The organism is Collinsella sp. 1033st1_E11_1033SCRN_220408, assembly GCF_039062465.1.
In the GTDB taxonomy this organism is placed as follows: domain Bacteria; phylum Actinomycetota; class Coriobacteriia; order Coriobacteriales; family Atopobiaceae; genus Parolsenella.
Window position 1 is genome coordinate 1 of record NZ_JBCLNF010000009.1, and the last position, 43,841, is coordinate 43,841.

32 protein-coding genes are annotated in these 43,841 nt (G+C 64.0%); 21 read left to right on the forward strand and 11 right to left on the reverse strand.

Annotated elements, in window-relative coordinates; genetic code table 11:
* Window positions 1-252: 252 nt before the first annotated feature.
* The gene (locus ABCN07_RS06740; protein ID WP_343005955.1) at window positions 253-702 is read right to left on the reverse strand and encodes a universal stress protein; all 450 of its coding nucleotides are present in this window, start codon (window positions 700-702) and stop codon (window positions 253-255) included.
* Window positions 703-1,242: 540 nt separating this feature from the next.
* Here ABCN07_RS06740 and ABCN07_RS06745 point away from each other — a divergent pair.
* Together ABCN07_RS06745 and ABCN07_RS06750 are read left to right on the forward strand one after the other, a co-directional pair.
* Window positions 1,243-2,178 (forward strand): undecaprenyl-diphosphate phosphatase, encoded by a 936-nt coding sequence (locus ABCN07_RS06745; RefSeq protein WP_343005983.1) that lies wholly within the window; start codon window positions 1,243-1,245, stop codon window positions 2,176-2,178.
* 75 nt (window positions 2,179-2,253) lie between these two features.
* Window positions 2,254-2,832, forward strand: coding sequence for a zinc ribbon domain-containing protein (locus ABCN07_RS06750; RefSeq protein WP_343005956.1), 579 nt, complete (start codon window positions 2,254-2,256; stop codon window positions 2,830-2,832).
* A gap of 270 nt (window positions 2,833-3,102) precedes the next feature.
* On the opposite strand, the gene ABCN07_RS06755 is transcribed toward ABCN07_RS06750, so the two are convergent.
* Window positions 3,103-4,113, reverse strand: a complete 1,011-nt coding sequence (locus ABCN07_RS06755; RefSeq protein ID WP_343005957.1) for a C-terminal binding protein — start codon at window positions 4,111-4,113, stop codon at window positions 3,103-3,105.
* Window positions 4,114-4,308: 195 nt separating this feature from the next.
* Between ABCN07_RS06755 and ABCN07_RS06760 the strand changes: the two genes are divergently transcribed.
* The gene (locus ABCN07_RS06760; RefSeq protein ID WP_343005958.1) at window positions 4,309-7,143 is read left to right on the forward strand and encodes a UvrD-helicase domain-containing protein; all 2,835 of its coding nucleotides are present in this window, start codon (window positions 4,309-4,311) and stop codon (window positions 7,141-7,143) included.
* A 2-nt stretch (window positions 7,144-7,145) separates the two neighbouring features.
* Window positions 7,146-7,913, forward strand: a complete 768-nt coding sequence (locus ABCN07_RS06765; RefSeq protein WP_343005959.1) for a mechanosensitive ion channel domain-containing protein — start codon at window positions 7,146-7,148, stop codon at window positions 7,911-7,913.
* A gap of 150 nt (window positions 7,914-8,063) precedes the next feature.
* Here the strand turns inward: ABCN07_RS06765 and ABCN07_RS06770 are convergent, their stop codons facing one another.
* Entirely contained in the window at window positions 8,064-9,170 is a 1,107-nt protein-coding gene (locus tag ABCN07_RS06770; RefSeq protein WP_343005960.1) for a zinc ribbon domain-containing protein, read from the reverse strand.
* 208 nt (window positions 9,171-9,378) lie between these two features.
* On the opposite strand from ABCN07_RS06770, the gene ABCN07_RS06775 reads away from it, so the two are divergent.
* Entirely contained in the window at window positions 9,379-10,029 is a 651-nt protein-coding gene (locus ABCN07_RS06775; RefSeq protein ID WP_343005961.1) for a zinc-ribbon domain-containing protein, read from the forward strand.
* A gap of 117 nt (window positions 10,030-10,146) precedes the next feature.
* On the opposite strand, the gene ABCN07_RS06780 is transcribed toward ABCN07_RS06775, so the two are convergent.
* Complete coding sequence (locus ABCN07_RS06780) at window positions 10,147-10,593, reverse strand: hypothetical protein (RefSeq protein ID WP_343005962.1); 447 nt, start codon at window positions 10,591-10,593, stop codon at window positions 10,147-10,149.
* Window positions 10,594-10,876: 283 nt separating this feature from the next.
* Here ABCN07_RS06780 and ABCN07_RS06785 point away from each other — a divergent pair, with 283 nt between their 5' ends.
* From ABCN07_RS06785 to ABCN07_RS06795, 3 genes are all read left to right on the forward strand, one after another.
* Window positions 10,877-11,896 (forward strand): LacI family DNA-binding transcriptional regulator, encoded by a 1,020-nt coding sequence (locus ABCN07_RS06785; protein WP_330030068.1) that lies wholly within the window; start codon window positions 10,877-10,879, stop codon window positions 11,894-11,896.
* Between the two features lie 367 nt (window positions 11,897-12,263).
* Complete coding sequence (locus ABCN07_RS06790) at window positions 12,264-14,774, forward strand: phosphoketolase (protein ID WP_343005963.1); 2,511 nt, start codon at window positions 12,264-12,266, stop codon at window positions 14,772-14,774.
* Between the two features lie 265 nt (window positions 14,775-15,039).
* Window positions 15,040-15,879 (forward strand): methyltransferase domain-containing protein, encoded by an 840-nt coding sequence (locus tag ABCN07_RS06795; protein WP_343005964.1) that lies wholly within the window; start codon window positions 15,040-15,042, stop codon window positions 15,877-15,879.
* A 47-nt stretch (window positions 15,880-15,926) separates the two neighbouring features.
* Here ABCN07_RS06795 and ABCN07_RS06800 read toward each other — a convergent pair whose 3' ends face one another.
* The gene (locus ABCN07_RS06800; RefSeq protein ID WP_343005965.1) at window positions 15,927-16,934 is read right to left on the reverse strand and encodes a LacI family DNA-binding transcriptional regulator; all 1,008 of its coding nucleotides are present in this window, start codon (window positions 16,932-16,934) and stop codon (window positions 15,927-15,929) included.
* Window positions 16,935-17,304: 370 nt separating this feature from the next.
* On the opposite strand from ABCN07_RS06800, the gene ABCN07_RS06805 reads away from it, so the two are divergent.
* The 8 genes from ABCN07_RS06805 to ABCN07_RS06840 all read left to right on the forward strand — a co-directional run bounded on the left by ABCN07_RS06805 (window position 17,305) and on the right by ABCN07_RS06840 (window position 24,465).
* Entirely contained in the window at window positions 17,305-17,586 is a 282-nt protein-coding gene (locus tag ABCN07_RS06805; RefSeq protein ID WP_330028194.1) for a PTS sugar transporter subunit IIB, read from the forward strand.
* A 174-nt stretch (window positions 17,587-17,760) separates the two neighbouring features.
* Window positions 17,761-19,191, forward strand: coding sequence for a PTS transporter subunit IIC (locus ABCN07_RS06810; RefSeq protein WP_343005966.1), 1,431 nt, complete (start codon window positions 17,761-17,763; stop codon window positions 19,189-19,191).
* 9 nt (window positions 19,192-19,200) lie between these two features.
* On the forward strand, window positions 19,201-19,710 hold the full coding sequence (locus tag ABCN07_RS06815; RefSeq protein ID WP_330028190.1) for a hypothetical protein: 510 nt from the start codon (window positions 19,201-19,203) through the stop codon (window positions 19,708-19,710).
* Between the two features lie 112 nt (window positions 19,711-19,822).
* Complete coding sequence (locus ABCN07_RS06820; RefSeq protein ID WP_343005967.1) at window positions 19,823-20,293, forward strand: PTS sugar transporter subunit IIA; 471 nt, start codon at window positions 19,823-19,825, stop codon at window positions 20,291-20,293.
* Window positions 20,294-20,531: 238 nt separating this feature from the next.
* Window positions 20,532-21,569, forward strand: a complete 1,038-nt coding sequence (nadA, locus tag ABCN07_RS06825) for a quinolinate synthase NadA (RefSeq protein ID WP_343005968.1) — start codon at window positions 20,532-20,534, stop codon at window positions 21,567-21,569.
* 72 nt (window positions 21,570-21,641) lie between these two features.
* Window positions 21,642-23,045, forward strand: a complete 1,404-nt coding sequence (locus ABCN07_RS06830; RefSeq protein WP_343005969.1) for an FAD-binding protein — start codon at window positions 21,642-21,644, stop codon at window positions 23,043-23,045.
* Between the two features lie 3 nt (window positions 23,046-23,048).
* Window positions 23,049-23,918 (forward strand): carboxylating nicotinate-nucleotide diphosphorylase, encoded by an 870-nt coding sequence (nadC, locus tag ABCN07_RS06835; RefSeq protein ID WP_343005970.1) that lies wholly within the window; start codon window positions 23,049-23,051, stop codon window positions 23,916-23,918.
* Entirely contained in the window at window positions 23,902-24,465 is a 564-nt protein-coding gene (locus tag ABCN07_RS06840; RefSeq protein WP_343005971.1) for a transcription repressor NadR, read from the forward strand. Before nadC ends, ABCN07_RS06840 begins: the two co-directional genes overlap by 17 nt.
* A gap of 15 nt (window positions 24,466-24,480) precedes the next feature.
* On the opposite strand, the gene ABCN07_RS06845 is transcribed toward ABCN07_RS06840, so the two are convergent.
* Window positions 24,481-24,900 carry a flavodoxin gene (locus tag ABCN07_RS06845; RefSeq protein ID WP_343005972.1) on the reverse strand — a complete coding sequence of 140 codons (420 nt, stop codon included), beginning with the start codon at window positions 24,898-24,900 and terminating at the stop codon, window positions 24,481-24,483.
* A gap of 62 nt (window positions 24,901-24,962) precedes the next feature.
* Complete coding sequence (locus ABCN07_RS06850) at window positions 24,963-25,682, reverse strand: DUF3793 family protein (protein WP_343005973.1); 720 nt, start codon at window positions 25,680-25,682, stop codon at window positions 24,963-24,965.
* A gap of 207 nt (window positions 25,683-25,889) precedes the next feature.
* Between ABCN07_RS06850 and ABCN07_RS06855 the strand changes: the two genes are divergently transcribed.
* Window positions 25,890-26,189 (forward strand): ACT domain-containing protein, encoded by a 300-nt coding sequence (locus ABCN07_RS06855; RefSeq protein WP_343005974.1) that lies wholly within the window; start codon window positions 25,890-25,892, stop codon window positions 26,187-26,189.
* 9 nt (window positions 26,190-26,198) lie between these two features.
* The gene (locus tag ABCN07_RS06860; protein ID WP_343005975.1) at window positions 26,199-27,686 is read left to right on the forward strand and encodes a citrate synthase; all 1,488 of its coding nucleotides are present in this window, start codon (window positions 26,199-26,201) and stop codon (window positions 27,684-27,686) included.
* Window positions 27,687-27,768: 82 nt separating this feature from the next.
* Here ABCN07_RS06860 and ABCN07_RS06865 read toward each other — a convergent pair whose 3' ends face one another.
* From ABCN07_RS06865 to ABCN07_RS06880, 4 genes are all read right to left on the reverse strand, one after another.
* A complete protein-coding gene (locus ABCN07_RS06865; protein ID WP_343005976.1) occupies window positions 27,769-30,063 on the reverse strand; it encodes a KUP/HAK/KT family potassium transporter in 2,295 nt (764 codons plus the stop codon).
* Window positions 30,064-30,280: 217 nt separating this feature from the next.
* On the reverse strand, window positions 30,281-33,040 hold the full coding sequence (gene rlmKL / locus ABCN07_RS06870; protein ID WP_343005977.1) for a bifunctional 23S rRNA (guanine(2069)-N(7))-methyltransferase RlmK/23S rRNA (guanine(2445)-N(2))-methyltransferase RlmL: 2,760 nt from the start codon (window positions 33,038-33,040) through the stop codon (window positions 30,281-30,283).
* 206 nt (window positions 33,041-33,246) lie between these two features.
* Window positions 33,247-34,173: a cysteine synthase A gene (cysK, locus tag ABCN07_RS06875; protein WP_343005978.1), complete on the reverse strand. Its 927-nt coding sequence runs from the start codon at window positions 34,171-34,173 to the stop codon at window positions 33,247-33,249.
* Between the two features lie 844 nt (window positions 34,174-35,017).
* The gene (locus ABCN07_RS06880; protein ID WP_343005979.1) at window positions 35,018-35,962 is read right to left on the reverse strand and encodes an endonuclease/exonuclease/phosphatase family protein; all 945 of its coding nucleotides are present in this window, start codon (window positions 35,960-35,962) and stop codon (window positions 35,018-35,020) included.
* 478 nt (window positions 35,963-36,440) lie between these two features.
* On the opposite strand from ABCN07_RS06880, the gene ABCN07_RS06885 reads away from it, so the two are divergent.
* The 3 genes from ABCN07_RS06885 (at window position 36,441) to argH (ending at window position 43,623) form a co-directional block, all read left to right on the forward strand.
* A complete protein-coding gene (locus ABCN07_RS06885) occupies window positions 36,441-37,190 on the forward strand; it encodes a TetR/AcrR family transcriptional regulator C-terminal domain-containing protein (RefSeq protein ID WP_343005980.1) in 750 nt (249 codons plus the stop codon).
* Window positions 37,183-42,093 carry an acyl-CoA dehydratase activase-related protein gene (locus ABCN07_RS06890; protein ID WP_343005981.1) on the forward strand — a complete coding sequence of 1,637 codons (4,911 nt, stop codon included), beginning with the start codon at window positions 37,183-37,185 and terminating at the stop codon, window positions 42,091-42,093. The genes ABCN07_RS06885 and ABCN07_RS06890 overlap by 8 nt, the downstream gene beginning before the upstream one ends.
* 96 nt (window positions 42,094-42,189) lie before the next feature.
* Entirely contained in the window at window positions 42,190-43,623 is a 1,434-nt protein-coding gene (gene argH / locus ABCN07_RS06895) for an argininosuccinate lyase (protein ID WP_343005982.1), read from the forward strand.
* The last annotated feature ends 218 nt before the right edge of the window (window positions 43,624-43,841 follow it).

Here is a 43,841-nt window from a genome sequence, read left to right on the forward strand (position 1 = left end):
AGGACCTCGGGGGCGTTCGGTTAACTGCGGGAGCGTGCCGTCAGCTCAATGTGTTCGGTTGGGATCGGAAATCAACCAGCGCCGCCGATGGGATGTTCATCGACGGCGCTTGCGTGATTTCTGCCAGTTGACGTTCCGCGAGGCGAGACGTTTGTGCGGAGCGGGTGAAAAGCCCTGCCATTACATGCTTTTACCTGCGGCGGCGCCTGCTTGGCACAGGCCACGATGCGCGGCGGGGCGCCAGGGCGGGTGCTACTTCACGACGAGGATGTCGCAGTCGGTATTGCGAAGCAGGAACGTCGAGATGGAGCCGAGCAGCGCGTACTTGATGCTTGAGAGGCCGCGTGCTCCGCAAAGTACGAGGTCAGGCTTAATGACGTCGAGCAACTCCTCCTTGAGGGTCTCGCGAATGCGACCGGTCCTTACCTGAACCTCGACCTTCGGGATGTGGTCGTTCGCCTTTGCCTCGGCAACGAGGGGCTCGATGGACTCGCGGAATGCCTTGTCCATGCCGGGAATGAGGTCTGACGGGAAGGCGCCGGCGGTCTCGAGGACCGTGGAGTCGATGACGTGGCCGATGTATAGCTCTGCGCCGTTGTTTGCCGCCACGACGATGGCGCGGCTGAGCACCTTGTCCTGCTGTTCAGAACCATCGAGTGAGACGAATACCTTCTTGTAACCAATGTCGTTGAGGGTTGCCATGACGTACCTCGTTTCTCTGGATGGGGTCCCCTGTGAGCCCCGGCCGGGCATAGAGGTGTTCCGCGTCCGGTCATGCCCTAGGTATACCCATGCTGAGGAATCTCGAGCGGATCGTGGACGCGCGGGCGAATGCGTCGGTGGACGGCGACCGTATGCAATTCTGTACGCTTGGGGCGGCTAAGCATGTCATAGGCGTACTGCGCGCCAACACGTGCGCCCCACGCCAACGCGTGCCTCGCTTGGTTCCGCGGGCGAATCGGCTGCGTCTGGTTCTGTGGGGTTTGTCACATCGGGCGTCCGATGGACGCCTCGCTCGTTCGGCGCATCATAATCAGTGACGTAGTTCCCACCTCGACAACGCTTCGCGTCTGGTTGCCTGCTCGCCTTGGCAGCGCCATCCGGGCGGCATCCACCCCGGCGATGACGTCCCGTTCGGTGGCGCCGCGCGCCCGCTTCGGCGTGCCAGTTGTGCCAACCGCAGCCACGTGATCAATCGCAGCGCCCCGCCGCGCTCAAATCGAAAGGTCCTGAATGATCCCCATGAACCCCATCGACCTGCTCAAATCCGCCTTCCTTGGTCTGGTCGAGGGCATCACCGAGTGGCTACCCATCTCCTCGACCGGCCACATGATCTTGGTCGACGAGTTCGTGAAGCTGAACGTCACCGAAGAGTTCTGGAACATGTTCCTCGTCGTTATTCAGCTGGGTGCGATTCTCTCCGTCTGCGTGCTGTACTTCCATCAGCTCAACCCCTTTAGCCCAAGCAAGGGCAAGGAGGGCCGTCGCGCCACTTGGAGCCTCTGGGGCAAGATCGTCGTGGGTTGCATCCCCGCAGCAGTCATCGGACTGCCGCTCGACGACTTCATGGACGAGCACTTCCACAACTCCTATGTGGTTGCTGGTGCCCTCATCGTCTATGGCATCGCGTTCATCCTGATCGAGAACTGGCGCGCGCGCCGTCGTTCCGAGATGGTTGCCGAGCGCCCTCACGGTGCGCACTTTGCCCCCGGCGTGACCGATGACCTTGCCGAGAAGGACTCCGACTTCGGTGCTATTGCGAGTGTCGATGAGGTCACGTACAAGACGGCGATCGGCATCGGCTGCTTCCAGGTCCTCTCGCTCGTGCCGGGCACGTCGCGCTCGGGATCCACGATCATCGGCGGCCTGCTGCTTGGCTGCACGCGTGCCGTGGCGGCGGAGTTCACGTTCTTCCTCGCCATTCCTGTCATGTTCGGCGCGAGCTTGCTCAAGATCGTCAAGTTCGCGCTCAAGGGCGCCGCGATGAGCGCCAACGAGTGGGGGATCATGCTGGTGGGCCTTGTCGTGGCGTTCGTGGTGTCGCTCGTTGCAATCAAGTGGCTTACGGGCTTCGTGCGCAAGCATGACTTCAAGGTCTTCGGCTGGTACCGCATCGTTCTCGGCGTGGTCGTGCTCGCGTTCTTCCTCGTGATTGCCCCGGCGCTTGGCATCGCATAGGGGTCGCGTGTTCGCGGGTGGCAATTTGTCGGAGTGTATACTGGGGCCAATACTCCGATGACCAAGGAGGGTCCCATGTTTTGTCCTAAGTGCGGAGCCCAGCTCCCTGACGGCTCTAGGTTCTGCGCGAGCTGCGGCTCTCAGATTAGCGGTGCTCCCGCCCCTGCCGCCGCTCCTCAGGCTGGCTATGTTCCTCCTGTCCAGCCCATCAAGCCCAGCATTGCCGTTTCGGGCCTTGCGACGAACGACCTCGGCATGCTTGCGTCCGTCGTCGCTGCCTTCGTGGGCATCGTGGCGTTCTTCATGCCCATCATCTCGCTGAGCGTCTTTGGTTCCACCACCACGTTGAGTGCCATGCAGATGACCTTCGGCGCTACGGTCTATGGCATGAGCATGGACGGCGAGTTCGCAAACATCCTGTTCCTCGTTATTCCGGTCATCGCGCTTGTTGTCTCCCTTCTTGTGAAGGGCAAGTCCGGCGCGATCGCTCGCATCGTCGTCGCCGTGGTCCTTCTTGGCTTCGTCTTCGCCTGGAAGGGTCAGGTCGATGACCAGGGCTATGGCTTCTTCGCCATGGAGATTGCCTTTAACCTCTTCGTTCTCTCTGGTGCCGCCGTCGCCGTTGGCGGAGTCCTGTCGATGCTGAAGAAGTAACAGGCGTGCTGTTCGCAAGTAGCTCTAAATAGGCCGGCCCGGGCGGTAAGTCCCGGGCCGGCCTTTGTTTTGAAGTCTGGCTGAGTCACGCGTAAGGCTCGGCAATTCTTCCCGCTGCGATGCAGGGGCGGAGTGGTTGGCCGTAGGAGCGCAACGGCTTGCCGGCACGGCATCATGGCTTGCGCGCGGGGCATGGCGCGTGCGAATAACGGGTTTGCGCGCACAGTGTGTTTTGGGGCCGCAACGAAAAAGCGCGGGCCTGTCCGGGTCCTAGTTCACGGCGTTGGTGGGCGTGCGGCCCTCGATCAAAATCTCGGAGCAGGAGTCGAGCGACATGCTCGCGAGCGCGAGGGTGCTCTCGCGCGAGAGGTAGGCCGAGTGCGGCGTCGTCACGCAGCGCGGATGCTCGATGAGCCAGCGGTTGAGGTTGTCCGTGCCGTCGTTCTCGCCTGCGAGGGTGTCGAGCCCCGCCGCCGTGATGCCGCGCTCTCCATCGCTGGCGATGCTCTCATCCAACGCCGCCACGAGCGCGTCTTCGTCCACGACCTCACCTCGGGCGGTGTTGATGAGATACGCGCTCGGCTTCATGAGGGCGAGCTCGCGCTTGCCGATAAGCCCCTCCGTCTCGGGGATGAGCGGGCAGTGGAGGCTCACGACGTCGGACTGGGCGAGGAGGTCGTCGAGGGTCTCGGCCTTTTCGACGCCAAACTCTGCGAGGGTCTCGGCGCTCTTCGTGGGTGCCCATGCGACGACGCGCATGCCCAGGCCGCGGGCCATGGGAGCGAGCGCCTGAGCGATGTGTCCAAAGAACACGAGACCCAGGGTCTTTCCTGAGGCGCGCGTGGTGGGGTAGCCCTCCACGGGGTCCCAGCCACCCTCGAACATGGAGCGGTTCTGGAACGTGATCTTGCGGAAGAGGTCGAGCATGAGGCCGAGGGCGTGCGTCGCCACGTCTTCGGCGCAGTAGCCGGGGCAGTTCGTGACCGTGACGCCGTGCTTGCGGAGTGCGGCGAGGTCCATGTGATTGGTGCCGATGGACATGCTCGCGACGAGCTTCACACCGGCGGCTTCCATGAGCGCCGCGCACTCGGCGTCGACGGGCATGAACTCGCCGATGACGGCTTCCATGCCGTCGAGCTCCTCGGCGGTGGGGGAGCAGTAGGGCGCGTGAACGCAATCGACGAGGTCGATGGCGTCGGCGTAGGGCTTCTGGGAAAGGACCTTGTGTCCAAAGTCGAGGTATTCGGGGAGGGCGTAGTAGAGGACTCGATGTCTGGGCATGGCGTTCCTTTCGTCGCAAAGAAATGCGGGATTAGTCAGCATCTGTCCATTCTAGGCGCTTTGAGTTTCTGTCCGCGGTCGCGGTTAGACTAGGAACGATTAATCTCGCGACGCGGTTCGTTCTGGCTTCGCGGCTGGGGTCTTCGCCCCGGTCTCGCCATCGGGTTTCCGCGCGCATGACCAGGGAGACTACGTATGACGCAAGGACCAGCCAAGAGAAGCGCCCGCGACCTGACGTTGCCTAGCTTTGTCACGGGAGCGCAGGTCGCCGGCGCGCAGCCCGCGGCCACGAAGCCCGTTGCGCCCGTGACCGAACAGCTCTTCTCGATTCCCGCCGCGGCTCCGGCGGTGGCTGCGACGACGGTTCCGGCGCCCGCTCCGGCCCCCGCCTCCGCACCGGTCCCGGCGCGCCCGCGCTGGACGCCACCCGCGGTGACGATCGACCTCGCGAGCCTCAATCCCGCCCAGCGCGAGGCCGCGGAGTGTACGCATGGTCCGCTGCTCGTGCTTGCTGGTGCCGGCTCGGGCAAGACACGCGTGCTCACCTACCGCATCGCCCACATGATCGCGGACGAGGGCGTGCGCCCCTGGCAGATTCTCGCCATCACGTTCACCAACAAGGCGGCAAAGGAGATGCGTGAGCGTCTCGACGCCCTGCTGCCGGGCGGCACGCGCGGCATGTGGGTGTGCACCTTCCACGCCATGTGCGTCCGCATCCTCCGCGATGATGCGGATAAGCTGGGCTACACCTCCAACTTCACCATTTATGATGACGATGACTCGAAGCGCCTCGTGAAGCAGATCATGGGCGACCTCAACATCGAGCCCAAGCAGTTCCCGCTCAATGGCATTCGCTCTCGCATCTCTAGCGCCAAGAATGCCCTCGTTCTGCCTGATGAGTTCGAGGGGCTTGCTAACACACCGCCCCTTCAGGCGACGGCTCGCGTCTATCGCGAGCTGCAGTCTCGCCTTGAACGCGCGAACGCTATGGACTTCGATGATCTGCTCATAAACGCCCACAAGCTGCTTCGTGACCATCCGGATGTCCTGGCCAAGTACCAGCAGCGCTTTGTGCAGATCAGCGTGGACGAGTACCAGGACACCAACCACGTCCAGTACGAGATCACGAACATGCTCGCCGCGAGCCAACGCAACCTTATGGTCGTCGGTGATGATGACCAGTCCATTTATAGCTGGCGTGGCGCGGATATCCAGAACATCCTCGATTTCGAGAAGGACTATCCGGATGCCAAGGTCGTGAAGCTGGAGGAGAACTACCGCTCAACCGGCCATATCCTCAACGCCGCAAACGCCGTTGTCGCCAACAACAGCCGTCGCAAGGAGAAGCGCCTCTTCACCTCGCGTGGGGACGGCGAGCTCGTGCAGGCCTACCAGGCGAGCGACGAGCGCGACGAGGGCCGCTGGATCGGTGCCCAGATCGAGAAGATCCACTCCGCCGGTACGAGCTACGACGACATGGCGGTCTTCTACCGCACCAACGCCCAGAGCCGCATCCTCGAAGACATGCTGCTCCGTGCCGGTGTCCCGTACAAGATCGTGGGCGGCACGCGCTTCTTCGACCGTGCGGAGATTCGTGACGTCACGGCCTATCTCAAACTCGTGGTGAATCCCGCGGATGACGTGAGCGCCCTGCGCGTGGTCAACACGCCGCGCCGCGGCATTGGCTCGACGAGCGTGGCGAAGATCCAGAGCTACGCCCTGGTCAACGGCATGCCGTTTTTGGCCGCCTGCCAGGCTTGCGTTGCGGAGGAGGGCCTCCTCACGGCGAAGGTCAGGGGAGCGCTTGCCCAGTTCACGGGCGTGATTGAGGCTGCGCGCCACAAGTCCGGAGAACTTGCGCGCGTGATCGAGTCCATCGTTGATGACGCCGGCCTCATCAATGCGCTCGAGGCCGAGCACACCATTGAGGCGGATGGCCGTATCGAGAACATCCGCGAGTTCCTTGGCGTTGCCCAGGAGTTCGACGAGACTCACGACGACGTGGCGGAGACCCTCGAGAGCCTGGCGCAGTTGCGCGAGGCTGGCATGATCGACGCCGTGGGAGAGATGCCTGCTGCCGTCCCCGTCGCTCAACCGACTGACCCCAGCGTGACGGTTGCCGCCGAGAAGCTTCCCGCCTTCATGGAGTGGCTCGCCCTCCGTAGTGACCTCGACGCCCTTGCGGGTTCGAGCAGCGCGGTGACGATGATGACGGTGCACTCCGCCAAGGGCCTGGAGTTCCCCGTCGTGTTCGTTGCCGGCATGGAGGAGGGTATCTTCCCGCACGCTGGTCACGAGGATGACCCGTCCGGCGTCGAGGAGGAGAGGCGCCTTGCCTACGTCGCCATCACGCGCGCGGAGCGCCAGCTCTTCCTCACCTACGCCGCAACGCGTCGCACCTATGGCTCCACCACGGCGAATCCGCCGAGCCGCTTCCTCCGCGAGATTCCTGAGCAGGACATCCAGCTCGTGGGTGTCGGCTCGGACGGCTTCTCGGGCGTTGGCTGGGAGAAGCGCGGAGATCGCCGCGGCACGTATGGCAGCGGCACGGAGGCCTATGGCGGCGCGGTGTTCGGCTCCGCCACGCGCTCCGCTGGCGGCAATGCGCAGAATCGTGCGGGTGGCATGAGCTTCCGCTCCGCGAGCGAGGGCTTTGGTGGCCGCAGCGCCTCTGGCATCTCATCCGGCTCTGGTCTGCCCCTCTCCGCTCTGGGCGGACGTGGATCTGGTCCACGCACCTTTGGTTCCGACGGCTTTGACGCGGTGGGATCTGGTCGCGTGTTCGGCTCTGGTCGTGCGGCGGCTCCTGCGGAGGATCCGTTTGCCCAGAACCCGTCTGGTGGCATCAAGCGCGATGCGGCCAAGGCATCCGAGGGCTTTGCCAAGGGAGACAAGGTCTCGCACAAGACCTTCGGTCCCGGCGTGGTCCTCTCTGCCTCGGGCGATGTCGTCGAGGTTAAGTTCACACGAACGGGCAAGATCAAGAAGCTTATGAAGGGCTTCGCGCCCATCGTCAAGATCGAGGGATAGCTATGGAAGAGGTCACGTTCCTCGGCATGCCGATGCCGGGCCTTATCGCTCGCGTGGTGACGCTCGGTGTCGCCGCGTTGGTGGCTGCCGGGCTTTCGCACGTGGTCACACGCGCTCTGCGTCGTGCGCTCGAGCACACGAACGTGCCGAGTGCCTCCATCTTCGTGAACCTCGCCCGTGCTCTCGTGTGGGCATTCGCCCTGCTCTCGGTGCTGCAGCCCGTGTTTGGCATCGCGCCCACGGCCTTCGTGACCGCCCTGGGCGTGACTTCCCTCGTCATTTCGTTCGGTATGCAGGACACGGTCTCTAACGTTATCGGGGGCCTCGGCCTTATGGCTGGCAAGGTGGTTCAGCCCGGCGACTTCGTCGAGGTCTCGGGTTTTAAGGGTGAGGTGGTTGACGTCAACTGGCGCAGCACCACCGTTCGTGACCGCTTGGGAAACGAGCAGGTGATTCCCAATTCCGTCCTCAACAAGACCGCGCTCACACGCAGGGCGGCGGCGTCGGGCTCGCTGTGCGAGATGGACGTCGTGGTCGCGCACGGATCAGACCTCGACACCGTGCGCGCGGACATCCTCGGCGCAGTATCTGAGATGACCAATCTCCTCCGTGCCGATTGCGAGGCATACGCGCGCTTCGTGGGCTCGGATGCGTATGGAATCCAATGCGTGATCGGTCTTTACTTGGCAGATGGCGTGGCTCCTACGCTGGGCGAGGACGCCCTGATGAGTCGCATCTCCGCTTGTGATTGGATCGCGCGCGCCGCATAGAAGCTTGCTTTTCGCGTTGTCGGTGCGTCGCAACATAGAAGCCTGCTTCCCGCGGTGTCGATGCGTCACAAGGCTTTCGAATGAAAAGGGGCTCCCGTCCAGCTGGTGGACGGGAGCCCCTTGTGCTAGAAGCGGGGGTTTGGAGAGCGGTTACTCGACGGAGAGGGTGAAGTCGGTGCCGTTGTCAGACTCGATGTCGAAGTCGCCCTTCGAGCCTTCCCAGGTGAGGTCGTGGCTGAAGCCGCCGTCGGCATCGTCTACGTCGTAGTTCGAGGAGAGCGGATTGGCGGTGTTGGCCTCGCTGGAAGTTGTGCCCCAGAAGTATGCGAACTCGTAGGTGCCCTTGCCACCCTCATCGATCTCGAACATGGAGCTGCGCACATAGTAGGGATAGGTGGGATCGCTCGCGTCATAAGCGGTCACGATCATCATCCACTTGTCCCAGGGCTTGGAGGCCGTGGCGCCCTTGGGAGCGACGATCTTGCAGGTCTTCTGCTCGCAGCTGCTGAAGAGAGAGGTGCCCCAGTCACCCCAGCTGATGTCCTTCAGGGTGTAGATCACGTTGTCGCCGTCGGTCTCGGTGGAGTCGATGGTGCCAGTGACCTTCTCGTCCTGGTCGATGACGGTGATGGTGTTTTCGTCCTCGTCCATCTCGATGCAGAACTCGTGGTTGTAGCCGTTGCCGGAAAGATCGAGCTCAGACCAGGAGCCGCCCTTGCCAAACATGGGCACGATGACGAGTGCGATGACGGCGACGAGCACGACGGCCGCGATGCCGATGATCAGCGGGGTCTTGCTCTTCTTCGCGGGTGGGACAGCACCTGCGCCGGGCGTCGGGGCGGCGTAGTTGACCTGCGGCGCGGGCGGAACCGGAGAGCCGTAATTGGCCTGGGGAGCCGGCGGAACCGGCGCGGCGGCAGGGGGAACCGGCGCGGCGGCAGGGGCGGGAGCCGGTGGAACCGGCGCGGCGGTGGGCACGGGGGTCGGTATGGGAGCGGCCTGAGGGGCCTCGTTTACGGGCGTGGGAATAGGCGCTGCGGCCGGCTCGGGCACGGGCGTGGGAGGCACGGGAGCGGGCGGCACAACCGGCTCGGGAGTGGGAGTCGCAACCGGCTCGGGCACGGGTGCTGGCTCGGGCGCGGGTGCAGGAGGCACGGGCGCGGGAGCAGGTGCCGGAGCCGCGGCAATCGGGCTGCCGCAGTGGGTGCAGAACTTGGAGCCATCAGGGACTTGGGCTCCGCAATTGGTGCAAAACATATGTCCTCCTTAGGTTGGCCTGGTCGTCGAGGCGATTCGATCCCCATAAGCACAGTTTAAGAGATATGAAGGCCTTGTGAACACGCCATTCGCCGAGATGCGGGAGGGACTCGAGATTCGGTGTTGCGCGGTATTTCTGTCTCACATAAGAGCGCTATCATGGGTGCGTCGTTGCTCCTGTTGGGAGCCTGTTGGAAGGATCATTGGCATGGGTTTTCTCGATAGCCTTCAGAGCTCGGTCAACAGTGCTACGGCAGCCGCTGGCCGCGCCACCTCAACTCTCAAGCTAAAGAGCCAGATGAACGAGGCCCTGAAGCGTCGTCAGGGCTATGCCGCCCAGCTCGGTGCCAGCCTCTATGAGGCGACGAAGGATAACCCCGAGCTGCGCGCTGGTCGTGAGGCGCTCTTTGACAGCATTGCCGCGTGCGACGCGGAGCGTGCCCAGCTCCAGGCTCAGATCGACCAGATCGAGGCGGAGGCTGCCGCTGCTGAGGCTGCCGCCTCTTACTACGTCTGCCCGTTCTGCCACTCTCGCGTGGGTGCCACCGATCTGTTCTGCATGGGCTGCGGCAAGCCCATGGCGGAGATTCAGGCTGCTCTTGCTCAGCAGCAGGCCGCTGCCGCTCCCGCTCCTCAGCCTCAGGCTGCTGGGGCCGTGTGCCCGCAGTGCGGTGCCCCGGTCAATCCTGGCGACGCCTTCTGCATGTCCTGCGGCTGCAAGCTCGGTGCTCCCGCGCCTGCGCCCGCACCCGCTCCCATGTCGATTCCCGATCCGGTCTCTGCCGCCCCAATCCCCGAGCCGGTCTTCTCTGCTCCCGTCGAGACGACAGACCCCGCGCCCGAGGCCACGGAGGAGTAGCTTCGAGCTCCCCGGCATCTTTCTGTAATCGCTAATGCATCGACGCCCGCCTCCGAAGGGAGACGGGCGTCGATTCGTTTGGCTCAAGCGCGTGTCTGCGCTCCAAATGGCTCCCGGCTACAGCTCGTTCACGCGTCCGCTCGGGCGCTCGCCGGCAATGCTCGCGAGCGCGTCCTGGAGCGCATGCCTGCGGGCGGAGCGCGACGGCGACTGACTGTTCACGAAGGGCAGGCGAGAGAGGAGCGCTCGATTGGCGGCATGGGTGACCCAGATCTCGGCACGAGTGGCGGCTTCGACGTCGACCTCCGCCTTATCGTCAAGGATGACCACGGCGGAGAGGTCGGGGTGAGACTCGAGAAGGTCGCTGCTCATCTCGCCGGATTCGAGTACGACGACATCCACGTCCTGAAGCGGGTCCGGCGCCGGCTCAGCCGTGGCATCGGCGTTGTCGGCGTTGAGTGCAGAAACTTGGGCGATCGTCACGCCGCGCTTGCCCCACTCCTCGAGCAGGTCGTGCTCATAGGAGAGGTCAGTTGACGAGCCAACATAGAGAATGGTGCGCATGATGTCTCCGCTCAGGTCGAGTGTATGTCATAAGCCTAAGCGGACAAGGTTGCCTCATGGTTACGCCCGTGACAAAGCGTCGTTACGGGGCGGGGCGGCGTGGTGGTGGGAGTGCACTCCTCCTTACGCCTGGGAAAGACGGCCGAGGGGTGCTGGGCCGCGCGTCAGCAAGGCGTTGGGAGCATGCACCCGAACGTGTGCTCAATGCGGTGGAAGTGTGATAGCCCGGGCGCGTCTCCTGCGGTATCCTCGTGAGCATATTGCGGGAGCGAGAGGTGGCGCTATGGCTAAGGTGACGCTGAAGGACATCGCCAGAGAGGTGGGGCTCTCTGTCACGTCCGTGTCGCTCGTCCTGAACAATCGCCCGTGCAAAATCAGCGAGGCGAGTCGCCAACGCATCCTCGAGACGGCGCGCCGCAAGGGCTATATCCCCAATCAGATCGCCCGAAGCCTCGTCATGCAGCATACGAACACCATCGGCCTCATCATCCCCAACATCGAGAGCCGCTTCTTCGCGTCACTTGCAAAGAACATCGAGCTCAGGTGCCGCGAAAGGGGCTACGCCCTAATCATTACGAATTCCGACGATAGCCCGGAAAACGATGCCAAGCTCGTTCGCCTGCTCGTGAACCGCGGCGTTGACGGCCTCCTTATCGTCGTTTCGGACGAGTTCGCCACTGACGAGCACCTCCTCGCGGACCTCTCGCACCTTCCCACGCCCTTCGTCATGGTCGACCGTTTCATCGAGGGCCTGTTCTGCGACAAAGTTCGCTTCAACAACGAACTGGGTGGCTATTTGGCGACGCGCCATCTGCTTGACCAAGGTCACGAGAAGATCGCCTGCATCGTGAATCCAAACTCCAACACTGGCCGCGAGCGCTTTGACGGCTATTCCCGCGCGCTGGGGGAGGCGGGCATCCGGGTGCGCCGAGACTACGTACTCAGCAGCGATTACTACATTTCCAGCGCCTATGAGGCGGCGGGCCGCCTCGTGAAGACGGATGCCACGGCGGTATTTGCGAGCTCGGACAACATCGCCCTTGGGCTGCTCAAGCGTCTCTACAGCTTTGACCTGCGCGTGCCGCGCGATTACTCGGTCGTGAGCTATGACAACTCCGCGGCAGACGTGCTGTTCGAGCCGGAGCTCACCTCGATCGAGCAGAACGTGCCGGAGCTCTCCGGCGCCGCGCTCGAACTCCTCTTCCGGCGCATCGAGGAGTCTGAGACGGGTGAGCTGGGCGGCCCGGATGAGGTCGTCCTCAACCCGAAGCTCGTCCTAAAGGACAGCGTTCGTAGGCTCTAGTAAAGGACAGCGACGTAGGTTCTAGCTACCCATATGTGGTGACGTCATGGTGACCTCGTAAGCCACGCGTCAGCTCCGTGCAAGCTAAGCCCACAAAACGGTTAATTCTGTAACTAAGGCACTACCGTCCGCGGGTATAACACTACCGTTCGCGGAGTTAAACGGTTAGGCCGCTTGTAAGTAATTCAAATTCCTCTCCAAGTAAAACGATTTACCCTCATATACTCCGTACCGGTTAGTCAAAGAGGCGTTTCGAGCCAAGCCGGACGGATACCCACGCCCACGCGAAGGCAAAGAAGCGCTACAGCGCCCCGAAAGGGGCAAAGTCGAGCGCGGTCTACCACCGCGCAGGAAGAGGAGAGGCACAATGGCACATCCCGTCATCGGCACCCCCTGGCAGAAGCTCGACGCTCCGGTTCCCGAGCAGGAGCTCGAGGGCATCGAGAAGTACTGGCGCGCTGCGAACTACCTGTCCGTCGGCCAGATCTACCTCCGTTCCAACCCGCTTATGCGCAAGGACTGGGTTGACGAGAAGACCGGCGAGACCCGTGACTTCGGTCGTCCCGACGTCAAGCACCGTCTCGTTGGCCACTGGGGCACCACGCCGGGCGTGAACTTCCTGTTCGGTCACGTGAACCGCCTCATCGCCGACCACAAGCAGAACGCCGTCTTCCTCATGGGCCCCGGTCACGGTGGACCTGCCGGCACCGCTCAGTCCCTGCTTGACGGCACCTACTACGACATCCGTCCGGACATCACCAACGACGAGGCTGGCCTCCAGAAGTTCTTCCGTCAGTTCTCTTACCCCGGCGGCATCCCCTCTCACTACGCTCCTGAGACCCCGGGCTCCATCCACGAGGGCGGCGAGCTGGGTTACACCCTGTCCCACGCTTACGGCGCCATCATGGACAACCCGAGCCTCCTCGCTGTCGCCGTCGTCGGCGACGGTGAGTCCGAGACTGGCCCGCTTGCCACCTCTTGGCAGTCCAACAAGCTCGTGAACCCCAAGACCGACGGCATCGTCCTCCCGATCCTGCACCTCAACGGCTACAAGATCGCCAACCCGACGATTCTCTCCCGCATCTCTGACGAGGAGCTCACCGAGTTCTTCGAGGGCATGGGCTATGATCCGCACTTCTTCGTTGCCGGCTTCGACAACGAGTCCCACATCTCCATCCACGCTCGCTTCGCTGCCCTGCTCGAGGAGGTCTTCAACCAGATCTGCGACATCAAGGCTGCTGCCGAGGCTGGCGACGAGACCCGTCCGGTCTACCCGATGATCGTCTTCCGCACCCCGAAGGGCTGGACCTGCCCGAAGCACATCGACGGCAAGAAGACCGAGGGCTCTTGGCGTGCCCACCAGGTGCCGCTGGCTTCCGCCAAGGACACCCACGAGCACTTCCGCGTCCTGCGTGGTTGGCTCAAGTCCTACAAGCCGGAGGAGCTCTTCGACGAGAAGGGCGCCATCCGTCCCGAGGTGACCGCCTTCATGCCCGAGGGTGACCTCCGCATCGGTGCTAACCCGAACGCCAACGGCGGCCTTGTCCGTGAGGACCTCGTCCTCCCCGACATCCACGCCCACGAGGTTCCGGTTGCCGAGAAGGGCCACGGCTGGGGCTCCACCGAGGCTGCCCGCGTCTTCGGTGCCTACACCGCTGACGTCCTCGCCAACAACATGGAGAACTTCCGCATCTTTGGCCCGGACGAGACCGCTTCCAACCGTCTCCAGGACGCCTACAAGTACACCGTCAAGCAGTGGGAGGGCGGCTTCTACGCCGACGCTGACAACGACGAGCTCCTCGCCCCGCAGGGCAAGGTCGTCGAGCAGCTCTCCGAGCACCAGTGCGAGGGCTTCCTCGAGGCTTACGTCCTCACCGGCCGTCACGGTGTCTGGAGCTCCTACGAGTCCTTCATCCACGTCGTCGACTCCATGGTGAACCAGCACTGCAAGTGGCTCGAGGCCACCGTCCGTGAGATTCCTTGGCGCAAGCCCATCGCCGGCCTCAACATCCTGCTCTCCAGCCACGTCTGGCGTCAGGACCACAACGGCTTCTCCCACCAGGACCCGGGCTTCGTCGACCTGCTCCTCAACAAGGCCAACGACACCCACGTCGTCAACGCCTACTACCCCTGCGACGCCAACATGGCCCTCGCCGTCGCCGAGCGTTGCTACCAGTCCACGAACTGCGTGAACGCCATCTTCTGCGGCAAGCAGCCCGCCCCGACCTTCCTGACGGTCGACGAGGCCAAGGCCGAGCTCGAGAAGGGTGTCGCCGAGTGGAAGTGGGCCAGCTCTGCTGAGTCCCTCGCTGACGCCGACATCGTCCTCGGCACCTGCGGCGACGTGCCGGCCCTCGAGGCCCTCGCTGCCCTCGACATGCTCAAGGGCGAGGGTGTCAAGGCCAAGTTCGTCAACGTCGTTGACCTCCTGAAGATCCAGAACGCCTCCGAGAACGACCTCGCCATCTCCGACGAGGAGTTCGCCGAGCTCTTCGGCAACGGCGAGAAGCCCGTCCTCTTCGCCTTCCACGCCTACGCCGGCACCATCCGTCGTCTCGTCTGGGATCGTCCGGGCCACGACGCCTGGCACGTCCACGGCTACGAGGAGAAGGGCTCCACGACCACGCCGTTCGACATGCTTCGTCTGAACAACATGGATCGCTGGGCTCTCGCTGCCGACGCTCTCCGCATCATCGATGCCGAGAAGTACGCCGATAAGATCGCCGAGTGGGAGAAGTTCCGTCAGGACGCCTTCCAGTTCGCCGTGGACGAGGGCTATGACGTGCCCGAGTTCACCAGCTGGGTCTGGCCGGACGCCGCCGCTGCCACCGAGGGTGTGCTCTCCGCTACCCAGATGACTGCTGGCGACAACGAGTAGGTCGTCCGCATCGGTTGGCTAGCCCGTCGGCTGGCTGTCTGACAAGTGTTTTCACGGCTCGGGCGAGGTGAGGCCGCCTCATCCGCCCGAGCACACCACACCGGCCCGAAGCTCTGGGGGGAGCTTCGGGCCGGTCTTTTTGTCTAGGAACGCTGCACTTTTGGAGTAGAACGCTCCGCCTTCCAGCTTTGCCCCGATAATAGGCTGCGTTTGATTGCGCGGCCGGATGCGGCCGGCGCCCGGACTTCGCGAGATTTGGGAACCCATGCCGCACGGACTGCACATTCGCCTGCCTAAGAACTTCGTGCTTGAGGAGCGCCTCGAGCGCTATGAGGGCGCCATTGAGCCCAACCCCTACGCGTGGTGCGGCATGTGGGCCTGGGCATGCGCTCCGGTGGGATCGCCGGCCTTTCGCGAGGTTCGCCTCGACCTGGGCTGCGGGCGAGGGTCCTTTACCGTTGAGATGGCACGCCGCGAGCCGGACGTGCTTTTCATCGGCATGGACGCAGAGCCCATCTGCATTGCCTACGCGGCTCAGGCGGGCTGCGAGAGCGGCCTTCCCAACGTTTTGTTCGTGCCGGGAACGGCCATGCGCATCAAGGAGATGTTCGCTCCTGGCGAGCTCGCATGCATTTACCTCAACTTTCCCACGCCGTTCCCGCGCAAGAAGGACTCGCACAAGCGTCTCGTGAACTTTGAGCGGCTCATGGACTACCGAGTCGTGCTGGCGCCCGACGGCGAGGTTCGCCTGCGCACGGACAGCCAGCCTCTGTTCGACTTTGCGCTCACGCAGGTGCCCATCGCGGGCTATGAGCTTGGCTGGAGCAGCCGAGACGCGCGCGCCGAGCGTCCGGACGAGCCTACGAGCGAGTACGAGGTCAAGCTCGGCGGGCGTGGCGCTCGCGTGTGCGCCTATGTGGCCACGCCCGGCCCTGCGCCCGTAAATCCCATGCAGACGGCCGAGGTGAGCCTGGCGGCCTATATCCCGCAAGACCTTGCGAGCTTTGACGGCTACGCGCCGCACGGCATGGAGGCTACGATCCAGAACCTGCGCAACCGCGCCGCCAAGAAGAACGGTGACTGGGCCGACGGCATCACGCTCTAACGCGATGGCGCCGGAGTGGGACCAGGCGGACCCGTCTCCCTTGGTCCCTAGATGCGCTTGATGCTCTGGCGCTGGGCTATTGTGGTGTGCAGCATTGTGATGCAGGGGGCAAGGCGAATGTCCGTCGTCTGCTCGAACAGGCGACGCACGGCCATCTCGCCCATCTTGTGACGTGGCACGTGCACGCTTGAAAGCGTTGGCTGGATCACCTGGCAGAGCTGCTCGTCGTCAAAACCCATCACGGAGACGTCGTCTGGCACGCGGATTCCGTGCGCGTTGAGCGCGCGGATGAGGGCCGCGGCCACGAGGTCGTTGTCGCAGAAGAAGGCCGTGGGCAGTGTGGGATTGTCGTCGAGCCAGGCGCATAGCTCGAGATAGCCCTGCTCGGGGGAGGAGTCCACGAGAATGCGGTTCTTCTCGTCAAAGGGCAGGCACATATCCTCGAGCACGTGGCGGAAGCCCCGCTCACGCTGGGGGAAGTTTTTGATTCGTATGCGGGAGCCCACGTAGCCGATGCGCTCGTGGCCCTTCTCGGCAAGAAGGGCCGTGGCGCGGTAGGCCGCGGGCTCGTTGGCGATCGTGACGCAGTCCAGGGCGAGCTTGTCGCTCCAGCCGTCAAGAACGACGAGCGGCAGGTCGAAGTCCTCGAACAGGGCGTACTCGTCATCGCTGGTCATCTCCGTGGCGAGCAGGATGACGCCGGCGTTGGCATTCTGCGCGAGCTCTGCCACGGTGTCCTTGCGCGTGGAGGGGTTCGTGAGGTCGAGCGTAGTCATGGACGCCTTGAGCGAGAGCGCCTTGGCGCCGCGCTCTATCCCCGCGTAGACGCCGGGGTGGAAGGGGCTCTCGTCAACGATGCGCCCCGTGACGCGTGCGACGGCGAAGATGACGCGCTCAAGCTGGTTTGCGCGGTGGTAGCCCATGCGCTGCACGGCGTCGAGGATGATGCTCGACGCCTTGGCGCCCACGTTGCCCTTCTTGTTCAGGACGTTCGAGACGGTGGCGGGGGAGTATCCAGTGGCCGCGGCTATGTCCCTGATGCTGACTCTGCCCATCTTTCTCCCAATCCTGCGCATCATGGCCAAAGTCGAGCCCGTAGCCGTCGATTGGTTAACGCAAGCGTCGTGTTTGTTTACTTGCAACAAGTATATGGCTCCCTTCCAGGGCTTTATTGAGCGTTTGCGTCTCCACAGCTTATTTACCTGCATCTTAGCAGTGAACAAATTCGGAACTTGATAACGTGCAAAAGAGCAGGTAGCCACCGTTCACTGCAAAATATAGACCATTTGGGATAAAACAATCTGTACTTAAATGTTTAATCCGTTTACAATGGCGGCGACAAGCGGGGAGAGACCTGCCGCGCGCCCCGGGGGCGGGGCTGTGAGCGGGGCAACCGCACAAGGCTGACAAGAAAGGAAGCCATCCATGAAGAAGATCGTCGTCGCCTGCGGCTCGGGCATCGCCACGTCCACGGCCGTCGAGGCCAAGGTCAAGGACCTGCTCGACAACAACGGCCTGAGCGGCCAGTACACCATCACGAAGTGCGCCATCGGCGAGGCTCCCTCCCAGTGCGCCGATGCCGACCTGCTCGTTGCCACCACGGCCGCGCCCGCCGGCATCTCCTGCCCTTACGTGAGCGGCGTGCCGTTCCTCACCACGATCGGCAAGGCTGCGGCCGAGCAGCAGATCCTCGAGGCTCTCAAGTAGTAGTGACCGGCGCTCCGGCGACATCGCCGGTCGCTTGAACGGCGGGAGCCTACGCCCGCCGCACTGTGGGCCCATCCCCTTCTGCCCACAGCGGGACGCTCGCGTGCCCAAAGCTCCATGGGGCACGGGGTGCCCTGGTTTGTTTTTTGCAAGAGAAAGTAAGGAAGGTATTACATGGACGCGATTATCTCGTTCTTCACGTTCCTACAGGGCCTTGGCGTCTCAGTCATGATGCCGATCATCATTACGATCATCGGTTGCTGCCTGGGCGCTGGGTTTGGCAAGAGCCTGAAGGCCGGCCTCATGGTCGGTGTTGGCTTCATCGGCCTGAACCTCGTCATCAACCAGCTGTTCGGCACCTCCATCGGACCTGCCGTCCAGGAGATGATTCACCGCTTTGGCCTGCAGCTCTCCACGATCGACGTGGGCTGGCCCGCCGGTGCCGCAATTGCCCTGGGCACCACGGTTGGCCTCGTCATCATCCCGCTGGCGCTCATCGTCAACCTCATCCTGGTGCTCGCGAACCTCACGCAGACCGTGAACGTGGACATCTGGAACTACTGGCACTACGCCTTCGTGGGCTCGCTCGTCGCCAACATCACGGGCAACATCACGTTTGGCTTTGCCGCCGCCATCATCGACGAGACGATCCTGCTCGTTCTCGCTGATGCCACGGCCAAGGACTGCCAGGAGGCCCTGAACATGCCGGGCGTCTCCATCTCGCAGGGCTTCTCGCTTGCCTACGCCCCGGTTGCCTGGATCCTCAACTGGGTCATCGACCACATCCCGGGCGTGCGTGACATCGACATCGACGTCGAGTCCATGCAGAAGAAGTTCGGCATCTTTGGCGAGCCGCTGTTCATCGGTACCGTCATCGGCCTCATCATCGGCGCCATCGCCTACTTCGACGGCTCCGACATCGCCGGCTCCATCACGAGCATCCTCACCTGCGGCGTCACGCTCGGTGCCGTGCTCGTGCTCATCCCGCGTATGGCCTCCCTGCTCATGGAGGGCCTGCTGCCCATCTCTGAGGCAGCCTCCAACTTCATCCAGAACAAGGTGAAGAACCGCGGCCAGATGTACATCGGCCTCGACTCCGCCATCGCCGTCGGCCACCCCGTCACGCTGTCGCTGGCACTCATCTGCATCCCGCTCATGGTGCTGTTCGCCGTTGTGCTGCAGCCCTTCGGCAACCAGACGCTGCCGTTCGTTGACCTCACTGCCGGCACCTACATGCTCGCCGTGGCCGTGCCCGTCTCCAAGGGCAACGGCTTCCGTGGCCTGGTCATCGGCCTTATCTCCGTCATCATGGCCCTGCTGATCTCCACCGCTCTCGCCCCGCTCATCACGCAGAGCGCCGCCCAGGCCGGCTTCGACATCAGCTCCGCCGTGGGCGCCACCGGCGTTGCTGGTTCCAGCCTCGTCACCGTTCTCTCCGACGGCGGCTCGCCGCTCTCCGGCATCTTCGTGCTGCTGTCTACGATCAACCCGATTGTCGGCCTCGTCGTGACGGCCGTCGTCGCGGTCCTCATGGTCGTCTGGAACCACAAGCGCATCGTCAAGGAGGCCGCCGAGCTCCACGCTGGCGCCTCTGCCCAGGCGTAGGCGATTCGCATGACCGAGAAGGAGCTGGGCGGCGTGGCTGCCGGGGGAAGTGCGCTTGCGGAGGGGGCGGTCACCTATACGTATGATCGGCGCCGCTATCTCATCGACGTGCTGTTTCCCACCTACGTGTCCTGCGCAGGGTTGCCGTTGTCCGTCATCCTGTTCATTGCCGGCGTGCTGCCGCCGCTCATGCTCCTTGTCATGGTCGTGTGCGCGTACTCGCTCATGAACGCGTTCGTGGCCCATTCGTACCCCCGCGTCGTGACGTTCGATGGCGAGTCGCTGCGCCTCGAGTCGTTCGGACACGTGGACGAGTACCCGGCTGGCTCCATCACGCGTCTTCGTGTGAACCCCACGCCGGAGGGCCTGCGCATCTACGCCCGCGTGAACGACTCGTCGCCGGTGCGTGGGCGCTACTTCCTCGTCTGCGGCGACATGTACGACGCGGACGGGAACAAGGCCGAGCCCGTGTACGACTATCTCCTCTCCCTCGCCGAAAGCCTGGCTGCTACGGACTAGGCCTCGGGGAAGCAGGGGCCTTTCAGGCGCGGCGCCCAAGCGGCTGCCGCGCCTTCTTATTAGACGCGTGTCGGGCGAGAGCCTGCCGCGCCGTTCCGAGAAGGGAACAAACATGTCTCAAGCTGACGTAGAGCTGCTCCGTCCCGAGCTCGTGTTCTTTGACCTCGAGGCGAATGACGCCCAGGAGCTATTTGACGGTCTCGAGGACCGTCTCAAGCCGCTGGGCTACCTCAAGGACACGTGGCGTGCCGCCATTGGCGAGCGCGAGAAGAACTACCCCACGGGCCTTGCCTGTCCCACGGCGCAGATTGCCATCCCGCACACGGACCCGGTGAACCTGGAGAGGCCCTACATCGCCATCGTGAAGCCCAAGAACCCCATCAAGTTCCAGCCGATGGGCGGCATGGGCGATGAGGTCGAGGCGAAGCTCGTCATCAACCTTGGCATCAAGCGCGACGGCGGCCAGGTGGAGATGCTCCAGAAGCTCATGGGCATCTTCATGGACGAGGCCAAGTCGGCTGACGTCCTGTCCCAGACCACGCCCGAGGGCATGGTTTCCGCGTTTGGCGGATACCTCGCCTAGCGCATTTCTTGGGGCGACAAGCGACGGGTGGGGCCGGTCTGCCGTGGTGGCAGCCAGCCCCGCCCGCCGCTTGTCTCTGCTTTCGGCGGTGCTATGGCCCAAAGGGCTACGTCCCCATTGGGCTCGTTCCCTTTTTGGCCCGCGTCCCCTTGGGCCAGATTGTCTTTACAGCTGTCTTGTCACATGACATGACACGTGCCATACTGTCCCCCAGCATTTCCCAACGAGAGGGGCCAGGTTGGCAAGCATCAACTCTTCTACCAGCGATTCTTCCGCCGAGGAGCTCGCGCAGCTCGTCGCAGACGGCGTGGGTTCGTGTACCACGGCCGCGGAGCGTGCCGCGCTTATTCCCGCCGAGCTCTCCTCGGCTATTGAGCGTCTCAAGGCCGAGCGCGACGCCGTGATTCTCGCGCACTACTATGTGGCTCCCGAGGTCCAGGCAGTGGCGGACTACGTGGGCGACTCGTTCTATCTGGCGAAGCTCGCAAAGTCGCTGCCGCAGAGCACGATCGTGCTCGCGGGCGTTGAGTTCATGGGCGAGAGTGCAAAGCTCCTCAACCCGGACAAGCACGTCCTCCTTCCCGAGCCTGCGGCGGATTGCCCCATGGCGCACATGGTTAAGCGCGAGACGGTGGATGCCGCGCGCGAGCAATATGGCGATGACCTTGCCGTCGTGTGCTATGTGAACTCGACCATGGAAATCAAGAGCTGGAGCGACGTCTGCGTGACCTCCTCCAACGCTGTGGACATCGTCTCTAAGCTGCCCCAGCACAACATCCTGTTCATCCCGGACCAGAACCTGGGCCACTATGTGGCAGAGCAGGTGCCCGAGAAGAACGTCATCCTCAACAAGGGCTATTGTCCGCGTCACCACGTCATCACCGCGGAGCAGATCGAAGAAGCGGTTGCCGCTCACCCTGGCGCGCTCGTGCTTGCGCATCCCGAGTGCAAGGCGGAGGTGCTGGCGGAGGCAGACTACATCGGCTCCACGGCCGGCATCATCACCTATGCTGAGAAGAGCGAGGCTTCCGAGTTCATCATCGTGACGGTTGCCGGCGTCCTGTTCGAGCTCGAGCGCCGCACGCAGGGGACTGGCAAGAAGTTCTACTTCCCGAAGACGCGTCCTACCTGTATCAACATGGACATGATCAGCCTTCGCAAGCTTGTCGCCTGCCTCGCCTCTGGTTCCGGCGAGGTCGAGATTGGCCTCTCGGAAGAAGCCGCGGCTCAGGCCAAGCTCACACTCGACCGCATGCTCGAGTACGCCGCGAAGTAAGCGAACGCTACAAAGGAAAAGTTGACAAAGGGACTGTCCCTTTGTCAACTTCTGGATCGCCGGGAGGGCCGGATGGCTTCCAAGAAGTATGAGGACATGAGCTGCGACGTGGTGATCTGCGGGTGTGGCGTGGCGGGACTGTATGCCGCGCTCAACCTGCCGCAGACGCTCGACGTCGTGATGCTTTCCAAGAGCAAGGTTGACGAATGCGACTCGATGCTTGCCCAGGGCGGCATCTGCGTGCTGCCGGAGGGTGAGGACTACGAGGCCTTCTTCCGCGACACGATGGCCGCGGGCCACTGGGAGAACCGCCGCGAGAGCGTTGACGTCATGATCCGCTCGAGCCGCTCCGTAATCAATGATCTCGTGGCCTTGGGTGTTGACTTCGAGCGCGAGGAGGACGGCAGCCTCGGATTCACGCGCGAGGGCGCGCACAGCCGCCCGCGCATCGCCTATCACGCTGACATCACGGGCAAGGAGATCACGACGAAGCTCCTTGCCGCGGTGCGTCGCCTTCCCAACGTGAGAATCCTCGAGCATGTCGCGATGGTCGACATCATCGAGCGCGACGGAGCCTGCGCTGGCGTCATCGCGCGCCCGGTGGACGAGGAGAGCTCCCTCGCTCCCGCCGACGAGCTCTCGAGCAGCCGCGAAAAGTTCGAGATTCGAGCGTCCAACACGCTCTGGGCAACCGGCGGCATCGGTGGCGTGTATGAGCATTCGACCAACTATCCGCAGCTCACGGGTGATGCCTGCTACGTTGCCATAGAGCACGGCATTACGTGCGAGCACCTCGATTACGTGCAGATCCATCCCACGGGCCTCTTCTCGCCCCAGCCCGGCCGCACCTTCCTCATCTCCGAGAGCTGCCGTGGTGAGGGTGCCGTGCTGCTCAACCGCGACTGCCGCCGCTTCACTGACGAGCTCCAGCCGCGCGACGTCGTGGCCGCTGCGATCCGCGCCCAGATGAAGAAGGATGGCATGGAGCACGAGTGGCTGAGCTTTGCCCCGGTTGAGTCCGAGGTCATCACGGGTCACTTCACTAACATTCGCGAGCGCTGCCTCGAGGACGGCCGCGACATCCTCTGCGAGCCGATTCCCGTTGTGCCCACGCAGCACTACTTCATGGGCGGCGTGCGGGTCGACCGCGACTCCGCGACGACCATGCCCCACCTCTTCGCCGCTGGTGAGGCCAGTTGCAACGGCGTTCACGGCCACAACCGCCTCGCGAGCAACAGCCTGCTTGAGTCGCTCGTCTTCGCGCGCCGCGCCGCGCATAAGATGCTCACGGGCGAGAGTCTGCCTGTCGAGCTCGCGGGGTCTCCGGCGCTTGACGGCATGCATCGCGTCAGCGGCGACGGCACGCTTGCCATCGACGTGCTTTGTGCCGAGGATGGTACGACAACGGAGGATGTCGCCGGCTTTGGTGACGCCCCCGTCGACTTTGACTCGATCATGCCCGAGAAGGAGGCGTAGACGATGGATCCTATCGCCATGAAGCTCGTGGGAGACGACATCATCCTCCAGGCGCTTAGGGAGGACATCACGTTTGAGGACGTGAGCACTGCCTCCGTGTGCCCCGATCCCCGCGCCGCGGAAGTGCAGCTCATCGCAAAGGCGGGGGGCGTCATCGCGGGTCTGGACGTGTTTGCCCGCGCGTTTGCCCTCCTCGACCCTGCAACCCGCGTCGAGGCGACGGTTGCGGACGGCGACGTCGTGTCTGCGGGCCAGCATCTCGCCACGGTCTACGGTGACGCTCGCGTGCTACTTGCCGGCGAACGCGTCGCGCTCAACTTCCTGCAGCGCATGAGTGGTATCGCGACGTATACGCGTCGCATGGCCACGGCGCTCGAGGGCACGAACACCGTTCTCGTTGACACGCGTAAGACCACGCCTTGCCTGCGCGTGTTCGAGAAGGCCGCGGTGGAGATTGGCGGTGGCCGCAATCACCGCTACAACCTCTCGACCGCCGTCATGCTCAAGGACAACCACATCGATGCGGCGGGCGGTGTCACGCAGGCTATTGAGGCCGCGCGCGCCCATGCGTCCTTTACCTGCACCGTTGAGGTTGAGTGCGAGAACCTCGAGATGGTTCGCGAGGCCGTCGAGGCCGGGGCTGACATCATCATGCTCGACAACATGGCTCACGACGACATGGTCGAGGCAATCGCCCTCATCGGCGGACGCGCCAAGACCGAGGCCTCCGGCAACGTGGACGCCGAGAACATCCGCGCCCTCGCCGACCTCGGCGTTGACTTCATCAGCTCTGGCGCCCTCACGCACTCCGCGCCAATCCTCGACCTGTCTCTCAAGCACCTGAGGATGCTGGACGATGGCGAGGGCTGCTAACGTGGGCGGCGCCGAACGCAGGGCCGCCATCATCTCCGAGCTTGCTGCTGCGACCCAGCCGGTTTCTGGCAGTGCGCTTGCGAAGGCCGTTGGCGTGAGCCGGCAGGTCGTCGTCCAAGACATCGCGCTTCTAAGGGCGGACGGACATGACATCGTTGCCACGAGCCGCGGCTACGTGCTGCAGGAGGGCAAGGGGACCCCGCAGGTGCCCACTCGTCTTCTCAAGGTCCACCATGGCCCCGATGACCTGGAGGATGAGCTCACGACGATCGTCGACCTTGGCGGTGCCGTGCTGAACGTCATGGTCAACCATCGCGTCTACGGCAAGATCACGGCGGACCTCGACGTCAGGAATCGTCGCGACGTCGAGCGCTACCTCGAGAGCATCCGCACGGGGAAGAGCTTCCCGTTGATGACGGTGACGAGCGGCTACCACTTTCACCGCATTGCCGCGGAGACCGAGGCGCAGCTCGATGAAATAGAGCAGGTCCTGCGCGAGAAGGGCTATCTCGCACAGGTCCTGCCCTACGAGGACGGCCTGGAGTAGGAGAGGGGCTTCCTCCTACGCGAGGGCGGCGCCAAGGGCGCGGCAGGCCTCGAGGGCCTCGTCGTCAGGCTCGAGGTTGGCGATGACGGTGTCGACGACCTCGGCGCCGTCTCCCTCGGTGCGCTCGCGCCAGGCGTCCATCCAATCGCCGGTGCCCCAGTCATAGCTGCCAAACAGGCCGACTTTCTTGCCGGAGAGCTCGTCTTCGACGCCCTCGAACATGGGCTCGAACTCGTCCTCCTCGAGGGACTCGTCGCCCATGGCCGGGCATCCGAATGCGACGGCGTCAAAACCTGCCAGGGCATCTGTGGAGAAGTCCGCCGCCTGGATCTCCTCGACCTCGGCACCTGCGCCGCGCGCCCCATCCGCGACGGCGCTCGCCATGGTCTCGGTGTTGCCCGTACCGCTCCAGAAGACGACTGCGATCTTGCTCATGGTCTGTCCTTTCGTATGCCAACCCGCCTGTCGGGTTTGGGTTCGTCGATGTGGCTGGAGGCCTATGCCGCGACGCTCACGCTCGTCAGCTCCGCGAGCGTTGCCCCGCGGCCAAGCATCGCCTCGCAATCCCTTGTGCAGCGCTTATATCTCGCGAAGCACGCCTCGGCGTTCTCCTGATCGGAGTAGACCTTCCAACAGCCACAACACAGGTAGTCGCGGCCCCCATGCTCGATGAAGGCCATGACATCGTCATAGGGATAGCCGAGGAAGAGCCCCACCTCGTGGGGGAATCCTCCGTTGGCACTGCACCGCTGACGGTCCTCGAGCTTGCGACTCAGATGTGCGATCGCCGCTTCGAGCCAGCCGGAGCCTGTCGTCTCATAGCCCCACGAGAACATCGTCGCGGCGGCGCGTGGTGCGGAGAGCTCGCGCGCGAGAAGCTGTGGCCGGTATACGAGCACGAGCGCGCCGCAGCTCCTGCGAGCGAGTACGCGTACGTGAACGCTCGTGCCTGCAAGCTGGCGATTTGCGCGCGCGACGAGTGCGTCGAGGCGGGCGTTGCGTAGCCGTGATGGGTCCTGTTTGCCGGTTGACTGGCCCGATGTACCCCGCGTGCCGGGCGCCTGCCGCGAGTGATCCTGCTCGCCGGTTGATTGTTGTTTTCCGTGTTGTGCGAAGTCGCCGGGCACGTTAAACAGACATGCGGGCTTGATGCCCACTAGCGTGGGCGAGCAATGTTTGACGATGGCGCGCTCGAATCCATTTCCATCCAGCGTCATGCCTGCTCCCTCAAAATAGTCAGCCATGGTTAACTATGATGCAAAGAGTAGCCGTAAAGTTAGACTAGGTCAACTAACGAGCGCCGCGCGGCTGGGAACCGAGTGCCGGGCGCGCGCCGCCTTCGAGAACACCACCTCGTCACGAGCTGGAAACCCGACTGCGTTACAATTGCGAGCTACATCGGCCACCAGAATGTGAGGGACACCATGAGTGACGAGACCACGAACGCTAACACCACGTCCAACCGCGCCATTGTCTCCGTTCTTGGCGCAGACCGGTCCGGCATCGTTGCCGCGGTCGCAGGTCTGCTCGCAGAGCGTAATGTCAACATCCTCGACATCTCCCAGACGATCCTCCAGGGTCTGTTTACGATGACGACCCTCGTCGACCTAGGTGATGCCGACTTCGCGGAAATCCATGTCGGTCTCGATGAGCTTGCCAAGCAGCTTGGCGTGCAGATCACGATTCAGCGCGAGGACGTCTTCAAGTTCATGTATCGCCTGTAAGGAAGTGTCATGGCGATTTTTTCATCGCATCTAACGCCCCGCAGCGCTCGCGAGCGAGTCGCGCGTCGCGTCCTGTCGACGAACGACACCTCGGCGCTCCTGAGCGCCACGGATGTCACTCCCATGCCTTCGGACGAGGCTTCGCTCGGCCGCCCCGTGGAGAGCGAGGGTCTCTACGAGGGCTATGCCAAGGTCGACAAGCTGCCGGAGGAGATGTTCCGCGAGTACGACGTCAAGCGCGGCCTGCGCAACGCCGACGGCTCGGGTGTGCTCGTGGGTCTCACGACCATCTCGGACGTTCACGGCTACAACAAGGTCGATGGCAAGGTCGTTCCTGACGAGGGCGACCTCATCATCCGCGGCTACCACCTCGAAGACCTCGTCTCGCAGACGCATGGTGCCGGTCGCTTCGGCTACGAGGAGATAGCGTACCTGCTCATCTCCGGTCGCCTGCCTAGCGCGGGCGAGCTTGCGGACTTCAACGCTCGCATCGATTCCCGTCGCGAGCTGCCCACCGGCTATCTGAGCCTGTTCCCGCGCACGACGGAGTCGAGCTCCGTCATGAACGTGCTCGCGCGTTCGACGCTGCTGCTCTACGCCTTCGACGAGTGTCCTGACGACACGGGGCACCAGCATGAGGTCGATGTGGCCCTGTCGCTTCTTGCACGCCTGCCGCGCATCGCGGCTATCGCCCACGAGGCTTCCGTTTCCGCTCACGCCGGCGAGAAGCTGCTCATTCCCCCCGTCCGCGAGGGTTATTCCATGGCGGAGACGGTCCTGGACGTTCTGCGTGGCGCCGATGGCTTCACGCGCGAGGAAGCCATGATGCTCGACGTCATGCTCATGCTCCATGCGGAGCACGGCGGCGGCAACAACTCGACGTTCACCTGTCGCGTACTCTCGAGCTCGGGCACGGATGCCTACTCGTCCTACGCCGCTGCCATGGGCTCGCTCAAGGGTCCCAAGCACGGTGGCGCCAACTCCAAGGTGGGTGCCATGATCGAGGACGTGGCCGCCCACGTCGAGCGCTGGGATGATGACGATGAGCTTGCGAGCTATCTCGAGAAGCTCGCGACGAAGCAGGCGTTCGATCAGACGGGGCTCATCTATGGCATGGGTCACGCGGTCTATACCAAGAGCGATCCGCGTGCTCGCCTCGTGAAGCGCTATGCGCGCAATCTGGCTGCCACAAAGGGCTGCGAGGACAAGCTCGCCCTCATCGAGGGCATCGAGCGTCTGACTCCCGAGGTCATCCATGGCGTGCGTGGGACGAACAAGCCCATCTGCGCCAACATCGACCTGTACACGGGCTTTGTCTACTCGATGCTGGGCGTGCCGGCTGATCTCTACACGCCCATCTTCGCCATGGCGCGTCTTGCCGGCTGGACAGCTCATCGCATGGAGGAGCTCTACGGCTGCGGCCGCATCATCCGCCCGGCGTACAACTCCGTCGTTGGCCGCAAGGACTATGTGCCTATCGAGGAGCGCGGGGAGTAGAGATTCCCACATACAACGATAAGCGGCGGCACCCCTCGCTCGGGATGCCGCCGCTTTGCTTGAGGCGGGTTAGACGGAGACGCTAGTCCTCGTCCTCTTCGTCATCGGCGGAGACAGGGCGGAAGACCGCGGTGTCGCCACCAATGATGCTGTCCTCGACGTAGCGGGCCTCATCATCGTGGGCCTTGCGGACGGCGGCGTCAAAGAGGTCGACGTCTTCCTCTTCATCGAAGTACTTCTCGGCGTCATCAAGCTGGACCTTGCGGCCCGTGCGGAGGGCGACGTACTCGTCGTTGTTCTTGTCATAGGCAAGGCCGGCGCGCCTGAGGGCGTCGGGGAGCTCGACGTAGTCGAGGGTGTGCTGGCGCTTTGTGCGGGCGAACAGCGGCACGTACTCAAAGATGACGGAGGAGTTCTCGAGGCCATACCAGTGCGCGGGCGAGCCACAGACGCGACGGATGATGTACTTCGCGTTGATGATGTTGCGGTCGAACGCGGAGATGTCGGCGGAGCTGGACGGCACCTTGCGCACGAGGCAGAAGCGGAAGTCGCCGACCGAGCTCTTCTTCTTATAGATCGAGTACTTGTGATGCTGCGGCGCGATCATGTTGTCCTGAACGAGCTTCTCGACGATCTGGTAGAGGTACTCGTTGACGCGCTGGTTCACGCGGAAGCCAAGGCGGATCTGCACCTTGAAGATGAAGTCGGTGCCAAAGGTGTTGACCGAGAACTCGTGGGTGTACGGCTCGTCGGTGACCTGGATGTTCAGGAAGAAGTACGCGCGGGCGCGCTTCGGACGCTTATCCAGGATCGAGTAGAGGATGTCGCGGTCGAGCCTGTCGGGCGAGGAGTCGTTCGTGAGGAAGACGAGGTTGTCGGCGAGGTACGGGATCTCATTGTCCTGGCGGAGCTCGGCGAGCTGGTCGATGTACTGCTTGGTGGGTAGATAGACGCTCTGCGTGCGCTCGATGGCGGTGCCGCGGCGCCAGATGTACATGACGACGAAGATGAGGGCGGCGATGACGACGGTGACGTAGCCGCCATGTAGGAACTTCGTGAGGCTCGAGAAGAAGAACGCCAGCTCGATGGCCATGAAGAAGAGGAGGAACGGCCAAGCGGCGACCTTGCGCTTGCGGACGCGCATGAGGTACGTGAACAACAGCATCGTGGTCATCAGCATCGTGACGGTGATGGCCAGGCCGTAGGCGGCCTCCATGTGGGAGGAGCTGCGGAAGTACAGCACGACGCCGATGCAGGAGACCCACATGATGTTGTTGACCAGCGGGATGTAGATCTGGCCCTTGGTCTCGCTCGGGTAGGCGATGCGCATGTGCGGCATCAGGTTGAGGCGAATAGCCTCGGAGATGATCGAGTAGGAGCCGGTGATCAGGGCCTGCGACGCGATGATGGCAGCGAAGGTCGAGAGGACGACGGCGAAGACGCGGAGGTTCTCCGGGAGCATCTGGAAGAACGGGTTGAGCTCGTGCAGGGCGGCGAGCTCGGCGTTGGTTTTGTTGGCAAGGATCCAGGCGCCCTGGCCGAGGTAGTTGAGAATGAGGCATGCCTTGACGAAGGGCCAGGAGGCGTAGATGTTGGCCTTGCCGACATGGCCCATGTCGGAGTAGAGGGCCTCGGCGCCGGTCGTGCAGAGGAAGACGTTGCCGAGGACCATGAGGCCGGCCTTGTTGAGGTTGCCATCAAACAGGAACGTGATGCCGCGCAGCGGGTTGAGCGCACGGAAGACGTTGAGGTCCGCACCGACGTTCACGAGGCCGACGATGCCGAGGTAGAGGAACCAGATGGTCATGATCGGGCCGAAGGCCTTGCCGATCATGGAGGTGCCGGCGCGCTGCATGGCGAACAGCACGCAGAGGATGGCGATGGTGATAAAGACGACGACGTTCTGGTTGTCGCCGATGATGCCGTGGAAGAACGGGATCGTGCGGAGACCCTCGATGGCCGTGGTGACCGTCACCGCGGGGGTGAGGATGCCGTCCGCGAGCAGCGCGGCGCCGCCAACCATGGCGGGGATGATGAGCCACTTGGCGCAGCGCTTCACCAGGCTGTAGAGGGCGAAGATGCCACCCTCGTTGTGGTTGTCCGCCTTCATGGCGACGAGCACGTACTTGACGGTGGTGATGAGGGTCATCGTCCAGATGACGAGGGACAGCGCGCCGATGACGACGTCCTGGCTCATCGTGGTGAGGCCGCCGTTGCCGCTCATGATCGCCTTGAGCGTGTACATCGGGCTCGTTCCGATGTCGCCGTAGACGACGCCAAGCGTAACGAGAATCATCGCCGCTGATAGCGGGATGCCAGCGGACTTTGCCGACGACCTCTTCTTTGTCGAGGGTTCGGCTGCGCGAGAAACACCCATGTTCCTTGCTCTCCTTGTGACGGGGGCTTTCCGCCCCGGCCGCTCCAATACGTGTCCAGGCCACTTCGTCTTGTTTGTGGCCCACGGGGTCGCAAACTGGACGACGCAACAAAAACTGCCTGACCTCGGCGCGGACGCTGAAGTCAAGCAGCTTAAGGTACCACTTTATGCGGTCTTTATGTGCGGAGGACGGCGGTCGGTGCCGCTCGCGCGGTCTTTAGTACCTTCCGCGGCCCGGACCGCGGCGGTCCGAGGGCGATGACGAGCGGCGGGGACCGTCGGAGTAGCGGCGCGGGCCATCCATGCCGCGGCGGTCGTCGCGCGAGAAGCGGTTGCCGCGCGGGCCGCGGTCGTCTCGCGAATAGCGGTCTCCCCGCGGGCCACGGTCGTCGCGCGAATAGCGGTCTCCCCGCGGGCCGCGGTCGTCTCGTGAATGGCGATCGTCTCGTGAATGGCGATCGTCACGCGTGCGGCGGTGGTCGTCCGGGCTACGGCGGTCGTCATGCATGCGGCGGTTGTCGCCCGAGCTACGACGGTCACCTTGTGGGTAGCGGCGGTCGCTCGAATCGCGACGAGGACCGTTCTGCTCGTGGCGGAAGCTGGTCTGTTCGCGGTGCGTCTCCTCCGGCAGATCGCTGGCGCCCTCGGGGCGCGGGGTCCTCTTCACGAGGTAGACGTGGTGGATCTTCGCGTTGCGGCTGAAGTCCTCCGGAATGGTGCCCTCCGTGACGTCCTCGATTTCGACGCCGTACCTCTCGAGCTTCTCGGTGTCGGGGGTGAACCCGCGTAGGTTGCAGGAGAACAGGCAGACGCCGTCCGCGGTGAGCAGGCGAGAGACGCCGATGAGGAGCTCGGCGTGGTCTCGCTGCACATCGAAGGAGTCGCGGCCCATGCGCTTGGAGTTCGAGAAGGTTGGGGGATCGCAGAAGACAAGGTCCCAGCGGTTGCGCGTACGACGCTGCTCGCTGATCCAGCGGACGACGTCGGCCTGGACGTACTCGTGCTCGTCTCCGGTGAAGCCGTTTCGCTCCATGTTGCGCTCGGCCCAGTCGAGGTAGGTGCGAGAGAGGTCAACCGTCGTCGTGTGCTTTGCCCCGCCGTCCGCGGCGTAGCAGGTGGCAGTGCCGGTGTAGGCGAACAGGTTGAGGAAGCGCTTCGAGCCCTTGGTGCCCTTGGCGAGCTCGCGCACCTGGGCGCGCACGTCGCGATGATCGAGGAAGAGGCCTGTGTCGAGGCGCTCGGCGAGGTTGACCTCGAAGATGAGGCCTCCCTCGTCTACGAGGTGGGAGCCGGGGGCAAGCGCGAGGCGCGAGCGGCGACCGGGACGGGTGTCAGTGCCTTCCTCCTGCTCGCTCGCGTACTGGGAGCCGCCCTTGGCGCGCTTGCGCACGCGTAGGGTGACGTCGTTGGGATCGACGCCAAGGACGCGCGGCGCGATGGCGAGGACGTCGAGTAGGCGGCGATGCGCGAGCTCGAGGTCGATGCCCTTGGGTGCGGCGTACTCCTGGACGACAAGCCAGCGCCCTCCCTTGTCGCGGCCGCGCGAGGCCTCGCTCGCCTGGTAGAGGTCGATGGCGACGGCGTAGTCGGGGAGGTCTGCGTCGTAGACGCGGTAGCAGCTCACGTCTTCGCGCTTCGACCACTTGGCGCGGAGCTTCGCGACCTTCTGGAGACGAGCCGCGAACTGATCTGACGCGGAGACGAGCACGGGGATGGTCGTCCCGTCCTTGAGGGTGACGGTGGCGCGCGGCGCGGGTGCTGCGGGCGCCCCGTTGTCGCCGCCGGTGGCGCGGGCGTCTTCCGTCTCGGCGTAGAGGCGGATCGTGGCCTCATCGCGGCCGAGCAACGTTGAGACGCTGTCTGCCGGCGCCATGCCGAGGGCGGCGTCGAGGCTGTCGCCCAGCACGAACGCGGCGAGCGGCGAGCCCGTGGGCAGGGAGTCCGCAAGGGCGGTGACGCAGCCGAGGGCGGAGACCTCGCGCGCGAGCTCTGCGGTGCGGAGCCAAGAGAGATCGCAAACTCCGAGTGTGGAGGAGGCGTCGGAGTCCGCGAGATAGTTCGCGAGGGTATCGCGCGAGGTCAGCGTATCGAGAGAGACGTCGAGGCCCGCCGAGCGCAGGGCCGTGCGGGCGGCGGAGGCGGCACCGGGACGATCGTCAAGCGAGATGAGACGAAGGGAACCGGCACGCTCGCCGCCCTTCTCGGCACGCTCGTCCGCTTCGTCGAGGAGGGTCTCCCAGGCTGCGGTGTCATGGCCCAGCCAGCGGTCGAAGCCCCAGCGGGAGCGAAGCAGGCCAGGGGCGCGGTCGAGTGCGGCGCCGGCTGCTTCGACGAGGATGGTGCCCGAACCGGCGTATGCGGTGGCCAGGGTGGGGGCGTCGTGGCGCAGGCAGCGGTGCCAGGAGCCGGCGGCGAGCATCGCGGCCGCGTAGTCTGCGCGGAGGCCGCCGAGGCCGTCGTCCGCAGAGCGCCTGCCGAAGCCACGGTGGAAGAGCGGCTCGCCGGAGAGGTCGATGCCGAGGGTCACGCGCTCGCCGCGGACGCGTGCGATGATCGTGACGTCAGGGTGGCGGACCTCGACGCTCGGGCGGCCGCCGAAGCGAGCCTGCATCCTGTCGCAAACCGCGTCCTTGACGCGGAGGGCGACGAACTGGGTGTTCCTGAGCTGGTCGTTCACGCCGTGGGCATCGACGGCAAAGGTAGAGGAGAGGGAAAGGTGGCTCTCCCAGTCGATTGAGGAGGCTGCGTCATAGAGCTCGTCTGCGTCGGTCGCGGCACCGTGGGAGAGGACAAGGACGACGCGCGAGGCGATGCGGCTCCAGAGACAGACGCGGTAGGCTTCGGCGAGGGAGCCGGAGAAGGCCACCTGGCCGTGGAGGGCGCGGACGCCCGTGGCTCCCAGACTCGCGAGCTCGCCTGCGAGCAGGCGCTCGAAACCCTTGGGACAAGTTGCGAAGAACTCATGCGTGTCTGCCATGCGCATCACCTTTCAATCGGGTCACCATTCGCCCGTAAGGGAGCTGCTTGCCCCTCACATCTCCTGCCGAGGTTAACCCATATGGGCGTAAACGTGCGGCTCACCGGCCGTATACACAGAAAACGCCCCGCTCGAGCAAGGTGCTGAGCGGAGCGTTGGAAGGGAGTCGCATGAATTGGGGCTCGAGCGCGTCGAGGCGCTTGAAGCTACAGGTCTATGGAGAGGTAGCGCTCGCCGGTGTCGGGAAGGATGGCGACGACGGTCTTGCCGGCGAACTCGGGGCGCTGGGCGACGGAGAGCGCGGCGAAGGCGGCGGCGCCGGAGGAGATGCCCACGAGGACGCCCACCTTGGCGGCGAGCTCGGCTCGCTCGGCGATTGCGTCAGTCGAGGCGACGGGCAGGATCTCGTCGACGATCTCGCGCTTGAAGTTCTCAGGCTCGAAGCCGGCACCGATGCCCTGGATCTTGTGGCCGCCGGGCTTTCCGCCTGACAGCACGGGGCTCTCCGCCGGCTCGACGGCGACGGCGTAGACGCCCGGCTTGTGCTCCTTCAGGAACTTGGAGGTGCCGGAGATGGTGCCGCCCGTGCCAACGCCGGCGACGATGGCGTCGACGGAGCCCTCGGTGTCGGCCCAAATCTCGGGACCGGTGGTCTCGTAGTGGGCGCGCGGGTTGGCGGGGTTGGTGAACTGGCCGGCGACGATGCTGTTGGGCGTGGAGGCGTGCAGCTCATCAGCCTTGGCGATGGCGCCCTTCATGCCCTCGGCGCCGGGGGTGAGGACAATCTCCGCGCCGTAGGAGGCTGCCAGCTTGCGGCGCTCGATGGACATGGTCTCAGGCATGGTGAGGATCATCTTGTAGCCGCGGGCGGCCGCGAGCATTGCCAGGCCTACGCCGGTGTTGCCGCTTGTGGGTTCGATGACGGTGCCGCCTGCCTTGAGCTCGCCGGATGCCTCGGCTGCGTCAAGCATGTAACGGGCGACGCGGTCCTTCACGGAGCCGCCGGGGTTGGTCGCCTCGTACTTGCCGAGGACGCGGGTGCCCTTGGCCTGGGCGTCGGCGGGGAGGAGCGAGGAGAGGTCAACGAGAGGGGTGGAGCCGATGAGTGCCTCGACATGGGTTGCGACGTGCATGAGAGCCTCCTTGTGGCTGCGGACGGAGCGCGGCTCCGACCAGACTGGCGGACGGGTTTTGCCGTCCATAGGCGAGAGGAGCGGGTTCTCCTCTTTGCCGAAGCAGGGGTTGAGCGCGCGTCGCGCGGGACCTCAGCTTCGTTGGGGGCAAGTATGCCACCAATAAACCAACCAATCCAGTAGGAATTAATGGTTTTTCATCAACTGGCAATGAGGAATTGCTTGGCGGGTGCGCCGTGTCGTTGCGAACGCGGCGGTGCCGGCATTGCGGATGCAGCGACGCTGTCATTGCAGACACGGTGACGTCGGCATTGCGGACATGGCGCCGTGTTGTTACGGACACAAAAAATAGTGTCCGATTTCGACGCATCTGTATGTTTTGCTACGCAACACACATATAGATGGTTTCTAAATTCAAACACGCAGCTAGCATAGCTCATGGTTAATCCGCTATTAAAAGCAAGGCCATCTCTCTTCCCGGCGTTGGAAAGTCTGACGGCGCTATGGTGAAGGGCGTTGGGAGAACGATGAGAACAGTTGATGGGTCATGGCTCCATTCGGGTATGGTCGTAATAGCCGCCATGGTTTATCGGCCATTTGACGGAAGGCTTGGGAGGAAGCTCTGGAGCTGCTCGGCGGATGACGACGTAGCCACCATGCCCGACTCTCCTGACCTGCTTAAGTCTTATATCGCCGACTTACAGTTTCGGCTCGATCTGGCGCGCGCCACGATTTTGATGCTTAGGGAATGCCAGGGCGACGAAGAAGACGAATAGCCGGGCTGGCTCCCGCTGAGTACAATCTGCCCATTTTGAGCTGCTGTCGCGAAGCAAGAGGCCTAATCTTAGTTCGCCTCGAGGGTGCCGATCAGGGCCTTGTGGTCCGTGCCGGCGATCTCGACGGTCTTGAGCGAGCTCACCGTGATGCCGGAATCCCTCGCATAGACGATGTGGTCGATCTCGATGAGCGACGGCACGATCTTGTTCGAGGGGTAGGTCATGTGGAATCCCTCGCCGGACGCCTGGCTGGCGTCGGCGAACCGCGTGCCTAGAAGCGTGCGGAAGCGTGCGTGGTCCCAGGTTGAGTTGAAGTCACCCATGATGAGATAGGCGTGCCCATAGTCGGAAAGCGACCCGATTACGGAAAGCCCCTTGTCCCAAAGGTCCTCCGCCCCGCGGACGGGCGAGTTTGGGTGGACGCTCACGATGCGAACGGTGGCCGGGCCAATGACGATGTCCGCGGCGGGCATGGAGCTCGTCTCGATGGGCAGGAGGTTGCGCGAGACGTTGTCCTGTGGCACCGCCGTCCAGATGCCGTTGCGGCCGCCGTTGCTGATGGCGGATGCACCCTCGGAGACCACATGATAGGGAAGGACCTTGTCGATTCCCGCCGCCGTGAGGTCTGCCACCATGCCGTCCGTGAGTTCCTGCAGGCAGAGGACCTCGACGTGCTCGGCGCGGCAGACCTCGACGATCTGCTTGGCGCTCGCGGCTCCGTTCAGTGTGTTGACCGTCATGACGCGCGCATATGAGTCGTCCGTGGTGGCGCTTGAGGACACGGCGTATTCGGCGGCGGGGGAGACCCGCGCGCGGCCTGCGAAGTATCCGGCGTGCCACCAGCCGTTTATGGCGAGCGCGAGGACGCAGATGATAAGGAGGAGGCGCCTCCTCGACAAGAGGGCGATCGCGAGGCAGATGATGGTTGGAATGAGGGCAAGTGGGACGAACGAGACCACTTCGGGGACAATCCGGCCGTTCGCGAGGTCCGTAGGCAGGAACCTTAGCGCCATGAGCGCGCAAACGCCAAGCATAGCAAGCCAGAGCAATGCCGAGACGAGCGGATGACGCGGGCGGTGGTGCCTTCGCGCGGGCCGACGAGCGGGCTTCGCCGCGCGCTTTGCCGCTCTTGCGGAGGTCTTATGCGGGAGGTAGGGCGCTTGCTGCGCAGGGGAGGGAATCGGCGCGCCGGATACGGCTCTCGCGCCTCGGTTCTCGAACGGTGTCGTGCCGTACTCGTATCCGTTTGTGGAACTGCCCTGCGCCATGTACTGCCCTCCCCGTTGTCAGCATTCATGCTAGCTGAGGAGAGCCGACAGCGACCATATCTGACGAAACCGCCGTATGACTTGCAGTGATTGTGTCCTAACCGTGCGGGTCGGTAAACGGTTGCAAGATATTGCTCACATTGTGAAATACTGCGCACGCTGTGTAATAAAAGGAACCTGACGGCTCGATGACGCCGCCAACGCCAAGACCTCTGGAGGTTGCGTGCAAGACCTTCTCACTCAGGCTGCTGCCGCGCGTCGTCGCGCCAGAGCCGATAGGCGCTGCATTCGCTCTCGCTCCCAGCTTCGCGACGCCCTCGCCGCGGAGATTCAAGCCACGGGCGACCTGTCGCGCGTGACGGTCACCGCCGTCACCGAACGCGCGGGTCTCACGCGCCGCACGTTCTACTCGCACTTCCGCGACATCCCGGATCTTGTCGACGCCGTCGAGCGCGAGGCCCTTGATGACATAAGGGACCTCGTCGAGAACATCTCGTCGTCGCACCTCGATGAGCTCACCGCCGCCCTCGCATCGCTCGAGGCCGCCCCCGGAACCGTCGAGCTCCTGAGCTACTTCCGCGACAACGCCCCGCATCTCACGGCGCTTCTGGGCAAGGGCGGCGACCCCGCCTTCGTCGAGAAGATCAAGGACGTCTGCCGCGAGGCGGTCGTCTCTCGTGCCCTCGACGGCATCGACTCCCGAGCCCTCGGCCCGTTTTTCGACTACTACCTCGCTTTTGCGGTGTCTGCCGAGGCCGGCGTCCTTACGCGCTGGCTTACGGGTGGCATGCGAGAGGACGTCCACACGATGGCGCTGATCATGACCTCGCTCATGTTTGTCCGCCCGGGCGACCTCTATGGCAAGTCCATTGACTTCAACGTGCCGGCCTATGCGCTGGCCCTCATGCAACTCAAGAACAATGCGGAGCGCGGGGGCGCTTTCGCGGAGGAAAAGGAGCCCATCCATGACTAACAATCCCGCAGCATCCAATGCGGCGCAGGCCAAGCTGGCCCGCGGCATCGAGCTGGTTGAGAACGGGGCCGAGCTGCGCCCCGCCAACACCACGGACTTCTCGCGCGCCAACCTGCGCCTAGGCATCGACGTGGGCTCCACCACGGTCAAGCTCGCCGTCATCAACGACGCGGACCGCATCGTCTACGCAAACTACCAGCGCCACCACACCGACATCCGCGCCACGGCAAAGGAGCTCTTCGAGAAGGCTCGCGCCGTGCTCGGCAACGCCTCCATGCGTGTCTCCATCACCGGTTCCGGCGGTCTCCTGCTCGCCAAGTGGCTTGACCTCGAGTTTGTCCAGGAGGTCATTGCGAGCAAGCGCGCCGTCGAGACCCTCATTCCGGAGACTGACGTCGCCATCGAGCTCGGTGGCGAGGACGCCAAGATCATCTACTTCGATAACGGTATCGAGCAGCGCATGAACGGCACCTGCGCGGGTGGCACGGGCGCGTTCATCGACCAGATGGCGAGCCTGCTGCACACCGACGCCGGCGGGCTCAACGAGCTCGCGAAGCAGGCGACCCATATCTATCCGATCGCCAGCCGCTGCGGCGTCTTCGCGAAGTCCGATGTCCAGCCGCTGCTCAACGAGGGCGCGGCTCCCGCGGACGTCGCCGCCTCGATCTTCCAGGCAGTTGCCAACCAGACGGTCTCCGGCCTCGCATGCGGCCATCCCATTCGCGGCCACGTCGCCTTCCTCGGTGGCCCGCTCCAGTACCTCTCCGAGCTGCGCCATCGCTTCTACGAGACGCTCTCGCTCGACGAGGAGCACCGCATCGTTCCGACCAACGCCCATCTGTTCGTGGCCACCGGCGCCGCCCTTGCTGGCGAGTCCGACAAGCGCGTGACCTTCGCTGAGGTCATCGACGCCCTCGAGAACCTTGGCGACATGCAGGGCAGTGAGGTCCAGCGTCTCGACCCGTTGTTCGCTAACGACGAGGAACTCGCCGAGTTCCACGCCCGCCACGATGCGCAGGTGGTCCCCAAGGGCGACCTCGCTACGTATCGGGGCCGCGTGTTTATCGGCATCGATGCCGGCTCAACCACGATGAAGGCCGCCGTCGTGGGCGAGGACGGCGAACTGCTCTACACCTGGTACGGCAACAACCGTGGTGACGTCCTGGGCACCGCCCGCGTCATCATGGATGACATCTACGACAAGCTCCCCGAGGGCTGCACCGTCGGTCACGTCACCACGACGGGCTACGGCGAGGCCCTGCTCATCGAGGCCCTCGGCGCCGACTCCGGCGAGATCGAGACTGTCGCTCACCTTCGCGGCGCCAAGGCCTTCGTCCCCGATGTCGAGTTCATCCTCGATATCGGCGGTCAGGACATGAAGTGCCTGCGCGTGCACAACGGCATCATCGAGCACATCATGCTCAACGAGGCGTGCTCCTCGGGCTGCGGCAGCTTCATCGAGAGCTTCGCGGATTCGATGGGCCTCTCCGTCCAGGACTTCGCGCACGCCGCCATGGGTGCCGAGAAGCCCGTTGACCTTGGCAGCCGCTGCACCGTCTTCATGAACTCGCGCGTGAAGCAGGCCCAGAAGGAGGGTGCGACCGTTGGCGACATCGCGGCGGGCCTGTCCTACTCGGTCATCAAGAACGCGCTGTTCAAGGTCATCAAGATGCGCGATCCGGAGGAGATCGGCAAGTATGTCGTCGTCCAGGGCGGCACCTTCATGAGCGACGCGACGCTGCGCGCGTTCGAGAAGCTTACCGATCGCGAGGCGATTCGCCCGGATATCGCCGGCTGCATGGGCTGCTATGGCGCCGCCCTGCTCGCCCGTGACCGTGCCGGCAAGGACGGCACCTCGACCCTGCTCAGCCGCGAGCAGATCGACAACCTCCAGGTGAAGCAGACCAAGGCCCACTGTGGCCGTTGCTCCAACAACTGCCTGCTCACGATCAACAACTTCGGCAACGGCCGCAAGTTCATCACGGGCAATCGCTGCGAGAAGGGTTCTGGCGGCAAGCGTGCCAAGGCGCTCGCCCCCAACCTCTTCGCCTTCAAGAACAAGCTGTTGTTCGATCGTCCGGTACTTGACCCCAAGACCGCACCGCATGGCACTGTGGGTATCCCCCGCGCCCTCAACATGTACGAGAACTACCCCTTCTGGCACGCGTTCTTCACGGAGCTGGGTTTCTCGGTCGTGCTGTCTGACCAGTCGAACAAGAAGACCTACGAGGCGGGCATCGAGTCGATGCCGTCCGAGTCCGTCTGCTATCCGGCGAAGCTTAGCCACGGACACATCATGAACCTGCTCGAGAAGGACCCGGACTTCATCTGGATGCCCTGCATCCGTTGGGAGCGCAAGGAGGACGAGACGGCGGGCAATCACTACAACTGCCCGATCGTCATGAGCTACCCGCAGGCGCTCGGCCTGAACGTCGACGAGCTCGCCGCGCCCCAGGTCGAGTTCCTCGACTCGTTCATCCCGTATGACGACAAGAAGGAGCTCAAGCGCCGCCTCTACGAGCTGATCTCCGTCCAGCGCGAGAAGGACGCAGCCAACGGCCGCGGCCGCTTCCGTGGCGAGCACATCACCCGTGCCGAGGTTGACCGCGCCGTGAACGTTGCCTGGGAGGCTGACCTCGAGTTCAAGGAGACCATGCACCGTAAGGGCGACGAGACCCTCGAGTGGATGGAGGCCCACGACGTCCACGGCATCGTGCTCGCGGGCCGTCCCTACCACAACGACCCCGAGATCAACCACGCCATTCCCGAGCTCGTGAACAGCTTCGGCTTCGCGGTGCTCACCGAGGACTCCGTCGCTCACAAGATGCGTCCCGAGCGCCCGATCCGCGTCGTCGACCAGTGGATGTACCACAGCCGCCTCTACCGCGCCGCGCGCTTCGTCGCCAGCAGAAACGACCTCGACCTCATCCAGCTCAACAGCTTCGGCTGTGGTCTCGACGCCCTCACGACCGACCAGGTCCAGGAGATCCTCGAGGCGTCCGGCAAGATCTACACCACCCTCAAGATCGACGAGGTCTCGAACCTCGGCGCGGTGCGCATCCGTATCCGTTCGCTGATGGCGGCCCTCATCGAGCAGCGTGAGGAGCTCGAGCGCGAAGCTGCCGCGGGCGAGCTCGTGGCCGCCGGCCCTGTGGACGTCCGCCGCGCGAACGGCTCGCTCGAGCGTGCCAAGCCGCTGGGGGTTCGCGAGGATGGCAAGGCTGCGCTGCCCGTGTGGCGCGAGGCAAAGAGCGCTGCCGTTCACAAGGTGCGCTACACCAAGGAGATGCAGGACAGCGGCTACACGCTGCTGTGCCCGCAGATGTCGCCCATCCACTTCGAGCTCGTCGAGCAGCTACTCAAGAAGAACGGTTACAACGCCGTGCTGCTGCCTTCCGTCGACCACGGTGCGGTCGAGGCGGGCCTCAAGTACGTCAACAATGACATCTGCTACCCGTCCATCCTGGTCACGGGCCAGATCATGGAGGCCATCGAGAGCGGCAAGTATGACCTCTCGCGCACGGCCGTCATGATCTCTCAGACTGGCGGTGGCTGTCGTGCCACGAACTACATCGCCCTCATCCGCAAGGCCCTGCGCGACGCCGGCCACCCTGAGGTCCCCGTAGTCTCGCTCACCGCGGCAAAGGGCCTTGACGAGGACAACCCCGGCTTCAACGTCTTCAAGCCCGAGATCATCGTCCATGCTGTCTATGCCCTGCTCTATGGCGACCTGCTCATGCAGGTGCTCTATCGCGTGCGTCCCTACGAGGCCGAGCCCGGCTCTGCCGACGCGCTGTATGACCAGTTCATGGCTCGCGCCAAGGATGAGGTGACCAGCTGCGGCCAGCATTCGTTCCTGAAGCTGTGCCAGGACACGGTTGACGCGTTCGAGACGCTGCCCGTCGTGGCCGATCGCTCCAAGCCGCGCGTGGGCGTCGTGGGTGAGATCCTCGTCAAGTTCCACCCGACGGCGAATAACCAGGTCGTCAAGGTCATCGAGCAAGAGGGGTGCGAGGCGGTCGTGCCCGGCCTCGTCGACTTCTTCCTCTTCGGCATGACGAGCCCGAAGAACATGAAGGGCGAGCTGGGCACCAAGCTCAGCAAGCGCCTCACGCACCAGGCCGGCATCAAGCTCATCGAGTCGATGCGCGAGCCCATCAACCGCATGCTCGAGAAGTCGACCCGCTTCGAGCCGTATCCGGACATCTACGAGCTCGCCGCCAAGGCGAAGCAGGTGCTGTCGCTGTGCAACACGATGGGCGAGGGCTGGCTCCTCACGGCCGAAATGTGCGACCTCATCGAGTGCGGCACGCCCAACATCGTGTGCTGCTCGCCGTTCGCATGCCTGCCCAACCACGTCGTGGGCAAGTCCGTCATCAAGCGCCTGCGCGAGATGCACCCCGAGAGCAACATCGTCGCCGTCGACTATGACCCCGGCGCGTCCGAGGTCAACCAGCTCAACCGCATCAAGCTCATGATCAGCGTGGCCAAGGAGAACTTCCGCGCTGCCCGTGCGGCTGCGGCGGAGATGGGCGGCGCCGCGGAGAACGTGGCCGAGTTCCGCCTCGAGAATCCCGTTGACCCCACCACGAACGTCGTGGCTCCCTACGTGGAGGAGGGCGAGCAAGATCGTGTCGAAGAGACTTCCTGCGGGCTCGGCGCCAATGCCGCCGACGACTCCGGCGTCCTTCCGCTGAGCCGCATGCAGCTTGACCGCATCGAGGCCGCCAAGGCCCGTGCTGCGGAGCGCGCTGCCGCCGCCGATGCGAATGAGCCCGCTCCCGTCGATGGTCTCGAGGCTGACGCGGAGGGTGCCGACGGATTCGAGGAGGGTGCTGGCGCGGCAGACGCTCCCAAGATGTCTGATGCGTCACAGAACGAAACGGAAGCGGACGAATCGTAGCCCGCTCGATTACCATAGAGCCCTAAGAGATTGACGGGCGGCCCGATCGCGCAAACGGGTGCGGTCGGGCCGCCTCTTACGTAGAGGGGATACGTGATGGACGAGAACAACGAGAGCAAGGCGACGCAGACGGCTGCTGAGCCGAAGCCCCTGTGGGGTGGGCGCTTCTCCGGCGCGCCGACGGGTGAGCTCGAGAGGTTCGGAGCGTCGCTGCCGTTCGACAAGCGCATGTGGAAGCAGGACATCCGCGGCTCCAAGGCCCATGCCGCCATGCTCGCGCACCAGGGCGTGATCTCGGCGGAGGACGCGGAGGCAATTCGTGCCGGCCTTGACGAGATTGCCGGCGAGATTGAGCGTGGCGAGTTTACGTTCGACGTTGACCGCGACGAGGACATCCACATGGCCATCGAGCGCGTGCTCACCGAGCGTATCGGCCCTGCCGGTGGTCGTCTTCACACCGGCCGCTCTCGCAATGACCAGACCGCCGTCGACACGCACATGATCGCTCGCGACCTGGCCGACGAGCTGCTTGCTTCGCTTGAGGGGATCCAGCAGGTGCTGCTCGACCGCGCTGAGGAGCAGTTTGGCGTCGTGATGCCTGGCTACACGCACATGCAGCCGGCTCAGCCGGTGCTCCTCTCGCACCACCTGCTTGCCTACTTCTGGATGTTCTCCCGCGACCACAAGCGCGTCGCCGATGCTCGCGCCGCTGCCAACAAGTGTCCATTGGGTGCCGCCGCGCTCGCCGGCACCACCTATCCGCTTGATCGCGCGATGACGGCTTCCGAGCTCGGCTTTGACGAGCCGGTCGCCAACTCGATGGACGCTGTCAGCGACCGCGACTATCTGCTCGACCTCATCTATGCCTGCAGCGTCTGCCAGATTCACCTCTCTCGCCTCTGCGAGGAGCTCGTCTGGTGGAGCTCGGCGGAGTTTGGCTTCGTGGAGATGGACGACGCCCACTCTACCGGCTCTTCGATCATGCCCCAGAAGAAGAATCCGGATTTCGCAGAGCTCGTTCGTGGCAAGTCCGGTCGCGTCGTGGGCGACCTCATGAGCCTGCTCGTCACCGTGAAGGGCACGCCGCTTACTTACGATAAGGATCTCCAGGAGGACAAGGAGCCGCTCTTTGACGCGGCCGATACCGTCCTGGGTTCGCTTATGGCCTGCACGGGCATGCTTGCCACCTGCACCTTCAAGGCCGACCGCATGCGCGAGGCCTCGCACGAGGGTTATATGGCCGCGACGGACCTTGCGGATTATCTTGTCGGCAAGGGCCTGCCGTTCCGCCAGGCTCACGCCGTCGTCGGTCGCATCGTGGGCGACTGCGTTCGCGAGGGTATGACCCTGCAGCAACTCACCACCGATGAGCTCCGTAGCTACTCCGAGCTCTTCGATGACGGCGCTCACGAGGCGCTCGACATCGATAACATCGTGCGCCGTCGCACGACGCTTGGCGGCACTGGCCACGATGCCGTTCGCGCGCAGCTCGCCCAGGCTCGCGACGTGCTTGCTGCCGAGACGGCGTAGGTCGCTGCCGACCCCGCGCCGGGCTTCGGCGTTGGGTTGCCGGGATGGCCGCTGACTTGCAAGCGGTGCCGCCAGCTCGTGCAATCTGAGGTGCCCGCGCGCGACATAGCTCACAGGTTAAGAAGAACGCCCGTCTGCCGATGAACTGCCTCCCATTTCTTGGACACAAGAAATGGGAGGCTTTTTATGGCTGGAAACGTTCTGTACGACGTCGGGGT

Bases quoted from the DNA above. Each gene is read 5' to 3' on its own strand.
- ABCN07_RS06795 (WP_343005964.1), top strand. From the start codon at position 15,040: ATGCCGCACGGACTGCACATTCGCCTGCCTAAGAACTTCGTGCTTGAG.
- ABCN07_RS06765 (WP_343005959.1), top strand. From the start codon at position 7,146: ATGGAAGAGGTCACGTTCCTCGGCATGCCGATGCCGGGCCTTATCGCT.
- ABCN07_RS06815 (WP_330028190.1), top strand. From the start codon at position 19,201: ATGACCGAGAAGGAGCTGGGCGGCGTGGCTGCCGGGGGAAGTGCGCTT.
- argH (WP_343005982.1), top strand. From the start codon at position 42,190: ATGGACGAGAACAACGAGAGCAAGGCGACGCAGACGGCTGCTGAGCCG.
- ABCN07_RS06750 (WP_343005956.1), top strand. From the start codon at position 2,254: ATGTTTTGTCCTAAGTGCGGAGCCCAGCTCCCTGACGGCTCTAGGTTC.
- ABCN07_RS06850 (WP_343005973.1), bottom strand. From the start codon at position 25,682: ATGACGCTGGATGGAAATGGATTCGAGCGCGCCATCGTCAAACATTGC.
- ABCN07_RS06860 (WP_343005975.1), top strand. From the start codon at position 26,199: ATGGCGATTTTTTCATCGCATCTAACGCCCCGCAGCGCTCGCGAGCGA.
- ABCN07_RS06890 (WP_343005981.1), top strand. From the start codon at position 37,183: ATGACTAACAATCCCGCAGCATCCAATGCGGCGCAGGCCAAGCTGGCC.
- ABCN07_RS06745 (WP_343005983.1), top strand. From the start codon at position 1,243: ATGAACCCCATCGACCTGCTCAAATCCGCCTTCCTTGGTCTGGTCGAG.
- ABCN07_RS06800 (WP_343005965.1), bottom strand. From the start codon at position 16,934: ATGGGCAGAGTCAGCATCAGGGACATAGCCGCGGCCACTGGATACTCC.
- ABCN07_RS06840 (WP_343005971.1), top strand. From the start codon at position 23,902: ATGGCGAGGGCTGCTAACGTGGGCGGCGCCGAACGCAGGGCCGCCATC.
- ABCN07_RS06830 (WP_343005969.1), top strand. From the start codon at position 21,642: ATGGCTTCCAAGAAGTATGAGGACATGAGCTGCGACGTGGTGATCTGC.
- ABCN07_RS06785 (WP_330030068.1), top strand. From the start codon at position 10,877: ATGGCTAAGGTGACGCTGAAGGACATCGCCAGAGAGGTGGGGCTCTCT.
- ABCN07_RS06790 (WP_343005963.1), top strand. From the start codon at position 12,264: ATGGCACATCCCGTCATCGGCACCCCCTGGCAGAAGCTCGACGCTCCG.
- cysK (WP_343005978.1), bottom strand. From the start codon at position 34,173: ATGCACGTCGCAACCCATGTCGAGGCACTCATCGGCTCCACCCCTCTC.
- ABCN07_RS06845 (WP_343005972.1), bottom strand. From the start codon at position 24,900: ATGAGCAAGATCGCAGTCGTCTTCTGGAGCGGTACGGGCAACACCGAG.
- ABCN07_RS06770 (WP_343005960.1), bottom strand. From the start codon at position 9,170: ATGTTTTGCACCAATTGCGGAGCCCAAGTCCCTGATGGCTCCAAGTTC.
- ABCN07_RS06820 (WP_343005967.1), top strand. From the start codon at position 19,823: ATGTCTCAAGCTGACGTAGAGCTGCTCCGTCCCGAGCTCGTGTTCTTT.
- ABCN07_RS06755 (WP_343005957.1), bottom strand. From the start codon at position 4,113: ATGCCCAGACATCGAGTCCTCTACTACGCCCTCCCCGAATACCTCGAC.
- ABCN07_RS06780 (WP_343005962.1), bottom strand. From the start codon at position 10,593: ATGCGCACCATTCTCTATGTTGGCTCGTCAACTGACCTCTCCTATGAG.
- ABCN07_RS06810 (WP_343005966.1), top strand. From the start codon at position 17,761: ATGGACGCGATTATCTCGTTCTTCACGTTCCTACAGGGCCTTGGCGTC.
- ABCN07_RS06865 (WP_343005976.1), bottom strand. From the start codon at position 30,063: ATGGGTGTTTCTCGCGCAGCCGAACCCTCGACAAAGAAGAGGTCGTCG.
- ABCN07_RS06760 (WP_343005958.1), top strand. From the start codon at position 4,309: ATGACGCAAGGACCAGCCAAGAGAAGCGCCCGCGACCTGACGTTGCCT.
- ABCN07_RS06740 (WP_343005955.1), bottom strand. From the start codon at position 702: ATGGCAACCCTCAACGACATTGGTTACAAGAAGGTATTCGTCTCACTC.
- ABCN07_RS06880 (WP_343005979.1), bottom strand. From the start codon at position 35,962: ATGGCGCTAAGGTTCCTGCCTACGGACCTCGCGAACGGCCGGATTGTC.
- ABCN07_RS06855 (WP_343005974.1), top strand. From the start codon at position 25,890: ATGAGTGACGAGACCACGAACGCTAACACCACGTCCAACCGCGCCATT.
- rlmKL (WP_343005977.1), bottom strand. From the start codon at position 33,040: ATGGCAGACACGCATGAGTTCTTCGCAACTTGTCCCAAGGGTTTCGAG.
- ABCN07_RS06775 (WP_343005961.1), top strand. From the start codon at position 9,379: ATGGGTTTTCTCGATAGCCTTCAGAGCTCGGTCAACAGTGCTACGGCA.
- nadC (WP_343005970.1), top strand. From the start codon at position 23,049: ATGGATCCTATCGCCATGAAGCTCGTGGGAGACGACATCATCCTCCAG.
- ABCN07_RS06805 (WP_330028194.1), top strand. From the start codon at position 17,305: ATGAAGAAGATCGTCGTCGCCTGCGGCTCGGGCATCGCCACGTCCACG.